This window comes from Burkholderia sp. BE17, from assembly GCF_009362305.1.
Lineage (GTDB): Bacteria > Pseudomonadota > Gammaproteobacteria > Burkholderiales > Burkholderiaceae > Burkholderia > Burkholderia pyrrocinia_C.
This window is the reverse complement of the sequence record NZ_WHNU01000054.1, coordinates 1-57,671: the sequence shown is the minus strand read 5'-3', so window position 1 is coordinate 57,671 and position 57,671 is coordinate 1. Positions and strand designations below refer to the sequence as shown.

Genomic DNA, 57,671 nt, shown 5'->3' with positions numbered 1-57,671 from the left:
CGAGATCGCCGAGCGGCACGCCCGCGGCCAGCGCGAGCTTCAGCGCTTCCTGGCTCGTGTTCGCGGCGCGCATCGCGGCCTGCAGCGCATCGCTCGCGCCGGCCTCGGCCGCCCACTGCGCGAGCAGCGGCAGGTCGATGCTCGAATGGCGGCTGTGCAGGTCGAGGTGGCCGGCCGCGAGCTTGCTGAGCTTGCCGAAGCCGCCGCACATCGACAGCCGCGCGACCGGCGCGCGCCGCAGGTGCTTGAGCACCGCGCCCGCGAAATCGCCCATCTCGACCAGCGCCATGTCGGGCAGGTGATAGTGCGCGCGCATCGCGTCCTCGCTCGTATTGCCCGTGCACGCGGCGATATGCTGGATGCCGTTCGCGCGCGCGACGTCGATGCCCTGGTGAATCGATGCGATATAGGCCGAGCACGAGAACGGCCGCACGATGCCGGTCGTGCCGAGAATCGACAGCCCGCCGACGATGCCCAGGCGCGGGTTCATCGTCTTCAGCGCGAGCGCTTCGCCGCCTTCCACGCCGATCGTCACGTCGAAGCCGCCCGCGTAGCCATATTCGGCTGCCAGCGCGTCGAGGTGCGTCGTCATCATCTGGCGCGGCACCGGGTTGATCGCCGGTTCGCCGACCGCCAGCGTCAGCCCCGCACGTGTGACCGTGCCGACGCCCGGCCCCGCGTGGAAACGCACGCCGGGCGCCGCCGCGAGCGCAACGCGCGCAAAGATCAGCGCGCCGTGCGTGACGTCCGGATCGTCGCCGGCATCCTTGATCGTGCCGGCTTCGGCGCCGTCGGCCGTGATCCGGCAGAACTCGAGCCGCATCATCACGCGCTGCCCCTTCGGCAGCACGATCGCGACCGCATCGTCCGCCTGGCCCGCGAGCAGCAGGCGCGCGGCGGCGAGCGATGTCGCGGTCGCGCAGCTGCCGGTCGTATAACCGAAGCGCAGCGGTGCGTGCTGTTCGGGGGTTTCGTCGCGCATCACGCGTCCATCGGGTTCGTCGGGTTCGACGGTCCGGCCGTGGTGGCCGCGTCGGGCTTGCGCACGTCGTACAGCGTGACCGGCAACGGCTGCCGCCACGTGTCGAAGCGGCCGAGCGGCTCCGCATGCGCGAGCGACACGCGCGTGAGCGTGCCGCCGTGCGCATCGCGCCATGCGGCGAGCGCCATCTCGCCCTGCAGCGTGACCGCGTTCGCGACCAGCCGGCCGCCGGGCTTCAGCGACGACCAGCACGCGTCGAGCACGCCGGGCGCCGTCGCACCGCCGCCGATGAAGATCGCGTCCGGCGCGGCGAGCCCCGCGAGCGCATCCGGCGCGCGGCCCGCGACGAGCTGCAGGCCAGGCACGCCGAGCGCGTCGCGGTTGTGTTCGATGAAGCGCTGCCGCTCCGCATGCGCTTCGATCGCGATCGCCTGGCATGACGGATGCGCGCGCATCCATTCGATGCCGATCGAGCCGCTGCCGGCGCCGACGTCCCACAGCAGCTCGCCGGGCGCGGGCGCGAGGCGCCCGAGCGTCATCGCGCGCAGGTCGCGCTTGGTGAGCTGGCCGTCGTGGCGGTACGCATCGTCGGGCAGGCCGGGCGTGAGCGCGCGGCGCGGCGCGTCGGGGCCGGCCTGGCAGTCGAGCGCGACGAGATTGAGCGCGGCCGTTTCGTCGACGTTCCAGTCCTGCGCGAGGCCGTCGACGCGCCGCTCGAGCGGGCCGCCCAGATGTTCGAATACGCTGATACGCGTCGGTCCGAAGCCGCGCGCGGCGAGTTCGGCCGCGACGGCGGCCGGCGTGCGGCCGTCGGCGCTCAGCACGAACAGGCGCCGGCCCGGCAGCAGGTGACGCGCGAGCGTCGCGAGCGGACGGCCGACGAGCGATACCGCGCCGACGTCCTGCAGCGCCCAGCCGAGGCGCGCGGCCGCGAGCGACAGCGACGACGGCGCGGGCAACACGCGCCATTCGTCGGGGGAAAGCCGGCGCGCGAGCGTGGCGCCGACGCCGAACAGCATCGGGTCGCCGCTCGCGAGCACGCAGACGGGCGACGGGCGGCGCGCGAGCACGCCCGCGACGTCGAACGGCGACGGCCACGTTTCGCGCGCGGCCGGCAGCCGTGCCGGCAGCATGTCGAGATGCCGCTGCGCGCCCACGACGAGCGTCGCGTCGAGCAGCGCGCGCCGCGCGCTGCGTCCGAGCCCCGCGTAACCGTCGTCGCCGATGCCCACTACCGTCAGCCACGCCGTCATGCACCCTTCCCCATCGTTCGATTCCATCGTGTCGCCGCGCGGCCGAAAAAGGGCCGGCGCAGCCGTCCGCATTGCGAAAGACGGCATGGTACCGTGTTCCATCCCGCGTTTCACCTGCCGGCCCGCCGGCGCCGGGCCAACCCCCGCTTCGTCCGCCGAGAACGGCTTTCCGGTCGCGAACCGCGGTCGAAATCGGGTATCCTACGGCCGTTCGTTCGCCGGTGCCCTTCGGGGCCGAAGAGGGAACACAGGGCGCGCCGCGCGCCGCTGTGGCTGCCCCCGCAACTGTAGACAGCGAGCCGATCTCCCCCTCATGCCACTGGTTTCACCGGGAAGGCCGGGAGCCGGCGCCGACCTGTCAGCCAGGAGACCTGCCGGCCAGAAAGTGCGTGCGTGCCAGTCGGCGTCGGGCGGGGTGTACCGATGCGTTGGCCCGCGGCGCGACACTGCCCCGATATCCCGTTGAGTTCCGCCCCCGATTCGATTCCTGCGTCGCCCGTCGTGCGCCCGTCGGCCTGCCCGGGGCTCGTGCGCGTCGTCGCGGCCGCCGACGGCGGGCTGTGCCGGATCAAGCTGCCGGGCGGCCGGCTCGACGCGCGCCAGGCGCGCGCGATCGCCGCCGCCGCGCGCGCATTCGGCTCCGGCGCGATCGACGCGACCAATCGTGCGAATCTCCAGCTACGCGGCATTCGCGACGGCGCGTCCGACGCGCTGACGCGCGCATTGCTCGACGCGGGGCTCGGCCCGCGCGCCGATGCCGCCGCAAAATCGACCGCAGACGCAACCGCCGATGCGGTCGCGCTCGCCGCGAGCGACGACGTCCGCAACGTGATGCTCAGCCCGCTCGCCGGGCATGACCCCGCCGCGCTCGTCGACAGCCGCGCGCTCGTCGTTCCGCTGCTCGACATGCTGGCGAGCGAGCCGCGCCGCGGCGAGCTGTCGCCGAAATTCTCGATCCAGCTCGACGGCGGCGAATCGGTCGCGGCGCTCGATCATCCGCACGACATCTGGCTCGCCGCATGGCGTCGCGGCGACGGCGCGGTGCGCATCGCGGCCGGGCTGGCCGGCTGCCCGCCGACTGCATTCGACGACACGCCTGCTTCGGTCGATGTGTCGCCCGACCAGAGCGTCGCGCTCGTCCGCGCCCTGCTGCTCGCGTTCCTCGATCTCGCACCGGCCGACGTCACGCGGATGCGTGCGCTGCTCGCGACGTGCGGCGAACGCGCGTTGCTCGAACGCGCGCGGCACTACCTGCCCTTCCCGCTCGAGGCCGATCCCGCGCTCGCCGGCTGGCGGCGCATGCGTTCCGATTCCGCACTGCGTTTCGGCGCGCGTCCGTCGCTCGACGCGGCGCGCTGCAGCGTCGGCGCGCAATTCGTGCTCGGGCGGCTCGACGCGACGCAGTTGGAACGGCTCGCCGCCCTGGCCGAAGCGGACGGCGACGGCACACTGTCGATGACGCCGTGGCAAGGCGTGTTCATCCACGGCGTGTCGCACGCACGCGCACCGGCCACGCTCGATGCGCTCGCGTCGCTCGGCCTCGTCTGCGCATCGTCGGACCCGCTCGCGACGCTCGTCGCGTGCACCGGCAGCGCGGGCTGCGCGAAAGCGCGCGCCGACACGAAACGCGACGCGCTCGCGCTCGCCGCGCGCATCGGCCAACCGCTCGACGTGCACCTGACCGGCTGCGAGCGCCACTGCGCGCTGCCGCATCCCGCTGCGCACACGCTGGTCGCGGTGGCGCCCGCGCACTACGACCTTTACCGGCGCGACGCCGCCACGGGCCTCGGCGCCCCGCTCGCGCGCCATCTGACGATTGACCAGGCCGCGGCCCGACTGACGGGCGCACGGCATAGCCAGGACACCACCACCGATGCTTGACTACATTCGCGACGGGCAGGAAATCTACCGCCAGTCGTTCGCGACGATCCGCGCCGAGGCCGACCTGTCGCAGGTTCCGCCCGATCTCGAGAAACTCGCGGTGCGCGTGATCCACGCGTGCGGGATGGTCGATGTCGTCTACGACCTGCGCTTCTCGGCCGGCGCCGGCACCGCGGGCCGCACGGCGCTCGCGGCCGGCGCGCCGATCCTGTGCGACGCGAAGATGGTCGCCGAAGGCATCACGCGCGCGCGGCTGCCGGCCGGCAATCCCGTGATCTGCACGCTCGGCGAACCGGAGGTGCCCGATCTCGCGCGCCATCTCGGCAACACGCGCTCGGCCGCCGCGCTCGAACTGTGGCGCCCGCATCTGGCGGGCAGCGTCGTCGTGATCGGCAACGCGCCGACCGCGCTGTTTCACCTGCTCGACATGATCGACGCCGGCGCGCCGCGCCCCGCGCTGATCCTCGGGTTCCCGGTCGGCTTCATCGGCGCGGCCGAATCGAAGGCGATGCTCGACGCCGACAGCCGCGGCGTGCCGTACGTCGCGCTGCTCGGCCGGCGCGGCGGCAGCGCGATGGCCGCCGCCGCGGTCAACGCGCTCGCGACGGAGGTCGAATGACGACCGCGCGCGGACGCCTGTTCGGAGTCGGTGTCGGCCCCGGCGACCCCGAACTGATGACGATCAAGGCGCTGCGCGTGCTGCAGGCGGCGCCCGTGGTCGCGTATTTCGTCGCGAAGGGCAAGAAAGGCAATGCGTACGGCATCGTCGAAGCGCACCTGTTCGACACGCAGACGCAACTGCCGCTCGTCTATCCGGTGACGACCGAAGCGCTGCCGCCGCCGCTCTGCTACGAGACGGTGATCGCCGACTTCTACGATACGGCCGCCGAAATCGTCGCGGCGCACCTCGACGCGGGCCGCGACGTCGCGGTGATCTGCGAAGGCGATCCGTTCTTCTACGGCTCGTACATGTACCTGCACGACCGCCTCGCGCCGCGTTACGACACCGAGGTCATCCCGGGCGTGTGCGCGATGCTCGGCGGCACGGCCGTGCTCGGCCAGCCGCTCGTCTATCGCAATCAGAGCCTGTCGGTGCTGTCGGGCGTGCTGCCCGAACACGAGCTGCGCGCGCGGCTCGCGCAGGCCGACGCGGCCGTCGTGATGAAGCTCGGCCGCAATTTCGACAAGGTGCGGCGTGTGCTCGACGAACTGGGGCTCGCGAAGCGCGCGCTGTATGTCGAGCGCGCGACGATGGCGAGCCAGCGCATCGTGCCGCTCGACGAAGTCGACCCGATGGCGTCGCCGTATTTCTCGCTGCTCGTCGTGCCGGGGGAAAAATGGCAAGGATGACGACTCCGCCCGCGATCGTGATTCTCGGCGCCGGCGCGCTAGACACCGCGCGGCGCATCCAGGCGCGCTACCCGGGAGCCCGCGTGCACGGGCTCGCGGCGCGCGTCGATGCCGACGAGCCGTTCGACGAACTCGGCGAGCACCTGCGCGAGCTCTATGCGCGCGGCCTGCCGATCGTCGCGCTGTGCGCGGCCGGCATCGTGATTCGCTGCCTCGCTCCCGCGCTGGCCGACAAGGGCGTCGAGCCGCCGGTGCTCGCGGTCGCGGAGGACGGCTCGGCCGTCGTGCCGCTGCTCGGCGGGCTGACGGGCGTCAACGTGATCGCACGCGAACTGGCCGAATGGCTCGGCGTCGCGCCGGCGATCACGACGAGCGGCGAACTGCGCTTCGGCGCATGCGTGCTCAATCCGCCCGAAGGTTATGCGCTCGCCGATGTCGCGCAGGGCAAGCGCTTCGTGTCCGACCTGCTCGCGGGCGCGTCGACGCGCATCGACGGCGCAGCGCCGTGGCTCGACGATGTCGCGCTGCCGCGCGACGACGCGGCCGCGCATGCGATTCGCGTGACGCCCGATGCATGGCGCGGCACGCAAGACGAACTCGTGATCCATCCGCGCAGCGTGGTGGTCGGCGTCGATGCGCAAACCATGCACGCGGATGAAGCGCTCCCCGCGCGCATCGAGGCCGCGCTCGACGCACAAGGTCTCGCGCGATTGGCGCTCGCGGCCATCGTCGCACCCGCGTCGGCGATCGGCGACGCCGCACTGGAGGATGCCGCAGAAACGCTCGGCGTGCCGCTGCGCTTCGTCGATGTCGACAGCGAAGCGCAAACCGACGCGGCCGCGCTGCTCGGCCGCGCATTGCGTGTCGCGCATACGCTGCGCGCAGCGTCGAACGGGCTCGCGTGCGCGGTCGCGTCGCATCCGGTCGATCCCGCCACGCTCGGCCGTACGCGCGGCCGCCTGACGGTGCTCGGCCTCGGCCCGGGCGGCGCCGCGTGGCTCACGCCGGCCGCGCGCGCCGCGCTCGCGCAAGCGACCGACATCCTCGGCTACACGACCTACGTGAACATGGCCGGCCCGTTCCGCGCGGACCAGCGCGTGCACGGCACCGACAATCGCGAGGAAATGCAGCGCGCGCGCCACGCATTCGAACTCGCGGCCGAAGGCCGGCGCGTCGCGGTCGTGTCGTCGGGCGACCCCGGCGTGTTCGCGATGGCCGCGGCCGTGCTCGAAGCGCTCGACGAATCTCGCGACCCGCAATGGGCCGCGGTCGATCTGCGCGTGGAACCCGGCATATCGGCATCGCTCGCGACCGCCGCGCAGGCCGGCGCGCCGCTCGGCCACGACTTCTGCGCGATCTCGCTGTCGGACAACCTGAAGCCGTGGGACGTGATCGAGACGCGCCTGCGGCATGCCGCGCAAGCCGATCTCGTGATGGCGTTCTACAACCCGATCTCGCGTGCGCGGCCGTGGCAGCTCGACCGTGCGCTCGATGTCGTGCGCGCGCATCGCGCGGCCGATACGGTGGTCGTGCTCGGGCGCGACATCGGCCGGCCGGGCGCGACGCTCGCGACGACGACGCTCGGCGCGCTGCGCAGCGACCAGGTCGACATGCGCACGATGGTGATCGTCGGCTCTTCGACCACACGGCGTTTCGCGATCGACGGCGGACGCGAATGGGTCTATACGCCGCGCTGGTATCGCTGAACGCGGCCAGCGTGTGAACCGGGCGCCGCGCACGTCGGCATGCCCGGGCGTCGTCCATGTACCGATCGCCAGTGCGCGTTCGGTCGAGCAGATCGTGTCGTGGAGCGAGCCGTTTGCATCGGTATGCGTCGAACGCTTCGCCGCGCTGGCCCGCTCGCCGGTGCAGCCTGTATCGGCGTAACGCAACGTTAGCGATGTAAGCGGCGTTAGCGACGCGCATCGGGCTTCATGCAATCAGCACGATCGATCGGGAAAATCGTCCGCCGATGCATTACGGAACGGTGTCGAATCGGCAAGATCGTTACGTATCGGAAATCAAATAACAAAAAGAACTCCTGACGATTCACTATTCGGCGCGAATCCTCCAAGATGGGCACGCCGCCGGCCGGGCATGCCCGGTCGTTCGTCCGGCGGCGATACGCGGGCCAGCGTATCCCTCTTCCACTTGGAGAACAGAATGAACAACAACGTGTTGCAGCGTTTCATTCCGCGTGCGCTTGCCGCGGGCTGTCTGCTCGCCGCCGCGAGCGTGTCCCAGGGCGCCGGCGTCTATGCGCCGTTCGTCGACGTGACGCTCTATCCGACGCCGCTCGTCGACCAGATCGGCGTCCGGCAAGGCATCCAGCAGTTCACGCTCGCGTTCGTGGTCGCGGGCAGCGGCTGCGCGCCGTCGTGGGGCGGCGTGCAGCCGATCGGCAACGGCGCGAGCGGCGGCCTGCTCACCGCGCTGTCGACTTCGATCGCGAGCTACCGCGCGAAAGGCGGCGAAGTCGCCGTGTCGTTCGGCGGCGCGAACGGCACGCCGCTGATGCAGGCGTGCTCGACGGTTCCCGCGCTGAAGACGGCCTACCAGACGGTGATCGACACGTACGGCCTCACGCATGTCGACTTCGACATCGAAGGCGCATCGCAGCAGGACACGGCCGCGGTCGCGCGCAACTTCCAGGCCGTCGCACAACTGCAAGCCGACTATGCGGCGAAGGGCAAGCCGCTGCACGTCACGCTGACGCTGCCGACGATGTCGACCGGGCTCACGCAGGACGGCGTGAACGTCGTCAACGCGGCGATCTCGAACAAGACGACGTTCGATGCCGTGAACCTGATGACGATGGACTACGGCCCCGCGAACATCGACATGGGCGCGGCCGCGATCAGCGCCGCGCAAGCGCTGTATTCGCAACTCGACACGGCGTTCAAGTCCGCCGGCCAGCCGAAGACCGGCGCGCAACTGTGGCAGATGGTGGGTGTCACGCCGATGATCGGCGTGAACGACGTGCAGGGCGAGATCTTCACGCTCGCGAACGCGCAAAGCGTGCTGAACGCGGCGGTCAACAACGGCTACGGGTTCTTCGGCAACTGGTCGGTCGGCCGCGACCAGCCGTGCCCGAACAACGGCGCGTATGCGTCGCCGACCTGCTCGGGCGTCGCGCAACAGCCATACGCATTCGCGGCGATCTTCAAGGCACTCGACGGCAAGTGGGGCGCGGGTGTCACGAAGGACCCGAACTACGGCGGCGGCTCGGACGGCGGCACGCCGCAGCCGGGCGCGCCCTGGGCGGCCGGCCAGGTCTATACGGCCGGCGCGACGGTCACCTACCAGGGCACCACGTATCAGGCGCAATGGTGGACGCAGGGCGACGTGCCCGGCCAGGCGGCCGTGTGGAAGCCGGTCGGCGGCGGCTCGCCTGCGTGGTCGGCCACGACCGCCTACCAGGGCGGCACGTGCGTGATGTACCAGGGCGCGAAGTACTGCGCGAAATGGTGGACCCAGGGCGACAACCCGAGTGCCGGCGGCGTGTGGGTGAAGTCGTGATGGCGCAACGCGCCGGCGCGTGATGCGCGGCGAGCCGTTTCCGGCGCGGCAGGATCGAACGCCGGAACGGCTCGTCATGGCTTCGCCTTCGGCCTACGGCCGAAGGCTCGTGAAAGGCCGAGCACTAACACTCGGCACTGTCCAAGAAATCCAGGCGGTTCATGAAAAACACCCCAAAGCTTGGATCGGTGCCCGACTTTGGGGTGCAGTTCAGACTGCCGGCCCGCTACTGGCCCTCGCGTGCCACTACCCTACCCGCGCGCGTGTTCGGCCAGCAGCCGCGCCTTCGCGTCGACGAGCAGCGCCGCATGCGTGTCGCGATGCTGGCGGATCCGCTCGGTCGGCCCGACGACCGACAGCCCGTACCAGTCGCCGTCGAGCGTCAGCGCGACCGCGATCGCCGACAGCTCGGGCGCGCTTTCGCCGAAGTTCTCGGCCCAGCCGAGTTCGCGAAACCGCGCCGTTTGCACGACGAGCGCCGGCAGGTCCGCCACCGTCGCGTCGGTGAAACGCTCGAACGGCAACTGCGCGCCGAGCGCCTGCTGCGCATCGCCGGCGAGTTCCGCGAAGATCGCCTTGCCGATCGAGTTCGCGTGCAGCGGGCGCAGCTCGCCCGGCTGGCGCGTATAGCGGATCGCCTGCTCCGATTCGACGACGTCGAGGTACGTGACCGACAGGCCCTGGATCTTGCCGAGCACGGCCGTCTCGCGGCTCGCGTCGCGCAGTGCGACGAGATGCGGATGCACGATGTCGACGACGGGATCGGTCGCGTCGATCGCGGCGGCGATCGTCTGCAGGCGCCGCGTCGGGTAGTAGCCGCCGCGCTTGCGCACTTCGTACAGGTAGCCGCGGCTCACGAGCGTGCGCGCCATCGCGAGGCAGCTCGACGCCGGCACATTGAGCAGGCGCGCGAGTTCGGTCAGCGGCAGCGGCCGCCGTTCGGCGGCGAACAGCTCGAACAGGTCGAGCGTGCGGGCAACGAGTTTGACGTCCATGACGAGCGCTTGATTCGGAACGGGAAACCGCGCGCCGTGCGGGCCGCCGCGCATCAGTATGACTTCGGCAGCCCGAGCACCTTCTCCGCGATGTAGCACAGGATCAGTTGCGGACTCACGGGCGCGAGCCTCGGAATCATACACTCGCGCAGGTAGCGCTCGACATGGTATTCCTTCGCGTACCCCATCCCGCCGTGCGTCGCGATCGCCGTCTGGCAGGCCTGGAACGCGGCTTCCGCGCCGAGGTATTTCGCCGCGTTCGCCTCCGCGCCGCACGACTGCCCCGCGTCGTAGCGCGTCGCGGCCTTCATCACCATCAGCCACGCGGCCTCGAGCTGCATCCACGCCAGCGCGAGCGGATGCTGGATCGACTGGTTCTGCCCGATCGGCCGGCCGAACACGACGCGCTCGCACGCATACTGCGTCGCGCGGCGCAGCGCCGCCTGCCCGAGCCCGATCGCCTCCGCGGCGATCAGGATCCGCTCGGGATTCAGCCCGTGCAGCAGATAGCGGAAGCCGTCGCCTTCGTTGCCGATCAGGTCGTCGCGCGACACGCGCAGGTTGTCGATGAACAGCATGTTCGAATCGACGGCCTTGCGGCCCATCTTCTCGATCTCGCGCACCTCGACGCGCGAGCGGTCGAGATCGGTATAGAACAGGCTCAGCCCGTCGGTCGGCTTCGCGACCTGGTCGAGCGGCGTCGTGCGCGCGATGATCAGCATCTTGTTCGCGACCTGCGCGGTCGAGATCCAGATCTTGCGCCCGCTCAGCACGTAGTGATCGCCGTCGCGGCGCGCCTGCGTGGTCAGGTGCGTGGTGTCGAGGCCCGCATCCGGTTCCGTCACCGCGAAACACGCCTTGTCGCGCCCGGCGATCAGCGGCGGCAGGAAGCGCGCCTTCTGCGCGTCGTTGCCGAACACCTGCACCGGGTTCAGCCCGAAGATGTTCATGTGGACGGCCGACGCACCGGACAGGCCGGCGCCCGACGCGCTGATCGTGCGCATCATCAGCGCGGCCTCGGTCATCCCGAGCCCGGCGCCGCCGTGGGCCGGGTCCATCGCGATGCCGAGCCAGCCGGCCTCGGCGAGCGCCGCGTGGAAATCGGCCGGAAACCCGCCCGCGCGATCGCGTTCGAGCCAGTAGTCGTCGCCGAAGCGCGCGCAGATTTTCTCGATCGCGCTTTCGATCGCGCGCTGGTCGTCGGTCAGGTCGAACTGCATGGATTGCTCTCCAGGGAAACGCGAACGGCCGCGCCGTTCTCGAGAAAACGCCGGGCCGCCGCAGGATTTCGGCCCCGAAGGAAGTTCCCTCGGGGGGCCTGGCGCGAAACGACAGGCCCGCGCGCGCTCATAACGGAAACACGCCCGTCGCGACCGCGGCGAAGACCATCAGCACGGTGGCGGCGAACAGGAACGGAATCGTGAATTTCTGGTGCTCGGCGAGCTCGACGCCGGTCAGGCCGACGATCAGGAACGTCGCGGGCGTGAGCGGGCTCACCGGAAAGCCCGTCGTCATCTGGCCAAGCAGCGCGGCCTGCGCCATCTGGATCGGCGGCACGCCGAGCAGCTTGCCGCTTTCCGCGAGCACCGGCAACACGCCGAAGTAGAACGAATCGGGGTCGAACAACAGGCTGAGCGGCATCGACAGCAGCCCGAGCACGAACGGCATGTGGCGCGCATGCTCGACCGGCACGTGCGCGACGACGACTTCCGCCAACGCCTTCAGCATCCCGGTGCCGGACATGATGCCGGTGAACGCGCCGGCCGCGAGCAGCACGCTCGCCATCATCAGCGCGGCCTTCGCATGCGCGTCGATCCGCTCGCGCTGGGCCTGCACGTCCGGGTAGTTGATCACGAGCGCGGCGACCGTGCCGAGCATGAACATCACCATCGGGTCGACGATGCCCGACACCAGCGTGACGAGCACGACGAGCGTCAGCGCGAGATTGATGCGGAAGCGGCCCGGCCGGCGCAGCGCGCGTTCGGCGTCGGTCAGCTCGCGCGGCGCGACCGCGAGCGATGCCGCGCCGTCGCGATCGAGCCCGAGCCGCTTCGCCTCGCGTACGCCGAGCACGTACGCGGTACCGAACACGAACGCGAGCCCGACGATCTGCACCGGAATCATCGGCATGAAGATCGCCGAGCCGGGAATGTGCAGCGCCGCCGACGCGCGCAGCATCGGCCCGACCCACGGCAGGAAGTTGACGCCGGCCGCCATCGACGCGACGCATGCGAGGATACGGCGATCCATCCCGAGGCGCGTATAGAGCGGCATCATCGCGGGCAGCGTGACGAGAAACGTGACGGCGCCCGAGCCGTCGAGATGGATCAGCAGCGCGAGCAGCGCCGAGCCCATCACGATGCGCGGCGGATGGCAGCCGATCACGCGCAGCACGCCCGCGATGATCGGGTCGAGCATCCCCGCATCGGTGAGGATTCCGAAAAATAGAATCGCAAAAACGAACATCCCGGCGATCGGGCCGATGTTCTGTACGCCGTGCACGATGAACTTGCCGGTCGTCAGTCCGAAACCGGCCGCGAGCGACGCGGCCACCGGCACGACGATCAGCGCCACGAGCGGCGACAGCCGCTTCGTGATGATCAGGCCGAACAGCGCGACGATGGCGATCGCGCCGATCCATGCGAGCATGATGCATCTCCTCTTCAGCCGGTGCGTCCGTGTGCGGGCCGGCGTGGTGTCCGAACGGGGTGGTCGGCCCGCGCGGCCGCGCGCCGCCGTCGGGCGCGCGGCACGGCCGGCGGCCGCGATGCCGGTCAGTCCCGGCGGTTGTCGTGATCGTTATCGGCGCCGGCGAAGACCTGCGCCGCGTGTTCGTTCAGCACGGGCGGCGGCCGCCGGTACGTGGCCGGCGTGCGGCCGAGCTTGATCGGCGACGCGATGCCGCGATGCCGGCCCAGCTCGACCTTCATCTGCCGATGCGCGACATGCGGATGGTCGAGCGCCGCATCGAGCCCGAGCACGGGCGCGCATGGCACGCCGCGGCGCATCAGTTGCTCGGCGAGCGCCGCGCCGTCGTGCCCGGCCAACGCTGTTTCGAGCAGCGCGCGCAGTGCGGCGCGGTTCGCGCTGCGCGCGCGGTTGTCCGCGAAACGCGGATCGTCGAGCCAGCCGCGCGTGCCGAGCACGTCGCAGAGCGCCGCGAACTGCCCGTTGTTGCCGACCGCGAGAAAAATGTCGACGGTGGCCGTCGGAAAACTGTCGTACGGCGTGATGTTCGGATGCGCGTTGCCGGTGCGCACGGGCGCGTTGCCCGAATGGAAGAAGTTCGGCGTATGCGGATGCAGGATCGACAGCGCGCAGTCGAACAGCGTCGATTCGACGAACTGGCCGCGGCCGCTCGCGTCGCGCTCGCGCAGCGCCATCAGCACGCCGAGCGCCGCGTTCAGCCCGGTGACGAGATCGACGATCGGCACACCGACGCGCAGCGGCGCGCCGCCTGCTTCTCCGTTCACGCTCATCAGCCCAGCGAGCGCCTGCACGGCCGCATCGTAACCGGGCAGCCCGCCGAGCGGGCCGTCCGCGCCGAAGCCCGACACGCGGCAATAAACGAGGCGCGGAAACCGCGCATGCAGCGCGTCGAAACCGAGCCCCCAGCGCTCCATCGTGCCGATCTTGAAGTTCTCGACGACGGCATCGGCATGTTCGAGCAGGCCGAGCAGCCGCTCGCGGTCGTCCGGCTGCGTCAGGTCGAGCGCGACGCCGAGCTTGTTGCGGTTCACGCCGAGGAAATACGACGCGGTGTCGCCGTCGAACGGTGGGCCCCACGTGCGCGTCTCGTCGCCGGACGGCGGTTCGACCTTGATCACCTCCGCGCCGTGGTCGGCGAGGATCTGCGTCGCGTAAGGGCCGCCCAGCACCCGCGACAGATCGACGATGCGCAATCCCGTCAGCGCGCCCTGCTGCTCCCGTTCCGCCATGCGTCTCGCTCCTGGTTCCGGTTGATCGGACTGCCGGTTCCGGCAGCCGGCGCCTGCGGCGCGACTTTCCGGATTCGGCGAATAATTCTTGTATGTGAATTTATATTCACACTCAGGAATTATGTTGTCAAGCCCGGACGCACCCGGCGCGAAGCGCGGATAACGCCGCCGGGCGCGACTGGAGACGACACCAAACTCGGGCCGGTTGCGGCACCACCCCGCCCTTCGTTAAGCTGGCGGGCAACCTTCATCTCGAAAAAAGCAAGGCGGAATACTCATGAAACGGATCCTGCTGGCGGCCTTCATGCTGGCGTCGACGCTGGGCGTCGGACACGCGCAAACCCGGACATTCAATTTCGGCGAAGGACAGACGCAGATGCCGGCCGCTGCACCGCAAGCCGCCGCGCCGACCGCACGGCCCGCGCCCGCGCGCCGGCACGTGACGGTGCCGCCCCATCACCGGCGCGCCGTTCACCAGCGCCGCCATTCGCGCCACGCGAAGCCGACGCGCAGCGGGATCTACACGCACGCATGACACGGCTCACGCGGCGCGACGCCGTGCACGGAACTGTCACGAACGGCCGGTAAGATCTCTGCGGCTGCCTGCATGCCGTCGCGTCCCGCGGCCGGACAACGAACCGCCGACGCGCATTTTCTCCACGATTCAGCACCTGTTTTACCGAACATGAGTACCGGGCCGGACACTCTCGCCGTCATCAAGGAACGCGCCACGATCGTGTGCCGCCAGCGCAGCAGCGTGCTGCTGGTCGCCCGCACCGCGTCGCGCTGGTCGCTGCCGGGCGGCACGATCCGGCGCGGCGAGACGCCGCTCGAGGCCGCGCAGCGGGAGCTTGCCGAGGAAACGCGGCTGGAGGGGCTCGCGCTCGACTACGCGGTGCAATTCGGCGGGCTGACGAAGCTGCATCACGTGTTCGTGGCCGACGTGCCGGCGCACCTGACCCCGCGCGCGAGCAACGAAATCGCCCGCTGCAAGTGGTTCACCGTCGACCGGCTCGACACGCTCCGTGCGAGCGTGCCGACGCGCAAGATCATCGAGCTGCTGCGCCTCGACTGCTTTGCGGCGATCGCGGACGGCCCGCTGCGCTGACGTCACTTTTGAGCAGTCTGCCAAATCGAGTCGCGCGATGCGTAACTCGCAGTTGATATAGACCACTCAAAATGCCCCACTTCGAAATGCAGGGGTGAACTCACGACTTTATGCGAATCTTGACGAAATATTCATTAATTCAACGCCAACCAAGAACAGCGCCTAATAACGCAACCGCCAGCCATTGAAGGCTGGCGACCGCATTTTTCATCTACTATATTTCAGTTGCGATGTCGAGCATCGATGAAATTTCTTGCGCCCATCTCCCCGCGTCGCCCTCCCCCCAAACACTCTGCGCATTAATTTCAATAAATTTTTCGACAATTTTGAAATTTGATTTATTATATTGGGATTTTTTCTTTTTGAAATCAGATCCCTGTTTTATTTTATTGTTCAAGTCCTCATCCAAGGGAATCAAGTTTCCGATTGACCCAATCCAGTGATGCTTACTTGACTGATCCTCGATATGCTCAAGCGAAAATGTGCCGACCTGCAACTCTTGCGTGCCGTGCAGATAATTCTCAATTTTAGAGAATATTGTTTGTATGGTTTTCTTGTTGACATCGTTATCGGATGTGTAAACCAATCCACCCACGGCATCAGATATTCTTTGTGGATTTGGCCTCTTCTTCTGAAGATAGTGAGTCAGATCAGAGATAACATCCTTGGCAGCAGCCTTATTGGCGCCAGCATTGTGAAGATTTTTCGCAGCACGGGTGTACTTCCCCTCCAATCCGGAGGCCCTATCTTGACATAGATTTGAGAAAATGAAGTGAAACCTTTCCAGCTTAATGACTGTATTAGTAAAAGTGCTTTGATCAATGATCTTCTTGTTTCTGCACTCAAGGAGCGCCAAAAGAAATGGGCGAACCTGAGTGACGCGATACTGGTTAAGCAGATCAAAGGATTTTTTTATCACCCGCTCCTTTTGAACCTTCCAGTCAAGCTCACTTGGGGCACCTATCTTTCTATAAAGTTCCGCGGCATCCTTCAGCTGAAAGAGGAACTCTTGCGCATCCGAAATAACTCCTTTTTTCAAAAAATCCTTAAAGCTCTTGTAAAGCCTATCATCGGAGGCGAACGCGTACTTCGAGTTCCAATAGTGTCTGAAAAATGTTTCCAAATCTGAAAATCTGGTAATTGATTTTCTTATATCACCCCAAATATATTTAGCATCGTCATTTGGGTGGACTTGGTTATAGTTTTTAAAAACCCAATTCTTTATGAGATCAACAGACGTGAGGCTTAGGCCGCGGGCGTTGAGCGTTTCAAATATTGTGTATGCGTCATCTTCGTTTTTTGCGGTAACAAGAATGAATTTCAAATAATTAAGAACCTGATCTCTCAGCGCCTTGGTTGCCTCAACTGGAGATAGGCCAGCTATACCAAACTCCTTCAGTTTTTTCTTGAGGGTTGAAAATGCGGCCAGCAGAAGTGTCTCCTCTTCCGTTTCCGCTTTTTTTCAGTTTAGACGGATTGAGCGCTTGAAGCTCATTTTGGAAGAACGGTTTTGGACTTTCGTTGATTAATTTAAAGTATTGCTTCCCATCGTTGTCGGTGCCTTCGATCACATTTTTATACAACGCAGTAGCAGCAGTTGATTCCCCAAGCTCACTCAACCTATCGACGATCACACGTAAGAGTATGGTTAGCGTAGTGAGGCGCTGTTGACCATCGACAATCAAATATTCTGGCCTAGAATCTTCCCCAACCAAAACAATACATCCGATGAAATATTCTTCATTGCGAATTTTTTTCCCGGAAGTTAGCTTGATTTGCTGAACAACATCATCCCAGAACTCTTCGACCTCCTCGGTCTGCCATGAATACTCCCTCTGGAATCGAGGAACGATATATTTTTTATTTGGAGAGAATATTTCGTTTGCGGATCTGGTTTCTGCGTTAAGTTCCATCTGTGGAAAACCCCGTATGATGTTTTTGACGTAAATTTTTATGTGCCCAGCAAGAGTGCCAATGCAAATGGCTCACTAGCGCTGGGGAGGCTGTCGACAAAATAGAAGCAATTTTCGCGACAAGCACAATGCTACATCCTGAGAAGGACTTCGTAGACTAGATGTGATTGACGAAAAAGACAACTCCCAAAGGCACCATCGAACGACTGCCACGGCTCTAGTGCATTGAAATTCATATGCACATAGTTTATGTTGACAGTCACATATCGCAATAGCAGCTAAACTTTGGTCACAGCGCACCTACCTGAGTCTCAGGCTTTGCTCAACGCTGTCCTCAGCCGTGCACGTACCCAATGGCCGTCTCGTTGACGGCAAGGAGCACCGCCGGCTTGACCACTCACCCCTGAGGAATCGTGCCGGGCCGCACGTACGCGAGCATGTGCGACACGTAGTCGGCCTTGCCGAGCTCGACGCCGTGATGGCGCAGGATCGAGTACGCGGCGATCGCGTGGAAGTAGAACTGCGGCAGCGCCCAGTCGCGCGCGTATTGTTCGCCCGTCAGGTCGAACGCGACGCCGTTCGGCAGTTCGAGCGCGATCGGCAGCGCGGCGGCGCCATCGAGCGCATCCGGTGCGAGTTCGCCGAGAAACGCGAGCGTGCCCGCGATGATCGCCTGCGCGTCGCTCAGCGAGCCGGGCTGCGCATCCGCATTCCATCCGGCTTCGCGCAATGCCAGCAGCGCGGCCGGCAGCGGCTCGCCGCGCAGCCGGTAGACCGGCTCCATCGCCTGGAAGCACGAGAAGCGCACCTGTGCTGCGAGCGGATACATGTCGGCCGCCAGCTTCAGCGTCATCGCCGCGTCGGGCTCGCCGCCCGCGGCCTGCCGGTGCGCGACAGCCTTGTCGAGCCATGCTGACTGCGCACGCAGCATCTGGGTAAAAGTCGGAACGAGAAGTTGGGTCGGTGACACGCGTGCGCTCCTGTGTAATGGTTCGCGCCACGATATCAGCGTCGGCGAAAACCTGCATCCGGCCCTGGGCGAAGCACACGTTCCGATGCGGATCCTGCGCATTGCCGTGTGGCGCGTGCGAGCGCTTCCGTATGTGGAACGATCGATTACGACTGGCCGCCGAAACGCGGCTTTACGGCTTGCCGTATCGCGCCAGGAAGCGGTCGAGCTGCGATGCAAACGTCTTGCCGTCACGCGCGCTGAACGGCGCGGGCCCGCCTGTGTCGATGCCCGCGCTGCGCAACTGCTCCATCATCGCGCGCGTCGACAGGCGCTCCTCGATGTTCTCGCGGCTGAACCAGTTGCCGCGCGGGTCGAGCGCGTGCGCGCCCTTGTCGAGCACGGCGGCGGCCAGCGGGATGTCGGCGGTGATCACGAGGTCGCCGGCCTCGGCCAGCTCGACGATGCGTGCGTCAGCCACATCGAAGCCGGCCGGCACCTGCACCGCCTTGATGAACGGCGACGGCGGCGTGCGCAGAAACTGGTTCGCGACCAGCGTCACGCGGATTTCGGCACGACGCGCGGCGCGAAACAGCATGTCCTTGATGACGGCGGGACACGCGTCGGCATCGACCAGTACTTGCATGGCAGGTTTTCCAATGGGGAGAAGCAGAAGCGGCGATCATATCGCACCGCCGGCCGCGGCCTTGCGGCCGTCACTCGGCCCGCTAGGTCTGCGAAGTCCGCGATGTCTGCGATGTCTGCGATGTCTGCGATGTCTGCGATGTCTGCGATGTCTGCGATGTCTGCGATGTCTGCGATGTCTGCGATGTCTGCTAGGTCTGCGAAGTCCGCGATGTCTGCGAGATCTGGTGGTCCGTGAGGCCCGCGAGGTCCGTGAGAGCTGCAAGGCCCGCTCAACCCGCGAGGTCCATGCAAAGCGCACCAGCCGCCACCCACTGCGCGCCCCACGCAGCAGCGAGCCGCACGCCCTGCCCGATCCGCACGGCCGCGTCGTCGAAGTCGACGAACACGACATGATCGGCCGCCGCGGGTTTCGCCGGCGCTTCGCGCGTGCGGCCGTCGGACAGCACCCACAGCCAGCGCTGCTTGTCGGGCGCACGCCGCGCTTCGCGCGCGAGCAACTGCGCGGCGGCCGCGATGCCATCCGCGAGCGGCGTGCCGCCGCCGCCGTCGACCGGTTCGAGCCAGCGCGCGTTCCACCAGCGCGGCACGGCCGGGCCGAAGCGCCGCGCGGCGCCGTTGCCGCCGAAGCAGATCAGTGCGGTTTCGACGCGCTCGCGCGCCGCTCGATCGAAATACGCAACGATCAGCCCCTTCGCCAGCGCGAGCCGGTCGTGCGACAGCATCGACGCCGAACAATCGAGCACGAAGCAATGCAGCGCGTGCGGCGTACCGGCCCGCTTCCGGAAGCGCAGATGGCCGTGGTGCAGCGAATCGCCGCGTTTTGCGGCGAGTGTCGCCGGCCACGCAACGGAAGTGCCGGTGCGCGCCGTGCCCGGCACGCGCGCGGCTGCGCCTGACTGCCATCGAGGACCGCGAACGGCATTCGCGGCGGCGCCTGCTCGATGGCTCAGCGTTTTTTTAGCGGCAGCGGCACGACGCTTTTCACGTCGCGCAGCCCGGCGGGTTCGGGCGGCAGGTAGCCCCAGTCGCCCTGCGATGCGGCGGCGTTCTTCGTCGCTCCCGGTTGGTCCTCCGGCCGCTGGCGCGCATCCGGCGGTGAACGACCGTTGCGTTCGTCGCGTTCGCCGCCCGGCTGCGACGCGCCGGACGACGGCGGCGTACCCGCATGGCGCCGGTGCCGCAGCACCGCTTCGGCCACGCGTTCCACATGCGACACCGTCACCGCCTCGGCCCGTTCCAGCGCGGCGAGTGCGCGCGCGGCGCGCAGCATCACGAGATCGGCGCGCAGCCCGTCGACGGCCGCGTCGATGCACAGCGCGCTGACGCGCGCATGCACCGCATCGTCGAAATCGAGCCTCGCCAGCCGCGCTCGCGCCGCATGAATCCGGTCGCCGAGTTCGCGCTGCGCGGCTGCATGACGGGCGCGGAACGCATCCGGATCGAGATCGAATGCAAGCCGCGCCTTCACGATCCGCTCGCGCTGCGCGGCATCGAAGCAATTTTCCAGTTCGACCATCAGCCCGAAGCGGTCGAGCAATTGCGGGCGCAGCTCGCCTTCCTCGGGATTCATCGTGCCGACCAGCACGAAGCGCGCATCGTGCGCGTGCGATACGCCATCGCGCTCGACGATGTTCACGCCGCTCGCGGCGACGTCGAGCAGCGTATCGACGAGCCCGTCGGCAAGCAGGTTCACTTCGTCGACATACAGCACGCCGAGATGCGCGCGCGCCAGCAGGCCCGGCCGGAAGCGCACGCCGCTTTCGGCCAGCGCATGTGCGAGATCGAGCGTGCCCGTCACCTGTTCGTCGCTCGCCGACAGCGGCAGCGTGACGAACTGCCCTTCGGGCAGCAGTTCCGCGAGGCCGCGCGCGGCGGTCGATTTCGCGGTGCCGCGCGGCCCGCTCACCAGCACGCCGCCGAGCGACGGGTCGATCGCGGCGAGCAGCAGCGCCTGCTGCAATGCGTCCTGCGCGACGAGCGCCGCGAACGGAAAGACCGCGCGCGCGCGGTGCAGCGTCGGATCGGTCATCGCCGTCCTCCTTCCTGGAGTTGTTCGCTTTCGAGCCAGACCGCTTCGATCCGCTCGCGATAATCGCCCGGCTGCTGCCACAGGCCGCGCTGCATCGCCTCGACGAAGCGTTCGCAGATGCCGTGCAGCGCCTTCGGGTTGTGCCGTTCGAGGAACGCGCGCGTGTCGTCGTCGAACAGGTACGCGTCGGCGACGAGCGCGTACTGGTGGTCGGACAGCACGCGCGCGGTCGCGTCATAGCCGTACAGGTAGTCGACGGTCGCGGCCATTTCCGCCGCGCCCTTGTAGCCGTGGCGCTTCACGCCGTCGAGCCATTTCGGGTTGACGACGCGCGAGCGGATCACGCGCGCGATCTCCTCGCGCAGCGTGCGCATCTTCGGCGCGACCGGGTTCGCATGGTCGCCGTGGTAGATGCTCGGCTGCTGCCCTGACAGATGCCGCACGGCCGCCGTCATCCCGCCCTGGAACTGGTAGTAGTCGTTCGAATCGAGGATGTCGTGCTCGCGGCTGTCCTGGTTCTGCACGACGACGTCGATCGTCGCCAGCCGCTCGCCGAACACGTCGGGTGCGGCGTCGCCCGCGCTGTTCTGCGCATACGCATGCCCGCCCCACTGGCGGTAGGCATCGGCGAGATCGGCGTCGCTCTGCCAACGGCGCTGGTCGATCAGGTCCTGCAGGCCCGCGCCGTAGCTGCCCGGCCGCGCGCCGAACACGCGCCAGCCGGCGCGGCGCCGCGCTTCGTCGGGCGCCACGCCCTGCGCGATCCATTTCGCGCGTTCGCGCTCGATGCGCGCGCGGACCGGGTTCAGTTCCTCGGGCTCGTCGAGTTCGGCGACGGCCTGCACGGCCGCGTCGAACAGGTGCATCAGGTTCGGGAACGCGTCGCGGAAGAAGCCCGATACGCGCAGCGTCACGTCGATGCGCGGCCGGTCGAAGATCTCGATCGGCAGGATCTCGAAATCGGTCACGCGATGGCTGCCGTGCGCCCATTTCGGCCGCACGCCGAGCAGCGCGAACGCCTGCGCGATGTCGTCACCGCCCGTGCGCATCGTCGCCGTGCCCCATACGGACAAGCCGATCGCGCGCGGATAATCGCCGTGATCCTGCAGATGGCGCTCGATCAGTTGCTGCGCGGATTTCAGGCCGAGCGACCACGCGGCCTGCGTCGGCACCGCGCGCGTGTCGACCGAGTAGAAGTTGCGGCCGGTCGGCAGCACGTCGGGGCGGCCGCGCGACGGCGAGCCGCTCGGCCCCGGCGGCACGAAACGGCCGTCGAGCCCGCGCAGCAGCTGGCGCATTTCCTCGCCGCCGCATGCGTCGAGCGCGGGCATCAGCGTCGAGCGTACGCGTTCGATCACCGCGAGCGTATGCGGCCATTCGCCCGGCGGCGTCGCATCCGTGCCGGCGTTGCCGCCCGACACGGCTGCGCACAGCCCGTCCAGCCATTGCTGCGCGAGCCGTTCGAGCCGCTCGCGCGTATCGCCCGCATGGCGCCACGGCGATGCATCGAGCGCCTGCAGGATCGCCGGCCGCGGGCCGGCCCACGGTGCGGCCCAGTCGGCCGACAACGGATCGAAATCGTCGCCGAGCGTCAGGTCGCGCGCGAGCGCGCCGATCAGCCCAGCGCGCGCGCCCTTGCCGTCGCCGACCGGAAAGCGCGCGAGCGCGAGCAGCGTGTCGCGCCGCTGACGATCGGCCGGCGACAAGCCGAACACATGCAGCCCGTCGCGAATCTGCGCTTCCTTCAATTCGCACAGCCATGCGTCGACGCGCGTCAGCAGCGCATCCTCGTCGCCCGCGTCGCGCGGCGGCGATACGCTCAGTTCGTCGTGCAGCCGGTGTTCGGCGATCGTCGCGAGGATCGTCTTCCTCAGCAGCTTCGCGCGCCGCGCATCGACCATCAGCGCTTCGTAGTATTCGTCGACCTGCCGTTCGAGATCCTGCAGCGGGCCGTAGTTTTCCGCGCGCGTGAGCGGCGGCATCAGGTGATCGACGATCACGGCTTGCGCGCGGCGCTTCGCCTGGCTGCCCTCGCCCGGATCGTTGACGATGAACGGATACAGGTGCGGCAGCGGCCCGAGCGTCAGGTCGGGCCAGCATGCGTCGGACAGCGCGACGCTCTTGCCCGGCAGCCATTCGAGGTTGCCGTGCTTGCCGAGATGAATGACCGCGTCGATGCGATACGCATCGCGCAGCCAGAAATAGAACGCGAGATACGCATGCGGCGGCACGAGATCCGCGTCGTGGTAGCTCGCGTAGTCGTTCTCGCCGCGCGAGCGCGACGGCTGGATCCCGACGAACACGTTGCCCGCGCGCCAGCCCGCGATCGTGAAACGCCCGTGGCGCAGCGTCGGGTCGGCTTCGGGCGGGCCCCAGCGTTCGTTCAGCGCGTCGCGCACGGCCGCCGGCAGCCGCGCGAAATGCGCGACGTAGTCGGTCAGCGCGAAGCTCTGGAACGCCGGGCGCAGCGCATGCACGGCCGCGTCGTTGGTCACGCCTTCGGTGAGCCGCGCGATCAGCGCGTCGCCGTCGGGCGGCAGGTCGCCCACCGCGTAGCCCGCGTCGCGCAGCGCCGCGAGCACGCGCAGCGCGGACGCCGGCGTGTCGAGCCCGACGCCGTTGCCGATCCGCCCTTCGCTTTGCGGATAGTTCGCGAGGATCAGCGCGACGCGCTTGCTCGCGTTGTCGAGCATGCGCAGCCGGCACCAGCCGCGTGCCAGCGCCGCGACGAACGCGATCCGCTCGGCGTCCGGCTGGTAGCGCACGACGTCGACCTCGGTGTGCGGGCAGCGATACGCGAGCCCCTTGAAACTCACCGCGCGCGTGACGATGCGCCCGTCGACCTCGGGCAATGCGATATGCATCGCGATGTCGCGCGCATGCAGGCCCTGGTTGTCGGCCACCCACGCGTCGCGATTGCCGCCGGACAGGATCACCTGCAGCACCGGCGCGTCGCCGGCGAGCACGTCCGGCTCGGCGGCATCGATCGCGCCGGCCGCGAACGCGGTCGTGTTCAGCACGAGCGCGACGCCGTGCGTGTCGCAGAGCTGCGTGATGACCTCGCGGCTCACCGCGTCCTTCAGCGACGTCACCGCGATCGGCAGCGGATTCAGCCCTTCGTGGACGAGCGCGTCGGCCAGCGCGTCGAACACGGCCGTGTTCGCGGCCTGCCAGTGCGCGCGATAGAACAGGATCGCGACGACCGGCGCGCCGGGCGTCCAGCGCGGCCGCCAGTCGTCGACGCTCGCGCGGTCGCGTGCCGGGTGATACAGCGCGGCGGCCGGCAGCGGGCGCGGCGGCTCGGGTTCGTCGCCGAAGCCGAGCGTGTGGAAGGCGATGCTGCGCAGCAGCGCCTCGGCGTTGTGCACACCGCCTTCGCGCAGGTAGCGCCACCACAGCCGGCACAGGTCGGGCGCGACCGTGCTTTTCGCGACGAGGTTCGGGTCTTCCTGCAGGTCGCCCGAGAACATCGCGAGCTGCTGAGCGCGCTTCGACGCAAGCGACACGGCCTGTTCGATCCCGTACGGCCAGTACGCCTCGCCGCCGAGATGATCGATCACGACCGTCTTCGCGTGGCGCAGCACGTCGTCGACATAGAAGTCGACGGACGCCGGCTGCCGCAGGAACGTGACGTTCGCGAGCCGCACGCTCGGGAAGCCGGCCGGCAACTGCGGCACGACGCTCGCGAGCAGCGACAGCGTCGTGTCGGCCGAGCTCAGGATCACGATGTCGGCCGGTTGCTGGTCGATCCGGACGACGCCCTGCGTATCGTCGACGAAGCCGCCCGGCGTGGTGCGCAGCAGATGCATCGTGCGTTACGCCTGTTGCGGTTCGGCCGCGCACGCGGCGTCGAACGCGCGTTGCAGCGCGGCCGCGTCGAGATCCTCGCCGATCAGCACGAAACGGCTCGCGCGCGTTTCGCCGTCCTGCCAGCGGCGGTCGAAATAGCTGTCGAAGCGGCGGCCGACGCCCTGGATCACGAGCCGCATCGGCGCGCCGGGCAGCGCGGCGAAGCCCTTCGCGCGGTAGATCGTGTGCGCTTCGACGACGCGCTGCAGCGCGGCGATCGTCGCTTCGCGCGAGCCCGCGTCGCCCGACACGACCACCGAGTCGAAATCGTCGTGATGGTGATCGTGATCGCCGTCGTCGGCCGAGCCGTGATGGTCGTGGCGCAGGTGGATCGTTTCCTCCGACGCCGATTCGAGGCCGAGCAGCATCGCCAGGTCGAGCTCGCCGCGCGTCGCGCGCACGATCTTCACCTGCGGCGGGATCTCGTCGCGGATCGCGGTTTCGATCTGCGCGAACTGCGCGTCGCCGACGAGATCGGCCTTGTTCACGATCACGAGATCGGCGGACGACAGCTGGTCGGCGAACAGCTCGTGCAGCGGCGATTCGTGGTCGAGGTTCGGGTCGGCGCGGCGCTGCGCGTCGACGGCCTGCGGGTTTTCCGCGAACTGGCCGCTCGCGGCGGCCGGCCCGTCGACGACGGTCACGACCGCGTCGACCGTGAAGCTGTTGCGGATCGTCGGCCAGTTGAACGCCTGCACGAGCGGCTTCGGCAATGCGAGCCCCGACGTCTCGATCAGCACGTGGTCGATGTCCGCGCGGCGCTCGACGAGCGCTTCCATCACCGGATAGAACTCTTCCTGCACGGTGCAGCACAGGCAGCCGTTCGCGAGCTCGTAGAGCTGGCCCGACGCTTCGTCCTGCGCGCCTTCTGTCTCCTCGCAGCCGATGCCGCAGCCCTTGAGGATTTCGCCGTCGATGCCGAGTTCGCCGAATTCGTTGACGATCACCGCGATGCGGCGGCCTTCGGCGTGCTGCAGGATGTGGCGCATCAGCGTCGTCTTGCCGCTGCCGAGAAAGCCCGTGACGATCGTGACGGGCAGCTTGCGTAGGGTCATGGAATATCCAGGGTCGTAAGGGGGAGTCAGGCCGAGATCGTCACGTCGATCTCGTCGTAGCGCTTTAACCGGTAGATCAGGGCCGACACGAGCCAGCATGCGAGGAACAGGCCGATCACGACATAGCCGAGCATGCCGAAGTGCGACGCCACCATCGACGCGAAGCCCCACACCGGGCCCTGCAGCGACAGCTTGTCCGCGAGCAGCGCGAGCACCTCGATGCCGCCGATCAGCGCGGCGACCAGCACCGACACGAAGGTGATCGTCATGTTGTAGTAGATCTTGCGGATCGGCCGCACGTACGCCCAGCGATACGCGCCCATCATCAGGATGCCGTCGGTCGTGTCGACCAGCGTCATGCCGGCGGTGAACAGCATCGGCAGCGCCATTACGGACCAGAACGACAGGCCGCCCTGCACCTGCGCCGCCGAGATGCCGAACAGCGCGATCTCGGTCGCCGTATCGAAGCCGAAGCCGAACAGGAACCCGACCGGATACAGGTGCCAGCTGCGCGACACGAGCCGGAACAGCGGACGGAACAGGCGCGCGAGCACGCCGCGCTGGTTCAGCAGCAGGTCGAGATCGGCGTCGACGATCGGCTCGCCGCGCCGTGCGGCGCGAAACGTCCGGTAGACGGAAATCAGGATCAGCAGGTTCGCGATCGCGAGCACCAGCAGGAAAAACGCCGACACGCTCGTGCTGATCACGCCGCCCCACGCTTTCATGCTCTCGAAGCGCGCGAGCGACGCGGCCGTGAGCGCGACCACGACCGACATCACGATCACGACCGTCGAGTGGCCGAGCGAGAAGAACAGGCCCGCGCCGAGCGGGCTGCGGCCCTCCTGCATCAGCTTGCGCGTGACGTTGTCGATGGCCGCGATGTGGTCGGCGTCGACCGCATGGCGCAGCCCGAACACGTACGCGAGCAGCGCGGTGCCGAGCAGCACGGGCTGGCCGTGGAAGGCGGCGAACGCCCAGATCCACGCGCCTGCGTTGAAGGCGATCAGCAGCGCATAGATCGCGACGATCTTGCCGCGCAGCCCGGACGGACTGTCGTTGAACAGGCGAAACAGCGAATCGAGCATGATGCTCCTTTGCGAACGGTCGACATGAAGAATGCCAACACGGCCGTCGCGGCTCGCCCCGTGCGGTCCGGCCCTTCATCGGGCCGGATCGTGCGCACTCGCGCAGGCGGCCGGACGACGGGAATCGGGAAACGCTCGGGTGTCGGGCATGCTGCGGCCGTGGACGATGCGCCGCCTCCCCGCGGCGCTGAACCCCAACGTTTAGGCCGGTATCCGGGCTGACGAACACGCCGCTTCGCCTTCCCGGACGCGCGGGGCATCCAGTGGCGGTCGTCCGCATGCGTGCGGCATGCGGCGAAGCGGCGCTGCATCGCGGCGGGCACGATGCGTTCGCTTACCGTTGCGGGGGCAGCACAGGTTGGCTCGACTGCGTCGCAGGCAGGCTCCCTGTTTCCCGTTTAACTGCGCACGCCGGAGGGCGCGCGCGAGCACCAAAACGCGTGCGAGTGTAGGCCGTCGGGGGCGGGAGCGTCAAGGCGGCACGGGCCGCCGAACGGCGTCTTGCATGGCCGCCGCGCCATGCCGGAGACCGCTTCCGGCATCGGCGAAGCGGGTTCGCGCGGGCGAATCGCTGTGCTATCGTAGCGCCGCGTTCGGTGCTCGCATGCGCATTCCGCGCATGCAGTTAAACGGGAAACAGGAGGCGGACGTCCGCCCGGCCTGTGCTGTCCCCGCAACGGTACGCCGCCCGCGCGACGCGCTTCCCCGCGCACGCGCCCATGCCGCCCACGATGCCACTGCCCTTCAGCCGGGCGGGAAGGCCGCGGCCTGGCAAGCGGCCAGCCCGGATACCGGCCGACGCAAGGGGCGAGCCCGACGCTCGCCGAACGCCCGATCCGCGGGGGACGGATGGGGTGCGCATTCCACCCGCGTTCGCGCGGGCTTCGCCCGATCCGCCATGCCTTGCCTGTCCGCCGGCCGCCGATGTGCCGCCCGCCTGCCCCTTTCCACTGTTTCGACACGGTGCGCGCCGTGCCGCGTGCGATGAGCCGCGCCTGGCTCATCGGCGCCGGCCCCGGCGACGCCGACCTGCTGACGCTCAAGGCCGTGCGCGCGATCGGCGCGGCGGACGTGCTGCTCGTCGACGATCTCGTGAACCCCGACGTGCTGCGCCATGCGCGCGCCGACGCGCACATCGAGCATGTCGGCAAGCGCGGCGGCCATGCGTCGACGCCGCAGGAAGCGATCGTCGCCGCGATGCTCGCGCACCTGCGCGCCGGCCGCAGCGTCGCGCGGCTCAAGGGCGGCGATCCGTTCGTGTTCGGCCGCGGCGGCGAGGAACTGGCCGCGCTCGGTGCGGCCGGTTTTCCGGTCGAGGTCGTGAACGGCATCACCGCGGGCATCGCCGCGCCGGCCGCGCTCGGCATTCCGGTCACGCAGCGCGGCGACGCGCAGGGCGTGATCTTCGTCACGGGCCACGGCGCGGGCGCCGACGAGCCCGACTGGCGCGCGCTGGCGGCCACGCGCATGACAATCGTGATCTACATGGGCATCCGCCGGCTCGATGCGATCGCGGCGGCGCTGCGCGACGGCGGCCTGCCCGGCGATACGCCGTGCGCGGCGATCGAGAACGCGACCCGCCCCGAACAGCGGCACGTGCTCGCGACGCTCGACACCGTCGTCGAACGCGTCGGCGCGACCGGCATCGGTTCGCCTGCGATCGTCGTGATCGGCCGCGTCGCGGCGCTTGCCGACGATCCCGCGGTGCGTGCGGCGCTCGGCGGCGGCGCATGATGCGCGTCGCGCTCGGCGTCGGTTTCCGCGCGGGCGCGACGGCCGCGCAACTCGATGCCGCGATCCGCGCGGCGCTGGCGCTCTACCCGGCCGCCGAACCGGCGCTCGTCGCGACGCTCGCCGACAAGGCGCGTGCCCGCGCGCTGCGCACGCTGTGCGCGCGACGCGGCTGGCCGCTCGTCGCGTTCGACGCGGCGCAACTCGCGAGCCGTCCCGAACTGGCCGCGAGCGGCCCGTCGGACGCCGCGCTCGCGCGCTTCGGCGTCGCGGGCGTGGCCGAGCCGTGCGCGCAACTCGCGGCGCCGCACGGCCGGCTGCTCGGCCCCAAATCCATCCGGAACGGCGTGACGGTCGCACTCGCCGGCCCGCTCTGAACCCTTTGTTTCGCTTTCGACAGGACGATTCCCGATGAAGACCGATTCCGAATCCCATCAGCGGATGGCCGAGCGCCGCCGTGCCGGCCACGAGAAGAAGCAGGCCGCCGCCACCCATGAAAAAGGCCTGCTGATCGTCCACACCGGCAACGGCAAGGGTAAGAGCACGGCCGCGTTCGGCATGGCCGTGCGCGTGCTCGGCCACGGCATGCGGCTCGGCGTCGTGCAGTTCATCAAGGGCGCGCTGCACACGTCCGAGCGCGACTTCCTCGGTGCGGTCGCGGAATGCGACTTCGTGACGATGGGCGACGGCTATACGTGGAACACGCAGAATCGCGACGCCGACATCGCGACCGCGCGCAAGGGCTGGGACGAGGCGCGCCGGATGATCGAAAGCGGCGACTACCGGATGGTGATCCTCGACGAGCTGAACACCGTGCTGAAGTACGAATACCTGCCGCTCGACGAAGTGCTCGCGACGCTCGTCGCGCGTCCGGAGTCGGTGCATGTCGTCGTTACCGGGCGGCACGCGCCCGATGCGCTGATCGACGCGGCCGATCTCGTCACCGAAATGCGGCTCGTCAAGCATCCGTACAAGGAGCAAGGCGTGAAGGCGCAGCGCGGCGTGGAGTTCTGAGCGTGCCGGCCTGCCCCGCGCTGTTCGTCAGCGCGCCCGCGTCCGGTCAGGGCAAGACGTCGGTGACGGCCGGCCTCGCGCGGCTGCACCGCCGGCTCGGCCGCCGCGTTCGCGTGTTCAAGACCGGGCCCGATTTTCTCGATCCGATGCTGCTCGAACGCGCGAGCGGCGCGAGCGTGCATGCGCTCGACCTCGGGATGGTCGGCGAGGCCGGCTGCCGCGCGCTGCTGGCCGAGGCCGCGCGCGATGCGGACCTGATCCTGATCGAGGGCGTGATGGGGCTGTTCGACGGCACGCCGAGCAGTGCCGACCTCGCGGCCGCGTTCGGCGTGCCGGTCGTCGCGGTGATTTCCGCGAAGGCGATGGCGCAGACCTTCGCGGCGATTGCGTTCGGGCTCGCGCGGTTCCGGCCGGGGCTGCCGTTTCACGGCGTGCTGGCGAACCGCGTCGGCTCGGCCCGGCATGCGCAATTGCTGCAACAGGCGCTGCCCGACGACCTGCGCTGGCTCGGGCACGTGCCGGCCGATGCGGGCATCGCGCTGCCGGAGCGGCATCTCGGCCTGCACCAGCCGGCCGACATCGACGATCTCGATGCGCGGCTCGAACGCGCGGCCGACGTGCTCGCGCAGACGGCGCTCGCCGAATTGCCGCCTGCCGTCGCGTTCGCGGAACCGGACGTCGCGGCGCCGCTGCCGCGTGCGCTCGCCGGCAAGCGGATCGCCATCGCGCGCGATGCGGCGTTCTCGTTCATCTATCCGGCGAATCTCGCGCTGCTCGATGCGCTCGGTGCGCAGCTGCGGTTCTTCTCGCCGCTCGCCGACGAACCGGTGCCGGACGATTGCGACGCGCTGTTCCTGCCGGGTGGTTATCCGGAACTGCATGCGGCGACGCTCGCGGCGAATGCCGAAACCGCGCGGACGATTCGTGCGCATGCGGCCGCGGGCCAGCCGATCGTCGCGGAATGCGGCGGGATGGTGTATCTGTGTGAATCGCTGACCGACGTGGACGGCGCAACGACGCCGATGCTGGGCCTGCTGCCGGGCCAGGCGACGATGCAGCGCCGGTTCGCGGCGCTCGGCATGCAGCAGCTCGATACGCGCACCGGGCCGATACGCGGGCATACGTTTCATTATTCCCGGCTCGCCACGCCGCTGGAACCGGTCGCGAACGCGGTGCGCCCCGACGGCGCGTCGGGCAGCGGCGAAGCCGTCTATCGCCGCGGCGCGATCGTCGCGACGTACATGCACATGTACTGGCCGTCGAATCCGGATGCGGTCGTGGCGTTGTTCAGCGGGGAAGCTGTACTAGATTGATCGATACCGCGCTCGGCTCGAGACGGCACAAGTCATGCCCGGATTGCGGGGCACTTTGCAACGATCGCGTCGCTCGACGCGCGCGGCTACAGATGTCGTTCGATATCCATCCGCTGATGCAGGACCCGAATCACATCGATCGTGTCATCCGTTTCGCGATAAAACACGACGTGAGAGCCAACTGCGTACCGGAAATACCCATCCCGAGCAATGCAAGTCCGACCAGCCTTCTTGCCGCGTGCCAGCGCTTCCATCGTCCCGATCAGATCCCGGTGGTAGTGGTCTGCCTGTTCCAGTGACCAATGCTCGACGGTATAACGCCAAATGTCTTCGAGATCGAGTTCGGCCAGCGGGGTTAGCCGAAGCTGTCTGCCTTTAACCGCCATGCGTGGCCCGCATGCGGACCAGGAAGGCCTCGCTGTCGAATGGCTTGGGCTCCCCTGATGCCTCACCGGCCTTCAACGCTTCCTGCAACGCGCGCATTTGCGTTTCGTGCGACTCGAGGAGCCGCAAACCGGCGCGCACGACATCGCTTGCGGAACCGTATCGCCCCGATTGCACTTGAGCGTCGACGAATTCGGCAAAGTGGTCGCCCAGGGAAACGGATGTGTTTCGCGACATGAGTCACCTCCTTTTCGATGCGATGATCATATACCAAAATTTGGTACATCTCGCATTCGGACGCACTGGCGACCTTGTCGATGTCCAGCCCTGCGCCGCGTGCGTTGCTTCCTTCGTCAAGTCAGGGTTTTTCGCGGCCCGGCGCTTCCGAACGCGAAGTCCGGATCACGGTGCCGTCGGGCGAGAAATGCGCATTGAACATCGCATCGCCCGAAACGCCGCCCTCGGCCCAGTGCCAGCTCCACACCTCTTCATGGCTCAACGCGTATTGCGCGACCTCGGTCGGCTTGCCCAGCAGTTGCCGCACGTCGTCCTTCGACATCCCGGGCACGACCTTCGCAATGTTCGCCGCCGTCAGCGCCTGCGTGATCGACACGAGCCGGCCGTCGGGCCCGAAATCGAGCATGTAGGTGCTCGTGCCGTACGGGCCGCGCGGATACTCGAACCGTTGCGAGCCGTCGTCACCCTGCCTGACCATCTCGGGCTTGCCGGCCTGGCGGAGCACGTCTTCGGTCGTCGAGACACCCGGCTGCAGGTTGCCGAACGCCATCGGATCGGGCTTGATCGCATTGACCGCATCGGCCACTTTCTGGTCGTCGCACCCGGCCGCCAGAACGCCGACGGCGCAGGCCGCCAGCACGGTCAGAAGCTGTTTTCGCATTTCGTCCACACCTGTATTCATCGAGCCGATCCGGCGTCGCGCGCAGCGTAGCACGCGGCCTGCCCCGCCGATGTCAAGGAGCGTCAAATCAATGTGCAGCCTGCGCGCGTCCGATTTCGTGGACGTGGATGCGGACGCGCTTGCGCACACAGTGCGGCGGCTGCCACGCCGCCGCGCCGCTGCGTCAAACCAGGAACGCCTCGGCCAGCTTCACCCAGTACGACGCACCGGTCGGCAACGCAGCGTCGTTGAAGTCATAGCCCGGGTTGTGCACCATGCAGCCGCCGTCCCCGTCGCCGTTGCCGATGATCAGGTAGCAGCCCGGCCGCTTCTCGAGCAGGAACGCGAAATCCTCGCTGCCGGTAAGCGGCATCATCCCGTCGATCAGGTTCGCATCGCCCGCCCACTCGCGCGCGACGTTGCGTGCGAACGTGGTCATCTCCGCATCGTTGACGAGCACCGGGTAGCGGCGTTGGTAGTCGATCGTCGCGGTCGCGCCGAACACGGCTGCCTGCGCGTGCACGACTTCCTTGATGCGTGTCTCGAGCAGGTCGCGCACCTCCGGTTTCAGCGCGCGCACCGACAGGCGCATCTGCGCGCGGTCGGGAATCACGTTCGGCGCCTCGCCCGCGTGGATCGCACCGACCGTGACGATCGCCATGTCGAGCGGCGACACGTTGCGCGACACGATCGTCTGCAACGCCAGCACGATCTGCGCACACACGACGACGGGATCGATCGCCTTGTGCGGCACCGCGCCGTGGCCGCCGCGGCCCTGCACGTCGATGGTCACGGTATCCGACGACGCCATGAACGGCCCCGGCAGGAAACCGAACTTGCCGGTCGGGAAGCCCGGCATGTTGTGCATCGCGAAGATCGCGTCGCACGGGAACAGCTCGAACAAGCCTTCGTCGAGCATCTTCTTCGCGCCGCCGAGCCCTTCCTCGGCCGGCTGGAAAATCAGGTTCAGCGTGCCCGAGAAGCGGCGCTCGCGCGCGAGATGCTTCGCGGCCGCGAGCAGCATCGCCGTGTGGCCGTCGTGGCCGCACGCGTGCATCTTGCCGGCGATCGTGCTCTGGTACGGCAGGCCCGTCGCCTCGTGGATCGGCAGCGCGTCCATGTCGGCGCGCAGGCCGAGGCGCTGGGCGCCGTTGCCCTCCTTCAACTGCGCGACGACGCCCGTGCCGCCGAGCCCGCGATGCACCGTGTAGCCCCACGACTGCAGTTGCTCCACGACGAGGTCGCTCGTCGCGAATTCCTCGAAACCCAGTTCGGGATGTGCATGGATGCGGTGCCGGATTTCGATCATTTCGTCGGCAAGACCTGCGGGAATCACGCTGTGCGTCACGGGGTCGTCTCCTGTGTGCTGTGGGGAATGTGCTGGCAAGGATAGATGGTTCGCCGGCAACCGGGCAGACGAAAACTCGTCGCGGTAGCAACTGATGGTTGCCGTATCGAGCACGGTGTGCGGTAAGCACAAACCAGCCATCCGGACGACTGCCACGCACGATCCGGACACCTGAAACTGTGCGCTCCGCATCGATTGCCCATGCATGAGGATCCGGCGATGGCTGCCATGACATCTGAAATACCTTCTACACATCAAAGGCTTGCGGATTCTTGTTCATTTTTTTGACGCTTGTACATTTTTTGTGTACGCTGACAAAGAAGTGAACAAGCGATCGCCTCTGATGCCCGAGAATGCCACCCTCCCGATGTCGGAACAGCATGTGCTCGACGAAGCCTGCGCCGCGTTCGAACGCGCGACCCGGCGCTTCAGCGCGCGGCCCGTGCGGGTGCCGGCCGAGTACAACGCGCGTGCCGATGCGATGATCCGCTTCGACATTGCCGGGAAGGCATTCGAAATGCCGGCTGCCGTGAGCCTGCGCGCCGAATCGCTGCCGGGCGCAGTCGCGCAATTGCACCGCCGCGGCGGCGCTACCGCGAAGCCCGGCGAACGGCCGCTGATGCTGATCGCGCCGTATCTTTCGGCCGAACTGGCCGCCGGCCTGACCGACCAGGGCATCCCGTTTCTCGACACCGCCGGCAACGCATGCCTGATTCAGCCGGAGGCGACCGTGATGATCGCGGGCCGGCCGAAGCCCGCACGCACCCCGCGCCGGCAGGCGTCGCGCGCGACGACGCCGAAAGGCCTGGCCGTGATGTTCGCACTCGCGACGCAGCCGGGCCTCGTTGCGCAGCCGTATCGGGGGATTGCCGCCGCGTCGGGCGTCGCGCTCGGCACGGTCAATCTCGCGATGGACGATCTGATCGCACGAGGCCTCGTCGGGCAGCGCCGCAACGGCGAGCGCCTGATTCCCGACTGGCCGCGCTTCGTGCAGGAATGGGTCGCGCTGTACCCGAGCCGCTTGCGCGCGAAACTGTCGAGCCGCCGGTTTGCCGGCCTCGCGCCCGACTGGTGGCGCGGCTTCGATTTCGCGTCGTTCGATGCGCGGCTCGGCGGCGAGCCGGCGGCCGACCTGCTGACGCACGACCTGAAGCCGGCCGCGATCACCGTCTATACGCACGGCGCGGCGTCGCCCCGCCTGCTGCTCCAGGCCCGCCTGCGTCCGGACGAGCGCGGCGACGTCGAAATCCTCGAAGCGTTCTGGCCGCGCACGCCTGCGCTCGACTGGCGCGAGCAGGATGTGCCGCTCGTGCCGCCGCTGCTGATCTACGCGGATCTCGTCTCGTCCGGGGACAGCCGCAATCTTGCCGCCGCCGAGCGGATCCATGACCGATACCTCGCCCATCCGCCCGCTTGAAGTCGATGCGCGCCGGCCGCTCGAGCCGGCGGCAGTCGCGCTGCTGCAAGCGGTCGGCAGCGCCTGCGCGCGCCTCGACGCGGCGTTCGTCGTCGCCGGCGCAAGCGCGCGCGACATCCTGATGTGGCATGTACACGGCATCCGGCCGATGCGCGCGACGCGGGACGTCGACGTTGCGGTGTGCGCGGTGAGCTGGCCGTTTCACGAGCAGCTCGTCGATGCGCTCGTCGCGACCGGGCAATTCACGCGCGCGCCGAAGCAGCAGCAAAAACTGCTGTTCGATAGTGGAACGCACGGTTTTCGCACGGAGCTCGATCTCGTGCCGTTCGGGCCGCTCGAAACGCCGCCGGGCGAGATCGTATGGCCGCCGGGCGGCGAATTCGTGCTGAACGTGCTGGGGTTCCAGGAAGCGGTCGACACGGCGCAGCCGGTGTCGATCGACGCGCGCACCGTGGTGCCGGTGGCCAGCCTGCCGGCGCTCGCGCTGCTGAAGTTGCTCGCATGGAAGGACCGGCGCGCGCGCCAGAACAGCGACGCGTACGACCTGCTGTTCCTGCTGCGCAATTTTCACGATGCCGGCAACCGGGAACGCATCTGGGATGTCGCGCCGGACCTGCTCGAGGCGCATGCGTTCCAGCCGGGCCTCGCCGCCGCCGCGCTGCTCGCGCGGGATGCGACGCGGATTGCCTCGCCGCACACGCGCGACGCCATCCGAGCGCTGTTGTCCGACGCAGCGACTTACGCGGCGCTCGGCCAGGATCTGCTGGCACGCGCGTTCGCGCAGTTGCCGGGTGAATTCATCGATGATGCCGACCGGTATCTCGACGCGTTCCGCAACGCGTTCCTCGTTGATCCGCCCGCGCCGCACGCGTGACGCGCCGCTGCGAAACAGCAACGTCATCGCGCTTTCGCCGCACTGCGCTCAGGCCGCCCAGTCTTCGAGCGACAACCCTACGACACGGCCGAATTCGCGGCCATTGTTCGTGACGAGCACGGCGCCGGCCGCGATCGCATGCCCGGCGATCGACGCATCGTTCGCGCCGATCGGCATGCCGCGCGCGGCAAGATCCGCACGAATCGCGGCAGTTGCGTCGACGGCCGCCGTATCCCACGACAGCACGCCATCCAGCCGCGAAACAAATGCCGTCACGAGTTCCGCATGCTTCGGCGACGCTTTCCTGCCGACCGCGCCGAACCGCATTTCGGCATAAGTGATTGCCGACACGAGTCGGTAAGAAGAGCGATCCATTCTTCACGACACAGGCCGCGCGGTCCATATCCCGGGCGGCCGATGCAGGCACGACGCAGGGCCGCGCGCCCGCCCCGTCACGGCAACCGGAAAGTGTCGAAGAATGTGTCGCGCTCGATCACGGTGAGCGCCGCGCGCTTGTGCGGGAAGTCGAATTCCTTCAGCGTGTAGAACCCGAGCCGGTGCATGTACGCGATGTGCCGCACGTGATCGACGCGCGGCTCGCCGACGAGCCGCTGTGTGCGCGGTTCGTCGACGAACATGTAGTGCAGCACCCCGCTCCACCACGCATGCAGCTTGCCCGCGCTCTGGAAGCGCGAGTCGCCGATCAGCAGGTGCAGCCCGCGATCGTAGTCGTGCGCGTCGTAGAACGGCGCGAGGCGGTCCTCCTTCGCCCAGTAGAACTCGAAATAGCCGAACGGCGTGTCGTCGAAATAGCCGATCATCGGGTGCATGTGCGGATCGGCGAGCCGCTCGGCGAGATACGCCGCATGCTCGTCGCGCGTGCCGCGCTGGTCCCAGAACTGCGCGACGCGATCGAGGTTCATCCAGCCGCTGAACAGGTCCGCGTGCGCGTCGATGTCGACGGTGCGCAGGCTGAACGTCATCCCGACCTGCGGCATGGTGCGCGCATAGATCTCGCCGGCCGGCGACGGCGGCCGCACCGGGTGCCGGTGGCCGTTCGTGATCGCGTAGCGCAGCGGCATCCCGCTCGACGCGGGCGCCTTCAGCCACGGCCGCGGGTTCTGCCAGAACGTCGTGCGCGACACGGTCAGGCGCAGCGTGTCGCCGGCGACCTGCGCGCCGTCGATCACGCCCTCGCGCACCGCACGCGCGACGTACGACGCGACGGCCGCCGCACTGGCGCCGCCGAGCGGCACCGAGATCGTTGCCGCGTCGTGTCGCGTGTCGGTATTGAACAGCTCGACGAACGCCGCGAGCAGTACGTCCGGCGAGTCGTCGGGATGCCATGCGTCGAGCGTGTGCTCGGCGACCTGCGTCGCCTGGCCGTGCGCGGCACCGTCGAGCGCGGCGGCTACCTCGCCTTCGACGGCGTCCGCGACGCCGGCCGGTTTCGTCAGCGTGTCTTCCATCACAGTGCTCCCGCGTCGTGGCGGTCGGCGAGCACGTGAAGCCCCCGTTCGAGCGCCGGAAACAGGCTGCGCTGGAAGTTGTTCCAGCGCAGTTCGAGAATCGTGTCGTCCGGCGCGATCGGCGTGTCGAGCACGTCGCAGATCACCTCGCCGGAATCGATGCCGTTGTCGACGTAGTGGAACGACGCGCCCGTCATCGTCACGGGCTCGACGGACGACGTCGCGCCGCTCGCCCAGTCGACCCGTTCGCCGCGCGCGCCGTGCAACGCGTCGAGCGTCGCCCACGCGCCGCGCCGCTGGTACGGCGAACCGTCGGCCGTGATGCCCGGGTGGATGTTCGCGATGCGCCGGTGAAAGCGCGCACCGGGCCGCACGAGTTCGTCGAGGATCACGAGCAGCCCGTCGAGCACGACGACGTCGGCGTCGAGTTCGAGCAGGCGCTCGAGCAAGCGGCGTTCGAACGCCTGTTTGCCCGCCACGCGCTCGCGCGCGTCGCGCGGCAGCCGCCGGTACGTCGACGCAATCGTGCAGAACAGTTCGTCGACCGGCCGGCCCTGCACCGTCAACCCGTCCGGCAGAATCCACGGCCGGCCCGGCGTGCGCGCGAAGCCGTAGTCGGCCACCTTCGCGCGGTCGGCCGGCGAACCGTCGTCGTCGTCGACGATCACGCCCTCGAGCGTGTAGCGCTCGCCGAGCGGCGAGTCGTTCAGGCGCTCGACGAGGAATTCGAGCGGCGCCTTCATGTAGCGCGTGCCACCCTGATAAGCGACCGGCTGGCCGGCGCGATCGGCCGCGCCATTGCGCAGCGACTGGATGTAGACGAGATTTTTCTTCGGCATGGATGCGTCGTGGAAAAAGCGGACGAAGGCGCCGCGGCCGGCCCGCGCCGGCCACGAAGGCCGGCCGGCGGACCGCGGCGCGCAACGTCACCAGTTGTATTTCGCGGTCGCGATCACCATGCGGTCGGTGCCGAAAACGCAGACGTTCATCGACTGGCAACCGCTGATGTAGTGGCGGTTGGCCAGGTTGGTCCCGTTCACGGCGAAGCGCCAGTTACGCGTGTCGTAATGCACGCCCGCGTCGAACAGCGTGACGCTCGACACCGTCAGCGAGTTGTCGGCCGCACCGGCCGACGCGCTCTGGTAGCGAACGCCGCCGCCGAGGCCGAAGCCCGCGAGCGGCCCCGTGTGCCACGTCCAGTCGGCCCACAGCGACGCCATCTGGCGCGGCCGCGGAATGTCGACCGGCCAGTTGTTCAGCGACACGTCGTTCGCCTTCACGTTCTTCACGTCCTGGTACACGTACGACGCGATCAGCGACAGGTTCCGCGTGACCTTGCCGGTCGCGCTCAGCTCGATCCCGCGCGAACGCACCTCGCCGGTCTGCACCGACTTCGTGCCGGTCGTGTCCTGACTCGGCAGCGCCGGCGTGATCCCGTTGGTCTGGTTGATCTGGTAGATCGCCGCGTTCAGCATCAGGTTCTTGCCGGGCGGCTGCCAGCGCAGGCCGGCCTCGATCTGCTTGCCGCGGGTCGGCTGCGGCAGCCCGCCGCCGAGCAGGTTCACGCCGATCAGCGGATTGAACGACGTCGCGTAGCTGATGTACGGCGACAGCCCGTAGTCGCCCTGGTACGTGAGGCCGACGCGGCCGGTGAACGCCGTCACGTCCGCCTTTGTCGACGTGCCGCCCGCGCGGTCGTCCATCCGCATGTTGACCCAGTCCTCGCGGCCGCCGAGCGTCAGCGTCCAGCGATCCCACTTGATCTGGTCCTGCGCGTACAGGCCGAACGTGTTCATCGTCGTGTACGTGTTGGTGCGGAACGTCGACGCCGGATCGAACACCGCCGTCGTCACCGGCAGGTAGACCGGGTTGTAGATGTTCAGCGGCGGCGCGGCGGCGAGCCATTCGCTGTCGGTCGCGGTCTGGCGGTTGTACTGGAAGCCGAGCAGCAGCGTGTGCTGGAGCGGGCCCGTCGCGAAGCGGCCTTCCACGTTGTTGTCGATGTCGAAGCGGCTGTAGTTCATCTGGAACACGCCGGCCCAGCGCGACACGTCGGTCGTGCTGCCGTCGACGAAGCCGTTGCCGAACACCGAGCCGTTGTCGAGCGACAGGTGCATCAGGCGCACGTTCTGCCGGAACTTCCACGCGGAAGTCAGGTTCTGCTCGAACTGGTAACCGACCGACCACTGCTTCTTGCGGTAGTAGTTGAAGTTCGGGTCGCCTTCGTACACGTCCTTGTTGATCTGGCCGTTCGGGTTCGGCAGCACCGTGCCCTGCGCCGGCAGGAAGTTCGACGAGATGTCGCCCCAGTCCTGCAGGTACGTCGCGGACAGCGTCAGCGACGTATCCGCGTTCGGGCGCCAGCGGAACGACGGCGCGAGCGCGACGCGCTGATCGTTGTTCGGGCCGGTCAGCGCATTGCCGTCGCGCGCGACGCCGACGAAGCGGTACGCGTACTTGCCGTCGGCATCGAGCTTGTCGCCGACGTCGATCATGAACTGCTTGCGCGCGTAGTTGCCGATCTGCACACCGGCTTCGCGCACGCGCTCGCCGTCGGCGAGCTTGGTCTGCACGTCGACGATCGCGCCGGGGTCGCCCGCGCCGTACAGCACCGAGGTCGGCCCGCGCAGCACGGTGATGCTGTCGATCATGTACGGATCGACGCGCCAGCTCGCGAGGTTGATCGTGTTCGGCACCTGCAGCCCGTTCACGTAGGCGGTCGGCGTGAAGCCGCGCAGCGCCGCGTACCAGTCGGAACGGTTGTCCGAACCGTACGACGAGAAGCCCGGCACGTAGCGCAGCGCCGCGTTCACGTCGGTCGCACCGGTCATCTCGATCTGCTGCGCGGTGACGACGTTGACCGTCTGCGGGATCTCGTTGAGCGGCGTGTCGGTCTTCGTGCCGGTCCTGCTGCGCTTCGCGACGAGCCCGACCGTGCCGTCGCCTTCCGAGGCCGCGTTGACGGTGATCGCCGGCAGCGTGCCGTTCGGCGAGCCTTTCTGCGCGCCGTTCGTCGTGCCATTTTTCGCGCCGGTCGACGCGCTGGCCGCCGCACTCGCCGCCGCACCGTTCTGCGCACTGCTGGCCGACGCCGCGGCGCCTGCGTTCACGGCCGGCGCCGTCTGGGCATAAACCTGCCCCGCCGCCGCACCGAACGCCACGCTCGCCGCGGCTGCGATCGCACGCAAACGCGTGCCTGTTGCCCACTCCATCTTTCTCTGCTCCACTTTTTTCATGCGGTCTCCGACCGCGCCTTTGTCAAAGAGCGAAAGCCATCCGGCCCGCGCTCACCCCGTTTTCCTGTCGTTTTTCGTGCGGTGCCCGGGCCGCGCCATCGTCATGGGCGGGTGCGATCCCGTCTTCGAGCGACGCGCAGATTTCGTCCGCGCGGCGCGCCAGTACCGACAGCAGCGTGTCGGACAATCCGTGGCTGTCTTCGCAGCAGCCTTGCAGGTAGATGCGCGGCGCGAAGTGCTCGGGCGTCGCGAGCAGGTAGTCGCGCGTCACGTCGCCGCGCGTGAGCGCATCGCCCAGGTGCGGCGCGAGCCCTTCGAGCAGCGCGGAATGCGTGTCGCGGCGATAGCCGGTCGCGAGCACGAGCGCGTCGAAGCGCTCGACGCGCGTGGCGCCGCTCATCCGGTCGCGCAGCGTCAGCTCGATGCGGCCGTCGCCGGTGCGCACCGCGGCCTCGATCGCACTGTTCGCGAGCAGCGCATGGCGCGGCGCGCCGTCGATGCGCTGCAGGTACAGCATTTCGTAGATCTGCTCGATCAGCGGCCGGTCGACCACCGCGTAGTTCGTATCGCGATAGCGCTCGAGCAGCGCGCGGCGCGCGTCGTGCGGCTGCGCATAAACGACGTCGGTGAACTCGGGGCTGAAGATCTCGTTGACGAACGGGCTGTCGTCGGCCGGCTTCAGCGCACCGGCGCGCATCACGAGGCTCGCGTCGACATGCGGGAAGCGGCGCGCGAGATCGATGAACACCTCGGCCGCGCTCTGCCCCGCGCCGATCACCGCGACGCGGCGGCGCTCGCCGTCCGGCGATGCGACGAGCCGGTCGATATCGGTCAGATAGGATGACGAATGGATCACGCGGTCGCGGCCGAGCGCGGCGAACGCATCCGGAATCGCGGGCGTACCGCCGACGCCGACCGACAGCGCGCGCGTGACGCGCTGGCGCTCGTGGCCCGCGGCATCGCGCGACAGCACGCGCAGCGCGTCGATCCGCGCGCCGTCGCCGTGCACGGGCTCGATCGCCAGCACGGTCTCGCTGTAATGGACGCGATCGTCGAACGCATCGGCAACCCAGCTCAGGTAGTCGTGGAATTCGACGCGGGTCGGATAGAAGTTCTTCAGGTTGACGAATTCGTTCAGCCGGCCACGTTCGAACAGGTAGTTGATGAACGTGTAGCGGCTTTTCGGATCGCGCATCGTGACGAGATCCTTCAGAAACGAGATCTGCATCCGGCAATCGTCGAGCAGCATCCCGCGATGCCAGCCGAATTCCGGCTGGCGCTCGACGAAGCAATGGGCGAACGTGCGTGCGCCGCTGCGCTCCGCGAGGCGAATGGCCAGCGCCAGATTCGACGGCCCGAAGCCGACGCCGATCAGGTCGAATACGGTTTCTCTCTGCATGTCTCAGGTCCCTTGTCGGTGATTCCGGCCCGTCAGACGTGACGGCCGGAGAAGAACGTCTCGCGCAGCATGCGCATCCACAGCGGCTGCGCGTCGGCCAGCGCGAGACGGCGCTGCCGCGTGAAGCCATGCCGCGCGAGATGGTCGGCAACCCGCGCGTGGCCGGCCGGAACGGCACAGCCGACCGCTTCGGTACGCGGGTCGTCGAGAAACAGGTAATGAACGACGGACGGCAGCCAGCCCGCGACGCAATGCGGGCCGCGCCAGCGCGATTCGCCGACCAGCATCCGCAGCCCGCGGTCGTAGTCGCGCGCCGCGACGTGCGGCGCGAGCGCGTCTTCCTTCAGCCAGAACGCCTCGAAGTACGCGAACGGCTCGCCGTCGAAGCAGCCGACCAGCGGCGTCACGTGCGGATCGGCGTCGGGTGCGGCCCCTTGCGCGCCGGGCTGCGCCCCCGGCCAGCCGTCGCGCACGCGCGGCTCGTCGAACCAGCGCGCGAGCCGCACGGTGTCCTCTGCCGGCTGCCAGCCGCGCAGTGTGAAGCGCACGCCGAGCGCCGGCAGGTCGCGCGCGTAGACGTCGCCGCGCGGCGCCGGCGGCCGGCGCGGATGACGCCGGCCGTCGGTGAGCATCGGCAGCGTCGCGCACCGCAGATGCGTGCCGACGAGCCACAGGTCGGCCTGCTGCGCCCAGCCGTCGCGCATGCAGCGGCCGCCGTCGGCGAGCACGCCGCTCGCGCGCAGCGCGTCGAGCGCGACCGCCGGCCACGCGGCCGGGTCGAGCCGGATCGCCGCATGGTGCGCGCCGTCCGAAAACGCCGCGGACAGTGCGGCCAGCAGCGCGCGCCGCTGGTCGGCCGGCGTCGCGCGATGGTTGTATGCGACGAGGCGCAGCGTGCCGTCGTCGGCGAGTTGCGCGCGCAGCAACTGCGCGCCGATGCCGCGGCCCTGCGCGACGCGGATCTCCGTACCGTCGCGCGCGGCGAACAGGCCGTCCGCGAACGCGAGGCGGCACGTATCGGGCATCGTGAATCCGTCCGGACGCACTTCAGCCAGCATGGCGTTCCTCCTGTCCTGTTTCCGCGCGCGCATCGAGCCGCGCGCCGAGCGCCGCGAGCGTCGGCGACGCGAACACGTCGGCGACCGTCAGCGCGTGACCGGCACGGCCGGCCGCGTCGACGAAGCGCACGACATCGAACGACGTTGCGCCGGCTTCGAACAGGTCCGCGCCGGGCTCGGGCGCGGCCCTCGAGAATGTGTCCGACCATAGCGCCGCGAGCGCGGCAGCCGCGTGCGACGGCGCGTCGGCCCGGGTTTCCCCGCTTGCTTGCGCGCTGAAGACCGCATCCGTGACCACACGCGCATCGGGCGCGCCGAGCGCCGCCTCCGACGCGCCGGCAAAACGCGCGACTTCGTCGTGATAGACATCGACGAGCGCATCGACGAAACCGCCGTCGAGCAGTTCGTCCGCATACGAGAACGCGGCGCTCACGCGGCCGTCCGGATGTTCGACGACATCCAGCTCCAGCGTGAACACGACGCGATGGCGCACGTCGTCGAATTCGGCCAGCGACAGGCCGGCCCAGTCGCGTGCGGCCGCGCCCGTCGGGCGCAGGTAGTTGAACATCACCTGGAACAGCGGATTGGCCTGCGCGGTACGGGGCGCGCGCAGCGCCGCGACGACGTCGGCGAACGGCACGTCGGCATGCGCATACGCGGCGAGCGCCATATCGCGCACGTGGGCGAGCACGTCCGCACGGCGCGCGGCCGGGTCGATCCGCGTACGCACGACGACCGAATTGATGAACAGGCCAAGCGCATCGCGTGCCGCGTCGCCGGTCAGTTCGCGTGTCGACGCGAGCACGCCGACCGGCTGGTCGGTCGCACCCGTCGCACGGAACAGCGCGGTGTTGAGTGCCGCATGCAGCAGCATCGGCAGCGTCGCGTGCGCGGCCGATGCGGCGTCGCGTGCGGCGCGGATCAGCGAAGCGTCGAATTCGAACGCGATGCGTGCCGCACGCCATTGCGGCACGGCCGGCGCATCGGCGCGCTGCGGCAGCACGCGCGACGGCAGATCGGCCAGCGCGTCACGCCAGTACGCGATGCGAGCCGGATGGCACGGTGCGGGCAGCACGAACGGTACGACCAGTTGGGCGGCCAGTTGGACAGCTTCGTCGACCGGCACGTCGTCGCCGCGTACGCGAGCGACATAGCGCGCACGAACCGCATCGAGCCACCGCTCGATCGATTCGCCGTCCGACACGATGTGATGGATCGTCACCGACAACACGTGGTCGTCCGCGCCGAGCCGCAGCACGCGCGCGCGCCACAGCGGCGCATCGGCAGCGAGATCGAACGGTGTGAGCGCATCGTCGGCGGTCAGCGCCGAAGCGCCGGCAAGCGCATCGGCGCTGACCGCCGACAGGTCGACGACCGGCAATTCGACCGTCGCCGCCACATCGATCCGCTGGCCCGGCAGCGCACCGTCGTGAGCGACGAGCCGCACACGCAGCGCCGGATGAACGGCCGCCACATCGGAGAACGCGGTACGCAGCGCATCGATGTCGAGCGGGCCGCGCACGCGCAGCGCGACCGGGATGTTGTACGCGGCGCTGTCCGGCTGCGCGCGCCACAGGAACCACAGGCCGAGCTGCGCGGGCGACAGCGGCCACACGCCGTTTGCGTCGGGTTTGGCCACCGCGACGCCCGGCGCAGAGGCACCGCCATGCGCGGCGCGCGGTGCGTCGGCCACCTGCAGCGCGTACTGCGCGAGCACGGGAGCCTCGAACAGCGCGCGCACGGGCATGTCGCGGCCGAGCCGTTCGGCCACGCGCGTCGCGACGCGCACGGCGGCGAGCGAATGACCGCCGAGATCGAAGAAGTGATCGCCACGGCCGACGCGCTCGAGATTCAGCACATCGCACCAGATCGCCGCGAGCTCGGCTTCATCGCCGTCGCGCGGCGCCTCGTACGCACGTTCGACGCGCACGGGCGCCGGCAGCCGCGCGCGGTCGACCTTGCTGTTCGCGTTGCGCGGCAGCGCATCGAGCACGATCAGTTGCGCGGGCACCATGTAGTCGGGCAGCGTGCGGCGCAGGTGCGCGTCGAGCGTCGCGACTTCGACGGGCTGCGCGGCCGCCTGTGCGTCGGCGGTCAGTTCGACATACGCGACGAGCTGCGCAAGCGCGCCCTGCCCGTGCACGACCGCGCACGCTTCGCGCACCGCATCGTGCGCGGCAAGCTGCGCCTCGATTTCGCCGAGCTCGATGCGCAATCCGCGCAGCTTCACCTGATGATCGACGCGGCCGATGAAGTCGAACACGCCGTCCGCGCGGCGCCGCACGAGGTCGCCGGTGCGGTACAGGCGCGCGCCCGGCGCACCGTACGGATCGGGCACGAAACGCTCGGCCGTCAGCGCCGGGCGGTCGAGATAACCGCGCGCGACGCCGATCCCCTCGCCGCCCAGGTACAGCTCGCCGATCACGCCGACCGGCAGCGGATGCAGCCGCTCGTCGAGCACGTGCGCGGTGCGTGCGCCGACCAGCGTGCCGATCGGCAGATACGCGGCGTCGCCGAGCTTCGCGAGATCGTCATCGGGCCGGAACATCCACAGCGTCGGCGTGATGACCGTCTCGGTCGGGCCGTAGCCGTTGACCACGCGCACGTTCGGCAGCGCGCGGCGCAGCATCGCGAACGCCTCGCGCGACGTCGCTTCGCCGCCGACGGTCAGCGAACGCAGCGTCGGCGGTGCGCCGTGCGCGAGCGCCCATTCGGCGAGCTGCGCGGCGCAGCCGGGCGGCACGTAGGTCATCGTCACGCCGTCGCGGACCATCATCGCGCAGGTCTGCGCGGGCGGCCACAGCACGTCGGCCGTCACCGACACGGCGGCGCCCGACATGTATTGCGAAAACCAGCCTTCGTGCGCGCCGTCGAAGTTGACCGACTGAAACAGCAGGAACACGTCGTTCTCGCCCGCGCCGTAGCGCTCGGCAATCGCCGCACAATGCAGCGCGAACGACGCATGGTCGACGATCACGCCCTTCGGCTTGCCGGTCGAGCCCGACGTGTAGATCGCGTAGGCCGCATGGCCGGGCAGCACGTCCGGCAGCGCGACGTCCGCGGCTTCGTCGAGCGCATCGATTTCATCGGCGCGCCACGCGCGCAGTTCCGGCAGCCCGGGCAGCGACGCGACGCTCGCGCCGTCGGTCAGCACGTGCGCAATGTTGGCGTCGCCGACGATCTGCGCGAGCCGTTCGCGCGGATGGGCCGGATCGAGCGGCACGAACGCGGCGCCCGACTTCAGCACCGCGATCAGCGCGACGAGCAGGTCGACCGAGCGCTGCAGCGCGACGCCGACGCGCATCTCGGGCCGCACGCCTGCCGCCACCAGATGACGTGCGAGGCACGCCGCACGTGCATCGACTTCGCCGCGCGTCAGTGCACGATCGATATCGGCAACGCCGCGTGCGTCGGGCCGCGCGTGTGCATGTGCGGCGATGCGTGCATGCACGGGCACGAACGGTTCGGCTTCGGTCGCGCCCGCCGGCGCGTTCCAAGCGAAGAGCTGTGCGCGCTCGTCGGCGGGCAGCCAGTCGAGGTCGCCGACCGGCTGGTCGGGCCGCGCGAGCGCATCGGCGAGCAGCGTGACGAAGCGCGCGGCCAGTCGTGCAATCGCGTCGGCGTCGAACAGGTCGAGCGCGTAGATGAACGCGGCGTCGAACGTACCGTCGGGCGTTGCCTCGACGGCGAGCGTGAGATCGAATTTCGCGGACGGCGTGCCGGACGGCAGCAACGCGGCGGCTGCCGCGCCGAGCGCCGGCAGCGCGCGGCGCTCGCCGTAGGCTGCCATCACCTGGAACAGCGGATGGTGGCTCGCGCTGCGCGGCACGCCGAGCGCATCGACCACCTGCTCGAACGGCACGTCCTGGTGCATCTGTGCGTCGACGAGCGCGCGCTGCGTGCGCGCGACCAGCGACGAGAAATCGCCGTGCGCGGGCACGTCGACATCGATTGCAAGCGTGTTGACGAAGAAGCCGATCAGGCCGGCGACTTCCGCGCGTTCGCGGTTTGCAGCCGGCACGCCGACGCAGATCCGCGCATCGCCGGTCGCGCGCGCGAGCAGCGCATCGAGCGCGGCGAGCAGCACCGCGAACGGCGTCGCACCCGACGCGGCCGCGAACGCACGCAGCTGCGCGCCGACGCGCGCGTCGAGCGAAAACACATGGCGGGCACCGCGCGCACTGCGGCGCGCGGGCCGTGCGGCCGCGCCAGGCAGCGTCAGCACACCGCGCTGCGGATCGAGCCGTTCGCGCCAGAACGCGAGCTGGCGATCGCGTTCGCCGGCGTCGAGCCAGCGGCGCTGCCACAGCGCGTAGTCGGCATACTGGATCGGCAGCGGCGCGAGCGGCACCGGCTGGTCGGACGCATACGCGTGGTAGAACGCCGCGAACTCTTCCAGCATCACGCCCGACGACCAGCCGTCCGACACGATGTGGTGCACGGTCAGCGCGAGCCAGTGGTGCGTCGCGTCGAAGCGGACCAGGTGCGCGCGCACGAGCGGCGGCGTGCCGAGATCGAACGGTTCGGCTTCGTCGGCCGTCGCGACGGCCTCCGCGCGCGCGGCGCGCTGCGCGGCCGGCAACGCTTCGAGATCGGTTTCGCGCCACGGGCAGCGCAGCGGCGCATGGATCGTTTGAGCGACACCGTCCTGCGCCTCGTCGAAGGTCGTACGCAGCGCTTCGTGACGCGCGATCAACGCGTCGCAGGCAAGACGCAGCGCATGCGCGTCGACCGGGCCCGTCAGCGCAAGCCGCTCGGTGATGTGATACGCGTCGGGCGCATCGATCAGCCGTGCATGCAGCCACAGCCGCGTCTGCGCGAACGACGCCGGCACGCGGTCGCTGCGCGGCGTGCGCGGCGGGATCGGCAGCACGCGGAAGTCGATGCCGGCCGCGCCGAGCTTGTCGATGAAGACCGCGCGCTGCGCGTCGGGCAGTTGCGCGAAACGCGTCGCGAGCGCGAGCCAGTCGGGTTGAACCTTCGTCATCCGTCGTCCTTATTGGGTTTCCAGTTCGCCGAGCAGCGCGTCGATCGCGCTCGCCGCATCGGTCGCGCCGCGTGCCGCGCAGGCCGCGTCGATCGCTTCCGCGCAGCGCGCGAGCGTGCGTGTGTCGAACAGCGTGCGCAGCGGCAGCGCAAGCCCCCAGTGCAGGTTCGCCTGCGCGTGGGCCTGCGTCGCGAGCAGCGAGTGGCCGCCTAGCAGGAAGAAATCGCCGTCGCGGCCGATCGCGTCGACGTGCAGCACGCGTTGCCAGATATCCGCGAGCGCGCGTTCGGTATCGGTCGCGAGTTCGACGGCTTCGGCCGCTTCGCGCACCGGCGCGGGCAACGCATGGCGGTCGCACTTGCCGTTCGGCGTGACGGGCAACGCGTCGAGTTCGATCAGCTGCGACGGCACCATGTAGGCCGGCAGTTGCGCGCGCAACGCGTCGAGCAGCGCCGCACGGTCGAGCGGGCCCGCGTCGCCGCGTGCGACATAGCCGATCAATTGCTCGTCGCGCACGATCACGACCGCATCGTTCACGCCGGGCGCCGCACGCAGCAGCGCCTCGATCTCGCCCGGCTCGATCCGCTGGCCGCGCAGCTTCACCTGCGTGTCGACGCGGCCGAGATAGTCGAGCGCACCGTCGGCGCGCCGGCGTGCGAGGTCACCCGTGCGGTACATGCGTGCGCCCGGCGCGAATGGATCGGGCACGAAACGCTCGGCGGTCAACGCCGGGCGGCCGAGATAACCGCGCGCCAGGCCCGCGCCCGCGAGATACAGTTCGCCGGTCGCGCCGGCCGGCACCGGCTGCCATGCGGCATCGAGCACATGCAGCTGCAGGTTCGCGATCGGATGGCCGATCGGCACCGCGACCGCGTTCGCGTCGTCGGGGCCGCAAGTCCAGTTCGACACGTCGATCGCGGCCTCGGTCGGCCCGTACAGGTTCACCAGCGTCGCATTCGGCAGCAGCCGCGCCATCTTCGCGACGAGTTCGGGCGCGAGCGCCTCGCCGCTCGCGACGATCAGGCGCACGCTGTCGCATTGCGCGGAGGCCGAGAAATCGTCGAGATACGCGGCGAACGCAGCGAGCATCGACGGCACGAAATGCAGCACCGTCACGCCGTGCGCATGGATCGCGGCCGCGAGACGCGCCGGATCGCGATGGTCGCCGGGCGCGGCGATCACGAGCTTCGCGCCGATCGCCAGCGGCCACACGAATTCCCAGACCGACACGTCGAAGCCGAACGGCGTCTTGTGCAGCACGACATCGTCGCGCGTCAGACGGTATGCGTGCTGCATCCACGCGATCCGGTTCGCGAGCGCGCCGTGCGTGTTGCCGGCGCCCTTCGGCTTGCCGGTCGAGCCCGACGTGTAGATCAGGTACGCGAGTCGGGCGTCGTCGATGGCGACACCTGCGGGCGCTTCTTCACCTTCCTCCGCTTCATCGGCGAGCAGGTCCGCAACCGTCAGCAACTGCGTCGCGGTATCGGCGCCGAGCGCGGCCTCGACCTGCTCGCGCAGATGCGCCTGCGTGATCGCGACGGCCGGCCGCGCGTCGCGCAGCAGGTACGCGATGCGCTCGGCCGGATAGTCGGGATCGACCGGCAGGTACGCGGCACCGGCCCTCAGCACGCCAACGAGCGCCATCACCATGTCGAACGAGCGCTCGACGCACAGCGCGACCGGCGTGTCGGGCCGTACGCCGCGCCGGCGCAGCGCGGCCGCGATGCGCGACGTGCCGACGTCGAGTTCGCGATAGGTCGCGCGATGCACGCCGCCGTGAACGTCCGCGTATTCGAGCGCGATCGCGTCGGGCGTCGCGCGCGCCGCATCGACGAATTGCAGATGCAGCGGCTGACGTTGCGAAGCCGGCCATGACTGCGCGGTGTCCTGCGCAAGCGCCAGCGCGTCGCGGGTTGCGTCGTCCGCGATCGACAGCGCGCCGAGCAGCGCGTCCGGCGTGCGGGCCAGCGCATCGAGCGCGCAGGCGAACGCACGGTGCCAGGTCTCGACCTGCCGCGCATCGATGCGTGCGGTGTCGTAGCCGTAGTCGATCGTCAGCTCGGCGCCGCTCTCGATCACGAGCGTCAGCGCAAAATCGGTCGCTTCGATGCTGCGCACGCCGCTCAATGCAAGCGCGCGCGGATCGGCGTCGCACGCCGTGTCGTCCACCGGGTAGTTCTCGAACACGACCAGCGTGTCGAACAGTGCGCCGCCCGCACCGCGCGCCCAGCGCTGGATGTCGGCAAGCGGCGTGTGCGCATGCTCGGCGGCCGCCGCATTCTCGCGTTGCAGCGCTTGCAGCCAGTCGGCCGCGCGCTGCTGCGGCGCGGGTGCGGTGATCACCGGCAGCGTGTTGATGAAAAGACCGAGCACCGTGTCGACATCCGCGAGCGCATCGGGGCGGCCCGCGACGGTCGCGCCGAACGCGACGGCCGGCTGGTGCGTCATCCGCTGCAGCGCGAGCGCCCACGCGCCCTGCACCAGCGTGTTGACCGTCAGCTTCAGTGCGCGCGCCGTCTGCGCGACGCGAGTCAGCGCATCCGCATCGATCGTCGCGTGCCACGTGGCCATATCGGCGTCCGCGCGATCGGCCGCGCGTTCCGCGATCAGCGTCGGCGCATCGAGCCGCGCGAGGCGTTCGGTCCAGAAGCGTTCGTCGGCTTCGCTATCGCGCGTGCCGAGCCACGCGATGAAGTCGCGATAGCGCAGCGCCGGGCGGCTCGCGAACGGCGATACCGCGTCCGGGTCGCGATAGTCGTGCAGCACGTCCGCGAGCAGGCGCGCGGTGCTCCAGCCGTCGAGCAGCACGTGGTGACGCGTCCACACGACGCGCCATGCGTCGTCCGTCACGCGGATCAGCGTGAGCCGCATCAGCGGCGGCTCGCGCCAGTCGAAACCGCGTGCGCGGTCGGTCGCGAGCCATGCGTCGAAATCGGCGTCGAGCGTGTCGCCGCGCGTGCGCCAGTCGAGCCGCTCGACCGGCATCCGTGCGTAGCGATGAACGCACTGCAGCGGTGCGGCTTCGTCGGGCATCACGCTCGTGCGCAGGATGTCGTGGCGCGCAACGGACGCGTCGAACGCGGCCGCGAGGCGGTCGGCATCGAGCGCGGTCGCGGTCGCGACGAGCTGGTTCACATAGCTCGCGTGGCCGGGCGCGAACAGCGCATGGAACAGGATGCCCTGCTGCGTCGGCGACAGCGGATACACGTCGTCGATCGTGCGCCAGTCGAGCGGCGTACGTTCGATCGCGGCCTGCGTGAGGCCGGCGGCCTGCGCGAGCGGGAAATCGCCCGGCGTCGCGCCGCCGCCGCGATGCGCGACGCGCGACGCGCACGCGTCGACGAGTTCGCGCAATGCGACTGCAAAGCGTTCGGCGAACGCGTCGATCGTCGCACGCTCGAACTGGGGCGCGCCATAGACCCAGTGCACTTTCAGCGTGCGCGCGCCGTCGCGGTCCGTATCGAGGTACGCGTGGATCGCGAGCGTATTGCCGAGCGGCCCTTGAGGATCGCGCTCGACGCCGGTGCCGCCGAAACGCGGCACGAGCGTTGCGTCGCGCGGCGCGTCGAACTGGCCGAGATAGTTGAACGTGACGCGCGGGCGCGGCACGGCGGCCAGCGCCGCGCGCGTCGCCGCATCGCCGTAATGCGCGAGCACGCCGAAGCCGAGCCCCTTGTGCGGCACCGCGCGCAGCGTGTCCTTGACCGCGCACAGTGTGTCGCTCGCGGTCGCTTCGACCGGCAGCGTCACCGGGTAGTGGCTCGTCAGCCAGCCGATCGTGCGGCTCGCGTCCGCATCGTCGAACAACGCCTCGCGGCCGTGCCCTTCCAGTTCGATGCGGCACGATGCGCCGCCGCCGCGTGCGCCGGACAGCGCCAGCGCGAGTGCGGCACCGAGAAGCTCGATCGACTGCGTGCGATAGGCCGCATGCGCATCGGTCAGCGCCGCGCGGGTCAATGTCGCGTCGATCGTCTGCATGACGATGGCTGCATCGGCATTCGTCGCCGCTGCGTCGGGATGATCGGGCACGAGGTCGTCGCCCTGCGCCATCCCGGCCCAGTACGCGGTTTCGGCTACAAACGGCGATGCCGGTTCCGTCGCGGCGCGCGCGAGCCGTGCGGCCCATGCGTCCGTACGCAGGCCCGGCTGCGACAGTCGGACCGGCGTGCGTTCGCACGCGGCGCGGTAGGCCGTGTCGAGCTCGTCGAGCAGGATGCGCCACGACACGCCGTCGACGATCGCGTGGTGAATCGCCAGATAGAGCCGCGACGACCCGTCCGGCAGCCGTGCCGCGCATGCGCAAGCGAGCGGCCCGCGGCCGAGATCGAGACGGCGCTGCAACGCGTCGAAACGAGCAAGCGCGTCGGCTTCGCCGCGGGCGGCGACTTCGACGAACGGCAGCGCATCGTATGGCTTCGCGGCATCGCTGGCGTGCCACGTGCCGTCCGAGCCGCGCGAGAAGCGTTGACGGAACGCATCGTGATGCGTCAGCAACGCATCGAATGCGCGCGCGAACGCGTCCGCGTCGAACGGCCCTCGCACGTCGAACGCGACCGACTGGTTCCAGTGGCCGCGCTGCGGGACGTCGAGCGCGAAGAAGCGTTGCTGCGCAGGCGTCAGGATTGGCGCGGCAGCCGGCGTCGCCACTACAGCTGCGATTGCGGGCTGTGCGGTAGGAGTCACGTCCTCGGTCTTCGCGATGCGTGCGAGTTCGGCCACCGTCGGGTTGTCGAACAGTTGCTTCGGCGTGAAGCGCACGCCGCGCTTGCGCGCACGAGCGATCACCTGCAGCACGAGGATCGAATCGCCGCCGAGTTCGAAGAAGTTGTCGTCGCGGCCGACCTGCGGCGCCTTCAGCACGGCCTGCCAGACTTCGGCGAGCACCATTTCGACCGCGCCCTGCGGCGCGTCGCCGGACGCGATCGCGACGGGCGCGGCAGCCAGTTCGCGCAGCGCCGCGCGATCGATCTTGCCGTTCGCGGTCACCGGTAGGCGCGCGAGCACGACGAACTGCGCGGGCACCATGTAGTCGGGCAGCTTCGCGGCAAGCGCCGCGCGCATGGCGGCCTCGTCGAATGCCGCACCGTCGCGCATCACGACGAAGGTCGCGAGCCGCAGGCGGCCGTCATGCTCGATCGCGAGCGTTTCGGCCTGCGCGATCGGGCCGGCCGCGCGCACGGCCGCACTCACCTCGCCCGGTTCGACGCGGTAGCCGCGGATCTTCACCTGGTCGTCGATGCGGCCGAGGAACGCGAGACGGCCGTCCGCGCGCAAGCGCACGCGGTCGCCGGTGCGATACAGCCGCGCGCCGGGCGTGAACGGATCGGGCACGAAGCGTTCGGCGGTCTGTGCCGGACGCCCGAGGTAGCCGCGCGCGACGCCCGGCCCACCGAGATACAGCTCACCCGTCGCGCCGGCCGGCACGCATGCGCCGAATGCGTCGAGCACCAGCGCGCGCGCATTCGGCAGCGGCAGGCCGAGCGGCACGCCGCTCGCGGGATCGCGCGCATCGGCGGCGATCGACGCCGTGTCGCATGCGATCGCGCCGACCGTCGCTTCGGTCGGCCCGTAATGGTTGATCACGCGGCAGGCCGGCGCGAGCGCGGCCAGGCGCGCAACGAGCGCCCACGTGAGCGTTTCGCCGCCCGTCACGAGCGCGTGGCGCGGCAGCACGTCAGCCGGCGCGCGCGCGTCGAGCAGCGCCTGCAGGTGGCTCGGCACGATCTTCAGCACGCCGACGTCGCGGCGGCGCATCTCGTCCGCGAACAGGTCGGGATCGAACGCACACGCGGCCGGCAGCAGGTGCAGCGTGCGACCCGCGCACAGCGCGCCGAACAGCGTCGTGTGGCCGAGGTCGGCCGCAACGGTCGACACCATCGCGAACGATGCATCCGGTGCGAACGCGAGTTCGTCGAGCATCCCCTGTACGTAATCGGCCAGTGCACCGTGCGACACGACGACACCCTTCGGCGTGCCGGTCGAGCCCGACGTATAGATCAGGTACGCGCCCTGTTCCGGATGCGGCGCGACGCGCACGCCGGCCGCATGCGCGAGCGTCGCGTCCTGTGCGAGCGTATCGACGTCGAGCGGTTGCGCGTCGATGCCGGCGGGCCACGCGACCGTCTCCGCGACGAGCGCCCAGCGCGCGCCGCAGTCGGCTGCTGCCGCGGCGAGTCGTTCGGACGGTTGCGCGGGATCGAGCAATACGGCAAGCGCACCGGCTTTCAGCGCGCCGAGCAGGCCGACGACGAAGCGCGCCGAACGTTCGACGCAGACGATGACGGACGCTTCGGCGGCGACGCCGCGCTGCGTCAGCGCATGCGCGATGCGGTTCGACGCGTCGTCGAGTTCGGCGAACGTCAGCGACGCCGACGCATCGGCGAGCGCGACGCGATGCGGATACGCGGCCGCCTGTCGCGCGAACGCGGCGACGATGTCGGCATGTTCGACGCGCAGCGCACGGCCGTCGCGCGGCTGGCGCGAGGCGGCCGATGCGTCGCACGGCAGCGTGGCCGTCGCGCATTGCGGATCGTGCGCGGCCGCGCCGACGAGCGCCGCATAGCTGTCGAGCCACGCGCGTGCGGTGTCGGCGTCGATGCAGTCGGTCGCATAGGCCGCGACCAGTTCGATCCCGTTCGCGTCGTCGGTGAAATCCAGCGCGAAATCGAAACGCGCGGCCAGGTCGGGCCCCGGCGTGGCAACAGCGGTCGCGCCCGGCAGCACGCTGTCGTGCCGCGCGTCGAACTGCTGCGCGAATTTCACGCGCAGCCATTCGTCGCCGCGCTTGACCGGCGGCTTCACCGCATCGACGACACGCTCGAACGGCACGTCCTGGTGCGCAACCGCGTCGAGCGCCGCCGTACGCGCCGCGTCGACGAGCGTACGGAACGGCAGCGTCGGCGCCACGCGCACGCGCAGCGCGACCGTATTCAGGAACAGCCCCAGCAACGCACGCGTTTCAGCGCGCTGGCGATGCGCGACCGGCACCGCGACGACGACGTCCGTTTCGCCGGTCAGGCGCGACAGCCATGCGTCGAGCGCGGCCAGCAGCACCGTGAAGACGGTGGCCTGCGCGTCGCGCGCGAGTTGCCGCACGTCGGACGCGACCGCGTCGGGCAGGCGTACCGATACACGCGCGCCCTGCAGCGTACGCGCGGCGCCCGGCTGACGATCGACCGGCAGTGCGATCGGGCCCGGCACGTCGCGCAATGCGCCGCGCCAGTAATCGAGCTGGCGTTCGCCCTCGCCGCCGGCCAGCATGTCGCGCTGCCAGTCCGCGTAGTCGGCGTACTGGATCGGCAGGTCGGGCAGCGACGGTTCACGGCCTTCGGCATACGCGCGGTACGCGGCCGACAGTTCGTCGAACGCGCAGCGCGAGCTCCAGCCGTCGGTGATTGCATGATGCGCGGTCAGCAGCAGGCGGTGACGATCGTCGGCGAGCGCGACGAGCGTCGCGCGCAGCAGCGGGCCGCGGGCGAGATCGAACGGCTCGGCCGCATCGCGCTCGGCAAGCCGCGCGGCTTGCGCGTCGCGCGCGGCCGGCGGCAGATCGCGCAGGTCGATGTCGGCGATCGACACCGGCAGATGCGCATGAATCCGCTGCATCACGACGCCGTCGTCGTTGTCGACGAGCGTCGTGCGCCACGCCTCGTGCCGGCCGATCACGTGATCGAGCGCGCGCTGCAGCGCGTCGCGATCGAGCGAGCCGTCGATCGTCCAGTGCGCGGCGATGTGATACGCGGCGCTCGCGTCACGCGTTTGCGCGAGCACCCAGAAACGTTGCTGCGCGAGCGACGCCGCACGGTCGACATGCGGCGCGCTCGATGCGGCCGCATCGGCCGACGCGCGGCGTGAGGAAATGGCGGCCAGCGGCTCGCCGGTCTCGTGCTCCGCGCGATCGACCGTTTCGGCCAGTTCCGCGAGCGCCGGATCGGCGAACAACGTATCGAGCCGCAGGTTCACGCGCGATGCGGCACGAATCGCGGCCTGCAACTGCATCGCGGCGAGCGAATCGGCGCCCAGCGCGAAGAAATGGTCGTCGCGCGACGGCGCGGCGTCGAGGCCGAGCAGCGTCTGCCAGAGGCCGGCGAGCTGCCGTTCGGTCGGCGTGCGCGGCGCGTCGCCGGCGCGTTGCGTCGTGTCGCGCGCGGCGGCAATCCGCTCGCGTAGCGCGGCGCGGTCGATCTTGCCGTTCAACGTATACGGCAGCGCGTCGCAGCGCACGAACCGGTGCGGCTGCCAGGCCGCCGGCAATTGCGCGGCCACGTGCGCCTTCAGCGCCGCATCGTCGGTCGCTGCGCGCAGCGCGACGCATGCGATCAGCCGCGTCGGTCCGTTGCCGGTTTCGGCAACCACGGCCGCGTCGGCCACGGCCGGATGCGAGCGCAGGCACGCGGCGATTTCCGCGGGCTCCACGCGCACGCCGCGCACCTGGACCTGGTCGTCGAGGCGGCCGAGATAGTCGAATGCGCCGTCGTCACGCAGGCGGGCGAGATCGCCCGTGCGGTAGACACGCGCACCCGGCTCGCCGTCCGGATCGGGAATGAACCGTTCGGCCGTCAGCGCCGGGCGGCCGTGATAGCCGCGCGCGACGCAGACGCCGCCGAGCAGCAGCTCGCCCACGCCATCGCTCTCACCGCCGTCGATGCGCGCGACGCGCGGGCCGATCACGCGTCCGATAGGCAGCGACGCATACGCGTCGTCGGCGGCCAGCACGGGCGCCTCGCCCGGTTCGACCGGCCACAGCATCGGCGAGATCACGGCCTCGGTCGGCCCATAGCCGTTGATCAGGCGTACCGACGGAAACGTGCGGCGCACGAATTCGAATGCCTGCTGCGGCAGCGCTTCGCCGCCGAACGCGAGCACGCGCAATGCGGGCGGCACGCCGTCGCGCGCGGCGACAGCCGCGAATTCCCGCAGGTATGCAGGCGGAAATGCGGCGACGTTGACCGATTCGCGCACCATCAGCGCATGCGCGGCGTCGGGCGCGAACGGCTGCGGCGGCGCCACGACGATACTGGCGCCGATCGCGAGCGGCGCGAGCCAGCATTCATGCGCGGCATCGAAATTGACCGACGCGAAATGCAGCAGACGGTCGCCGGCCTCGATCGGCAGCGCTGCCGCAAGCGCGTCGCAATGCGCGGCGAGCGGCCCGTGTTCGACGACGACCGCCTTCGGCATGCCGGTCGAGCCCGACGTATAGATCATGTAGGCGGCCGCACGCGGGTGCACGGGCGCGTCTTCGTCATCGGCAGCGAAGTCCTGCTCGCCCGCCGCTTCCGCTGCCGCGTCGAACGCGTGTTCGAACGGCGTGCCGAGCGCCGCGCGGCCGGCTTCGTCGACGATGCCGTGCCGCAGTTGCGCATCCCGGACGATCCAGTCGAGGCGCGCGGCCGGATGACGCGGATCGAGCGGCACGAACACGCCGCCCGCCTTCAGCACGGCCAGCAGCGCGACGAACAGCTCGCACGAGCGCTCGACGCAGACGCCGACCCGCACTTCCGCGCCGACGCCGGCCGCGCGCAGTTGCCGGGCCAGCCACGACGCACGCGCGTCGAGCGCGCCGCGCGACAGGCGCAAGTCGTTCTGGAAAGGTACCGCGATGGCGGGCGCGTCGGGCGCGACACGCGCCAGTTCGCGGATTCGGTGATGCAGCGCAGTCGGGAAACTCGTCATGTGCGTGAAGTCCTTCGGTCCGGCCGCTTCGGCCAAGTCTCGGGGCCGCTTGGGGCGGCTTCACTGGTGTGACGAACGGCGCGGCCGATTTTTTACCGTTTCGCGCTCAAACCGTGCGTGATCGTCTTTTTTGCACGCGCTGCTAAATATTTGCGCGGCCCGTTCGTCTATCAGGGAGGAAAGCCGGAACGGGCGCGCCCCGCCCGCCGCTTTCGCATCGACTTTTTCGCTTCCGCGTATTCGCTTGCCTTCCCTTTACCGACGTTGCCGATGACTGCTGCCCACGAGCCTTCTTCCCCGCCGCCCCTCGACGC

The 57,671-nt window shown here is 69.1% G+C and carries 42 protein-coding genes and 3 riboswitches (1 of these 45 running past the window's edge); of the genes, 15 read left to right on the top strand and 27 right to left on the bottom strand.

Translation table 11 applies throughout. The annotated features are described in order from the left end of the window. Positions 1-982 carry the 5' portion of a cobalt-precorrin-5B (C(1))-methyltransferase gene (locus GD429_RS34815; protein ID WP_152864042.1) on the bottom strand. It extends 107 nt beyond the left edge of the window, so only the first 982 of its 1,089 coding nucleotides appear in the window; its start codon is at positions 980-982; its stop codon lies off the left edge, out of view. Beyond that, positions 982-2,235 (bottom strand): precorrin-6y C5,15-methyltransferase (decarboxylating) subunit CbiE, encoded by a 1,254-nt coding sequence (cbiE, locus tag GD429_RS34810; protein WP_152864065.1) that lies wholly within the window; start codon positions 2,233-2,235, stop codon positions 982-984. The genes GD429_RS34815 and cbiE overlap by 1 nt, the downstream gene beginning before the upstream one ends. Before the next feature lie 202 nt (positions 2,236-2,437). After that, positions 2,438-2,629, top strand: a riboswitch (cobalamin riboswitch). 107 nt (positions 2,630-2,736) lie between these two features. Between cbiE and cobG the strand changes: the two genes are divergently transcribed. The 6 genes from cobG to GD429_RS34780 all read left to right on the top strand — a co-directional run bounded on the left by cobG (position 2,737) and on the right by GD429_RS34780 (position 8,985). After that, on the top strand, positions 2,737-4,116 hold the full coding sequence (cobG, locus tag GD429_RS34805) for a precorrin-3B synthase (RefSeq protein ID WP_321575094.1): 1,380 nt from the start codon (positions 2,737-2,739) through the stop codon (positions 4,114-4,116). After that, positions 4,109-4,735 (top strand): precorrin-8X methylmutase, encoded by a 627-nt coding sequence (locus GD429_RS34800; protein WP_096470918.1) that lies wholly within the window; start codon positions 4,109-4,111, stop codon positions 4,733-4,735. The genes cobG and GD429_RS34800 overlap by 8 nt, the downstream gene beginning before the upstream one ends. Continuing rightward, positions 4,732-5,466 carry a precorrin-2 C(20)-methyltransferase gene (locus GD429_RS34795; RefSeq protein WP_152864038.1) on the top strand — a complete coding sequence of 245 codons (735 nt, stop codon included), beginning with the start codon at positions 4,732-4,734 and terminating at the stop codon, positions 5,464-5,466. The genes GD429_RS34800 and GD429_RS34795 overlap by 4 nt, the downstream gene beginning before the upstream one ends. Further along, a complete protein-coding gene (cobJ, locus tag GD429_RS34790) occupies positions 5,463-7,172 on the top strand; it encodes a precorrin-3B C(17)-methyltransferase (RefSeq protein WP_152864036.1) in 1,710 nt (569 codons plus the stop codon). Before GD429_RS34795 ends, cobJ begins: the two co-directional genes overlap by 4 nt. Positions 7,173-7,185: 13 nt before the next feature. Then, positions 7,186-7,353 (top strand): hypothetical protein, encoded by a 168-nt coding sequence (locus GD429_RS34785; RefSeq protein WP_193727280.1) that lies wholly within the window; start codon positions 7,186-7,188, stop codon positions 7,351-7,353. A gap of 276 nt (positions 7,354-7,629) precedes the next feature. Beyond that, the gene (locus tag GD429_RS34780; protein WP_193727279.1) at positions 7,630-8,985 is read left to right on the top strand and encodes a chitinase; all 1,356 of its coding nucleotides are present in this window, start codon (positions 7,630-7,632) and stop codon (positions 8,983-8,985) included. 251 nt (positions 8,986-9,236) lie between these two features. Here the strand turns inward: GD429_RS34780 and GD429_RS34775 are convergent, their stop codons facing one another. The 4 genes from GD429_RS34775 to GD429_RS34760 form a co-directional block, all read right to left on the bottom strand. Then, complete coding sequence (locus tag GD429_RS34775; RefSeq protein WP_152864032.1) at positions 9,237-9,980, bottom strand: IclR family transcriptional regulator; 744 nt, start codon at positions 9,978-9,980, stop codon at positions 9,237-9,239. Between the two features lie 53 nt (positions 9,981-10,033). Continuing rightward, the gene (locus GD429_RS34770) at positions 10,034-11,200 is read right to left on the bottom strand and encodes an acyl-CoA dehydrogenase family protein (protein WP_152864030.1); all 1,167 of its coding nucleotides are present in this window, start codon (positions 11,198-11,200) and stop codon (positions 10,034-10,036) included. 127 nt (positions 11,201-11,327) lie between these two features. Beyond that, entirely contained in the window at positions 11,328-12,629 is a 1,302-nt protein-coding gene (locus GD429_RS34765) for a CitMHS family transporter (protein WP_152864028.1), read from the bottom strand. A 125-nt stretch (positions 12,630-12,754) separates the two neighbouring features. Next, complete coding sequence (locus tag GD429_RS34760; RefSeq protein WP_152864026.1) at positions 12,755-13,918, bottom strand: CaiB/BaiF CoA transferase family protein; 1,164 nt, start codon at positions 13,916-13,918, stop codon at positions 12,755-12,757. A 277-nt stretch (positions 13,919-14,195) separates the two neighbouring features. On the opposite strand from GD429_RS34760, the gene GD429_RS34755 reads away from it, so the two are divergent. After that, positions 14,196-14,453: a hypothetical protein gene (locus tag GD429_RS34755; RefSeq protein WP_152864024.1), complete on the top strand. Its 258-nt coding sequence runs from the start codon at positions 14,196-14,198 to the stop codon at positions 14,451-14,453. 150 nt (positions 14,454-14,603) lie between these two features. Further along, on the top strand, positions 14,604-15,026 hold the full coding sequence (locus GD429_RS34750) for an NUDIX hydrolase (protein WP_152864022.1): 423 nt from the start codon (positions 14,604-14,606) through the stop codon (positions 15,024-15,026). 214 nt (positions 15,027-15,240) lie between these two features. Here GD429_RS34750 and GD429_RS41710 read toward each other — a convergent pair whose 3' ends face one another. The 9 genes from GD429_RS41710 to GD429_RS34700 form a co-directional block, all read right to left on the bottom strand. Then, positions 15,241-16,425, bottom strand: coding sequence for a DUF262 domain-containing protein (locus tag GD429_RS41710; RefSeq protein ID WP_265334704.1), 1,185 nt, complete (start codon positions 16,423-16,425; stop codon positions 15,241-15,243). Continuing rightward, positions 16,388-16,939, bottom strand: coding sequence for a DUF262 domain-containing protein (locus tag GD429_RS34740; protein WP_152864020.1), 552 nt, complete (start codon positions 16,937-16,939; stop codon positions 16,388-16,390). The genes GD429_RS41710 and GD429_RS34740 overlap by 38 nt, the downstream gene beginning before the upstream one ends. Before the next feature lie 397 nt (positions 16,940-17,336). After that, positions 17,337-17,909 carry a DUF1993 domain-containing protein gene (locus GD429_RS34735; RefSeq protein ID WP_321575093.1) on the bottom strand — a complete coding sequence of 191 codons (573 nt, stop codon included), beginning with the start codon at positions 17,907-17,909 and terminating at the stop codon, positions 17,337-17,339. Between the two features lie 172 nt (positions 17,910-18,081). Then, entirely contained in the window at positions 18,082-18,534 is a 453-nt protein-coding gene (locus GD429_RS34730) for a YaiI/YqxD family protein (protein ID WP_152864018.1), read from the bottom strand. 271 nt (positions 18,535-18,805) lie between these two features. Further along, complete coding sequence (locus tag GD429_RS34720) at positions 18,806-19,414, bottom strand: vWA domain-containing protein (RefSeq protein WP_321575092.1); 609 nt, start codon at positions 19,412-19,414, stop codon at positions 18,806-18,808. Positions 19,415-19,482: 68 nt separating this feature from the next. After that, the gene (locus GD429_RS34715; RefSeq protein WP_152864014.1) at positions 19,483-20,565 is read right to left on the bottom strand and encodes an ATP-binding protein; all 1,083 of its coding nucleotides are present in this window, start codon (positions 20,563-20,565) and stop codon (positions 19,483-19,485) included. Further along, a complete protein-coding gene (gene cobN, locus GD429_RS34710; protein ID WP_152864012.1) occupies positions 20,562-24,374 on the bottom strand; it encodes a cobaltochelatase subunit CobN in 3,813 nt (1,270 codons plus the stop codon). Before cobN ends, GD429_RS34715 begins: the two co-directional genes overlap by 4 nt. Positions 24,375-24,380: 6 nt before the next feature. Next, on the bottom strand, positions 24,381-25,469 hold the full coding sequence (gene cobW, locus GD429_RS34705) for a cobalamin biosynthesis protein CobW (protein WP_152864010.1): 1,089 nt from the start codon (positions 25,467-25,469) through the stop codon (positions 24,381-24,383). Positions 25,470-25,495: 26 nt separating this feature from the next. Next, a complete protein-coding gene (locus tag GD429_RS34700) occupies positions 25,496-26,554 on the bottom strand; it encodes a HoxN/HupN/NixA family nickel/cobalt transporter (protein WP_034184158.1) in 1,059 nt (352 codons plus the stop codon). A gap of 186 nt (positions 26,555-26,740) precedes the next feature. Next, positions 26,741-27,005, bottom strand: a riboswitch (cobalamin riboswitch). A 126-nt stretch (positions 27,006-27,131) separates the two neighbouring features. Next, a riboswitch (cobalamin riboswitch) is annotated at positions 27,132-27,369 on the top strand. 109 nt (positions 27,370-27,478) lie between these two features. Between GD429_RS34700 and cobA the strand changes: the two genes are divergently transcribed. The 4 genes from cobA to GD429_RS34680 are packed head-to-tail and all read left to right on the top strand — an operon-like array spanning position 27,479 to position 30,612. Further along, positions 27,479-28,288 carry a uroporphyrinogen-III C-methyltransferase gene (cobA, locus tag GD429_RS34695; protein ID WP_193727277.1) on the top strand — a complete coding sequence of 270 codons (810 nt, stop codon included), beginning with the start codon at positions 27,479-27,481 and terminating at the stop codon, positions 28,286-28,288. Next, positions 28,285-28,662, top strand: coding sequence for a cobalamin biosynthesis protein (locus GD429_RS34690; RefSeq protein WP_152864006.1), 378 nt, complete (start codon positions 28,285-28,287; stop codon positions 28,660-28,662). The genes cobA and GD429_RS34690 overlap by 4 nt, the downstream gene beginning before the upstream one ends. Positions 28,663-28,696: 34 nt before the next feature. Beyond that, positions 28,697-29,299, top strand: coding sequence for a cob(I)yrinic acid a,c-diamide adenosyltransferase (gene cobO / locus GD429_RS34685; protein WP_034184156.1), 603 nt, complete (start codon positions 28,697-28,699; stop codon positions 29,297-29,299). Between the two features lie 2 nt (positions 29,300-29,301). Next, on the top strand, positions 29,302-30,612 hold the full coding sequence (locus tag GD429_RS34680) for a cobyrinate a,c-diamide synthase (RefSeq protein WP_321575091.1): 1,311 nt from the start codon (positions 29,302-29,304) through the stop codon (positions 30,610-30,612). A gap of 86 nt (positions 30,613-30,698) precedes the next feature. On the opposite strand, the gene GD429_RS34675 is transcribed toward GD429_RS34680, so the two are convergent. From GD429_RS34675 to GD429_RS34660, 4 genes are all read right to left on the bottom strand, one after another. Next, positions 30,699-30,998 carry a type II toxin-antitoxin system RelE/ParE family toxin gene (locus GD429_RS34675; RefSeq protein WP_152864004.1) on the bottom strand — a complete coding sequence of 100 codons (300 nt, stop codon included), beginning with the start codon at positions 30,996-30,998 and terminating at the stop codon, positions 30,699-30,701. Continuing rightward, positions 30,988-31,233 (bottom strand): type II toxin-antitoxin system ParD family antitoxin, encoded by a 246-nt coding sequence (locus GD429_RS34670; protein WP_152864002.1) that lies wholly within the window; start codon positions 31,231-31,233, stop codon positions 30,988-30,990. The genes GD429_RS34675 and GD429_RS34670 overlap by 11 nt, the downstream gene beginning before the upstream one ends. Positions 31,234-31,354: 121 nt before the next feature. After that, a complete protein-coding gene (gene bamE / locus GD429_RS34665) occupies positions 31,355-31,894 on the bottom strand; it encodes an outer membrane protein assembly factor BamE domain-containing protein (RefSeq protein ID WP_152864000.1) in 540 nt (179 codons plus the stop codon). A gap of 184 nt (positions 31,895-32,078) precedes the next feature. After that, positions 32,079-33,242, bottom strand: a complete 1,164-nt coding sequence (locus tag GD429_RS34660; protein ID WP_321575090.1) for a M20 aminoacylase family protein — start codon at positions 33,240-33,242, stop codon at positions 32,079-32,081. Between the two features lie 343 nt (positions 33,243-33,585). Between GD429_RS34660 and GD429_RS34655 the strand changes: the two genes are divergently transcribed. Together GD429_RS34655 and GD429_RS34650 are read left to right on the top strand one after the other, a co-directional pair. Beyond that, the gene (locus tag GD429_RS34655) at positions 33,586-34,659 is read left to right on the top strand and encodes a type IV toxin-antitoxin system AbiEi family antitoxin (RefSeq protein ID WP_152863998.1); all 1,074 of its coding nucleotides are present in this window, start codon (positions 33,586-33,588) and stop codon (positions 34,657-34,659) included. Then, positions 34,628-35,533, top strand: a complete 906-nt coding sequence (locus GD429_RS34650) for a nucleotidyl transferase AbiEii/AbiGii toxin family protein (RefSeq protein WP_152863996.1) — start codon at positions 34,628-34,630, stop codon at positions 35,531-35,533. The genes GD429_RS34655 and GD429_RS34650 overlap by 32 nt, the downstream gene beginning before the upstream one ends. Before the next feature lie 48 nt (positions 35,534-35,581). On the opposite strand, the gene GD429_RS34645 is transcribed toward GD429_RS34650, so the two are convergent. From GD429_RS34645 to GD429_RS34610, 8 genes are all read right to left on the bottom strand, one after another. Then, positions 35,582-35,908, bottom strand: coding sequence for a PIN domain-containing protein (locus GD429_RS34645; RefSeq protein WP_227791969.1), 327 nt, complete (start codon positions 35,906-35,908; stop codon positions 35,582-35,584). A 77-nt stretch (positions 35,909-35,985) separates the two neighbouring features. Next, on the bottom strand, positions 35,986-37,002 hold the full coding sequence (locus tag GD429_RS34640; protein ID WP_152863995.1) for a GNAT family N-acetyltransferase: 1,017 nt from the start codon (positions 37,000-37,002) through the stop codon (positions 35,986-35,988). Continuing rightward, entirely contained in the window at positions 37,002-37,841 is an 840-nt protein-coding gene (locus GD429_RS34635; RefSeq protein WP_152863993.1) for a formyltransferase family protein, read from the bottom strand. Before GD429_RS34635 ends, GD429_RS34640 begins: the two co-directional genes overlap by 1 nt. 87 nt (positions 37,842-37,928) lie before the next feature. Then, positions 37,929-40,214, bottom strand: a complete 2,286-nt coding sequence (locus tag GD429_RS34630; RefSeq protein ID WP_415748971.1) for a TonB-dependent siderophore receptor — start codon at positions 40,212-40,214, stop codon at positions 37,929-37,931. Between the two features lie 46 nt (positions 40,215-40,260). After that, positions 40,261-41,637, bottom strand: coding sequence for a lysine N(6)-hydroxylase/L-ornithine N(5)-oxygenase family protein (locus GD429_RS34625; RefSeq protein WP_152863989.1), 1,377 nt, complete (start codon positions 41,635-41,637; stop codon positions 40,261-40,263). A 32-nt stretch (positions 41,638-41,669) separates the two neighbouring features. Beyond that, the gene (locus tag GD429_RS34620) at positions 41,670-42,695 is read right to left on the bottom strand and encodes a GNAT family N-acetyltransferase (RefSeq protein WP_152863987.1); all 1,026 of its coding nucleotides are present in this window, start codon (positions 42,693-42,695) and stop codon (positions 41,670-41,672) included. Next, entirely contained in the window at positions 42,685-47,682 is a 4,998-nt protein-coding gene (locus tag GD429_RS34615) for a non-ribosomal peptide synthetase (protein ID WP_152863985.1), read from the bottom strand. Before GD429_RS34615 ends, GD429_RS34620 begins: the two co-directional genes overlap by 11 nt. A 9-nt stretch (positions 47,683-47,691) precedes the next feature. Beyond that, entirely contained in the window at positions 47,692-57,357 is a 9,666-nt protein-coding gene (locus tag GD429_RS34610) for a non-ribosomal peptide synthetase (RefSeq protein ID WP_152863983.1), read from the bottom strand. A 117-nt stretch (positions 57,358-57,474) separates the two neighbouring features. Here GD429_RS34610 and GD429_RS41410 point away from each other — a divergent pair. Beyond that, on the top strand, positions 57,475-57,671 hold a 197-nt coding region (locus GD429_RS41410; protein ID WP_227791955.1), incomplete at its 3' end, for a hypothetical protein.

Excerpts from the sequence above, each read along its gene's own strand:
- cbiE (WP_152864065.1), bottom strand. The coding sequence starts at position 2,235 with ATGACGGCGTGGCTGACGGTAGTGGGCATCGGCGACGACGGTTACGCG.
- GD429_RS34800 (WP_096470918.1), top strand. The coding sequence starts at position 4,109 with ATGCTTGACTACATTCGCGACGGGCAGGAAATCTACCGCCAGTCGTTC.
- GD429_RS34795 (WP_152864038.1), top strand. The coding sequence starts at position 4,732 with ATGACGACCGCGCGCGGACGCCTGTTCGGAGTCGGTGTCGGCCCCGGC.
- cobJ (WP_152864036.1), top strand. The coding sequence starts at position 5,463 with ATGACGACTCCGCCCGCGATCGTGATTCTCGGCGCCGGCGCGCTAGAC.
- GD429_RS34780 (WP_193727279.1), top strand. The coding sequence starts at position 7,630 with ATGAACAACAACGTGTTGCAGCGTTTCATTCCGCGTGCGCTTGCCGCG.
- GD429_RS34775 (WP_152864032.1), bottom strand. The coding sequence starts at position 9,980 with ATGGACGTCAAACTCGTTGCCCGCACGCTCGACCTGTTCGAGCTGTTC.
- GD429_RS34770 (WP_152864030.1), bottom strand. The coding sequence starts at position 11,200 with ATGCAGTTCGACCTGACCGACGACCAGCGCGCGATCGAAAGCGCGATC.
- GD429_RS34765 (WP_152864028.1), bottom strand. The coding sequence starts at position 12,629 with ATGCTCGCATGGATCGGCGCGATCGCCATCGTCGCGCTGTTCGGCCTG.
- GD429_RS34760 (WP_152864026.1), bottom strand. The coding sequence starts at position 13,918 with ATGGCGGAACGGGAGCAGCAGGGCGCGCTGACGGGATTGCGCATCGTC.
- GD429_RS34755 (WP_152864024.1), top strand. The coding sequence starts at position 14,196 with ATGAAACGGATCCTGCTGGCGGCCTTCATGCTGGCGTCGACGCTGGGC.
- GD429_RS34750 (WP_152864022.1), top strand. The coding sequence starts at position 14,604 with ATGAGTACCGGGCCGGACACTCTCGCCGTCATCAAGGAACGCGCCACG.
- GD429_RS34740 (WP_152864020.1), bottom strand. The coding sequence starts at position 16,939 with ATGGAACTTAACGCAGAAACCAGATCCGCAAACGAAATATTCTCTCCA.
- GD429_RS34730 (WP_152864018.1), bottom strand. The coding sequence starts at position 18,534 with ATGCAAGTACTGGTCGATGCCGACGCGTGTCCCGCCGTCATCAAGGAC.
- GD429_RS34715 (WP_152864014.1), bottom strand. The coding sequence starts at position 20,565 with ATGACCGATCCGACGCTGCACCGCGCGCGCGCGGTCTTTCCGTTCGCG.
- cobN (WP_152864012.1), bottom strand. The coding sequence starts at position 24,374 with ATGCATCTGCTGCGCACCACGCCGGGCGGCTTCGTCGACGATACGCAG.
- cobW (WP_152864010.1), bottom strand. The coding sequence starts at position 25,469 with ATGACCCTACGCAAGCTGCCCGTCACGATCGTCACGGGCTTTCTCGGC.
- GD429_RS34700 (WP_034184158.1), bottom strand. The coding sequence starts at position 26,554 with ATGCTCGATTCGCTGTTTCGCCTGTTCAACGACAGTCCGTCCGGGCTG.
- cobA (WP_193727277.1), top strand. The coding sequence starts at position 27,479 with ATGTGCCGCCCGCCTGCCCCTTTCCACTGTTTCGACACGGTGCGCGCC.
- GD429_RS34690 (WP_152864006.1), top strand. The coding sequence starts at position 28,285 with ATGATGCGCGTCGCGCTCGGCGTCGGTTTCCGCGCGGGCGCGACGGCC.
- cobO (WP_034184156.1), top strand. The coding sequence starts at position 28,697 with ATGAAGACCGATTCCGAATCCCATCAGCGGATGGCCGAGCGCCGCCGT.
- GD429_RS34675 (WP_152864004.1), bottom strand. The coding sequence starts at position 30,998 with ATGGCGGTTAAAGGCAGACAGCTTCGGCTAACCCCGCTGGCCGAACTC.
- GD429_RS34670 (WP_152864002.1), bottom strand. The coding sequence starts at position 31,233 with ATGTCGCGAAACACATCCGTTTCCCTGGGCGACCACTTTGCCGAATTC.
- bamE (WP_152864000.1), bottom strand. The coding sequence starts at position 31,894 with ATGCGAAAACAGCTTCTGACCGTGCTGGCGGCCTGCGCCGTCGGCGTT.
- GD429_RS34655 (WP_152863998.1), top strand. The coding sequence starts at position 33,586 with ATGCCCGAGAATGCCACCCTCCCGATGTCGGAACAGCATGTGCTCGAC.
- GD429_RS34650 (WP_152863996.1), top strand. The coding sequence starts at position 34,628 with ATGACCGATACCTCGCCCATCCGCCCGCTTGAAGTCGATGCGCGCCGG.
- GD429_RS34645 (WP_227791969.1), bottom strand. The coding sequence starts at position 35,908 with ATGGATCGCTCTTCTTACCGACTCGTGTCGGCAATCACTTATGCCGAA.
- GD429_RS34640 (WP_152863995.1), bottom strand. The coding sequence starts at position 37,002 with ATGGAAGACACGCTGACGAAACCGGCCGGCGTCGCGGACGCCGTCGAA.
- GD429_RS34635 (WP_152863993.1), bottom strand. The coding sequence starts at position 37,841 with ATGCCGAAGAAAAATCTCGTCTACATCCAGTCGCTGCGCAATGGCGCG.
- GD429_RS34630 (WP_415748971.1), bottom strand. The coding sequence starts at position 40,214 with ATGGAGTGGGCAACAGGCACGCGTTTGCGTGCGATCGCAGCCGCGGCG.
- GD429_RS34625 (WP_152863989.1), bottom strand. The coding sequence starts at position 41,637 with ATGCAGAGAGAAACCGTATTCGACCTGATCGGCGTCGGCTTCGGGCCG.
- GD429_RS34620 (WP_152863987.1), bottom strand. The coding sequence starts at position 42,695 with ATGCTGGCTGAAGTGCGTCCGGACGGATTCACGATGCCCGATACGTGC.
- GD429_RS34615 (WP_152863985.1), bottom strand. The coding sequence starts at position 47,682 with ATGACGAAGGTTCAACCCGACTGGCTCGCGCTCGCGACGCGTTTCGCG.
- GD429_RS34610 (WP_152863983.1), bottom strand. The coding sequence starts at position 57,357 with ATGACGAGTTTCCCGACTGCGCTGCATCACCGAATCCGCGAACTGGCG.